This window comes from Bradyrhizobium nitroreducens, from assembly GCF_002776695.1.
GTDB classification, from domain to species: Bacteria; Pseudomonadota; Alphaproteobacteria; order Rhizobiales; family Xanthobacteraceae; genus Bradyrhizobium; species Bradyrhizobium nitroreducens.
The window spans coordinates 5,921,550-5,977,033 of the sequence record NZ_LFJC01000003.1 but is presented as its reverse complement, the minus strand read 5'-3'; the positions used below and the strand labels follow the sequence as shown (position 1 = coordinate 5,977,033).

General features: G+C 65.0%; 57 protein-coding genes, 1 tRNA gene and 1 riboswitch (1 of these 59 only partly in view). Of the genes, 27 read left to right on the top strand and 31 right to left on the bottom strand.

The annotated features are described in order from the left end of the window. From TSA1_RS28725 to TSA1_RS28705, 5 genes are all read right to left on the bottom strand, one after another. On the bottom strand, window positions 1-2,202 hold the 5' portion of the coding sequence (locus TSA1_RS28725; protein WP_100179271.1) for a heavy metal translocating P-type ATPase. Its footprint begins 84 nt before the window's first position; the window shows 2,202 of its 2,286 coding nt (coding positions 1-2,202); the start codon lies at window positions 2,200-2,202; the stop codon falls past the left edge of the window. 49 nt (window positions 2,203-2,251) lie between these two features. Beyond that, entirely contained in the window at window positions 2,252-2,719 is a 468-nt protein-coding gene (locus TSA1_RS40100; protein ID WP_174719115.1) for an EF-hand domain-containing protein, read from the bottom strand. Window positions 2,720-2,875: 156 nt separating this feature from the next. Next, window positions 2,876-3,070 carry a DUF2783 domain-containing protein gene (locus tag TSA1_RS28715; protein ID WP_100179269.1) on the bottom strand — a complete coding sequence of 65 codons (195 nt, stop codon included), beginning with the start codon at window positions 3,068-3,070 and terminating at the stop codon, window positions 2,876-2,878. Continuing rightward, window positions 3,067-4,704, bottom strand: coding sequence for an FAD-dependent oxidoreductase (locus TSA1_RS28710; protein WP_100181385.1), 1,638 nt, complete (start codon window positions 4,702-4,704; stop codon window positions 3,067-3,069). Before TSA1_RS28710 ends, TSA1_RS28715 begins: the two co-directional genes overlap by 4 nt. Before the next feature lie 28 nt (window positions 4,705-4,732). Beyond that, window positions 4,733-5,275, bottom strand: coding sequence for a VOC family protein (locus TSA1_RS28705; protein ID WP_100179268.1), 543 nt, complete (start codon window positions 5,273-5,275; stop codon window positions 4,733-4,735). 96 nt (window positions 5,276-5,371) lie between these two features. Here TSA1_RS28705 and TSA1_RS28700 point away from each other — a divergent pair, with 96 nt between their 5' ends. Both TSA1_RS28700 and TSA1_RS28695 read left to right on the top strand, forming a co-directional pair. After that, window positions 5,372-5,890 (top strand): MarR family winged helix-turn-helix transcriptional regulator, encoded by a 519-nt coding sequence (locus TSA1_RS28700; RefSeq protein WP_245448440.1) that lies wholly within the window; start codon window positions 5,372-5,374, stop codon window positions 5,888-5,890. A gap of 106 nt (window positions 5,891-5,996) precedes the next feature. Then, a complete protein-coding gene (locus tag TSA1_RS28695) occupies window positions 5,997-7,220 on the top strand; it encodes an APC family permease (RefSeq protein WP_100179267.1) in 1,224 nt (407 codons plus the stop codon). Between the two features lie 128 nt (window positions 7,221-7,348). Here the strand turns inward: TSA1_RS28695 and TSA1_RS28690 are convergent, their stop codons facing one another. From TSA1_RS28690 to TSA1_RS28680, 3 genes are read right to left on the bottom strand one after another with little or no spacing between them, the layout of a single operon-like run. Further along, window positions 7,349-8,071, bottom strand: coding sequence for a PP2C family protein-serine/threonine phosphatase (locus TSA1_RS28690; RefSeq protein ID WP_161497271.1), 723 nt, complete (start codon window positions 8,069-8,071; stop codon window positions 7,349-7,351). Window positions 8,072-8,107: 36 nt separating this feature from the next. Beyond that, complete coding sequence (locus TSA1_RS28685) at window positions 8,108-9,349, bottom strand: MBL fold metallo-hydrolase (protein ID WP_100179265.1); 1,242 nt, start codon at window positions 9,347-9,349, stop codon at window positions 8,108-8,110. Then, window positions 9,346-10,263: a hypothetical protein gene (locus TSA1_RS28680; protein WP_100179264.1), complete on the bottom strand. Its 918-nt coding sequence runs from the start codon at window positions 10,261-10,263 to the stop codon at window positions 9,346-9,348. Before TSA1_RS28680 ends, TSA1_RS28685 begins: the two co-directional genes overlap by 4 nt. Before the next feature lie 317 nt (window positions 10,264-10,580). Between TSA1_RS28680 and TSA1_RS28675 the strand changes: the two genes are divergently transcribed. Together TSA1_RS28675 and TSA1_RS40965 are read left to right on the top strand one after the other, a co-directional pair. After that, window positions 10,581-10,787 (top strand): hypothetical protein, encoded by a 207-nt coding sequence (locus TSA1_RS28675; RefSeq protein WP_100179263.1) that lies wholly within the window; start codon window positions 10,581-10,583, stop codon window positions 10,785-10,787. A gap of 102 nt (window positions 10,788-10,889) precedes the next feature. Then, on the top strand, window positions 10,890-11,012 hold the full coding sequence (locus tag TSA1_RS40965) for a hypothetical protein (protein WP_283811681.1): 123 nt from the start codon (window positions 10,890-10,892) through the stop codon (window positions 11,010-11,012). A gap of 30 nt (window positions 11,013-11,042) precedes the next feature. Here the strand turns inward: TSA1_RS40965 and TSA1_RS28670 are convergent, their stop codons facing one another. From TSA1_RS28670 to TSA1_RS28625, 10 genes are all read right to left on the bottom strand, one after another. Beyond that, window positions 11,043-12,041, bottom strand: a complete 999-nt coding sequence (locus TSA1_RS28670) for a formate dehydrogenase subunit gamma (RefSeq protein ID WP_100179262.1) — start codon at window positions 12,039-12,041, stop codon at window positions 11,043-11,045. A 43-nt stretch (window positions 12,042-12,084) separates the two neighbouring features. After that, window positions 12,085-12,681 carry a formate dehydrogenase FDH3 subunit beta gene (gene fdh3B, locus TSA1_RS28665; protein WP_100179261.1) on the bottom strand — a complete coding sequence of 199 codons (597 nt, stop codon included), beginning with the start codon at window positions 12,679-12,681 and terminating at the stop codon, window positions 12,085-12,087. 13 nt (window positions 12,682-12,694) lie between these two features. After that, window positions 12,695-15,646, bottom strand: coding sequence for a formate dehydrogenase subunit alpha (locus tag TSA1_RS28660; protein ID WP_100179260.1), 2,952 nt, complete (start codon window positions 15,644-15,646; stop codon window positions 12,695-12,697). 12 nt (window positions 15,647-15,658) lie between these two features. After that, a complete protein-coding gene (locus tag TSA1_RS28655) occupies window positions 15,659-15,874 on the bottom strand; it encodes a twin-arginine translocation signal domain-containing protein (RefSeq protein WP_100179259.1) in 216 nt (71 codons plus the stop codon). A gap of 30 nt (window positions 15,875-15,904) precedes the next feature. After that, window positions 15,905-16,687 (bottom strand): molecular chaperone TorD family protein, encoded by a 783-nt coding sequence (locus tag TSA1_RS28650; protein ID WP_100179258.1) that lies wholly within the window; start codon window positions 16,685-16,687, stop codon window positions 15,905-15,907. 130 nt (window positions 16,688-16,817) lie between these two features. Next, on the bottom strand, window positions 16,818-17,516 hold the full coding sequence (locus tag TSA1_RS28645) for a DUF3306 domain-containing protein (protein WP_100179257.1): 699 nt from the start codon (window positions 17,514-17,516) through the stop codon (window positions 16,818-16,820). Next, window positions 17,513-18,028: a DUF3305 domain-containing protein gene (locus TSA1_RS28640; protein WP_100179256.1), complete on the bottom strand. Its 516-nt coding sequence runs from the start codon at window positions 18,026-18,028 to the stop codon at window positions 17,513-17,515. The genes TSA1_RS28645 and TSA1_RS28640 overlap by 4 nt, the downstream gene beginning before the upstream one ends. Further along, entirely contained in the window at window positions 18,025-19,035 is a 1,011-nt protein-coding gene (locus TSA1_RS28635; RefSeq protein WP_100179255.1) for a DUF6352 family protein, read from the bottom strand. The genes TSA1_RS28640 and TSA1_RS28635 overlap by 4 nt, the downstream gene beginning before the upstream one ends. After that, window positions 19,032-19,577: a DUF6505 family protein gene (locus TSA1_RS28630; protein WP_100179254.1), complete on the bottom strand. Its 546-nt coding sequence runs from the start codon at window positions 19,575-19,577 to the stop codon at window positions 19,032-19,034. The genes TSA1_RS28635 and TSA1_RS28630 overlap by 4 nt, the downstream gene beginning before the upstream one ends. Beyond that, window positions 19,574-20,260 (bottom strand): biotin/lipoate--protein ligase family protein, encoded by a 687-nt coding sequence (locus TSA1_RS28625; protein ID WP_347338568.1) that lies wholly within the window; start codon window positions 20,258-20,260, stop codon window positions 19,574-19,576. The genes TSA1_RS28630 and TSA1_RS28625 overlap by 4 nt, the downstream gene beginning before the upstream one ends. Before the next feature lie 219 nt (window positions 20,261-20,479). Between TSA1_RS28625 and TSA1_RS28620 the strand changes: the two genes are divergently transcribed. Together TSA1_RS28620 and TSA1_RS28615 are read left to right on the top strand one after the other, a co-directional pair. Further along, window positions 20,480-22,447, top strand: coding sequence for a 4Fe-4S binding protein (locus tag TSA1_RS28620; protein WP_100179253.1), 1,968 nt, complete (start codon window positions 20,480-20,482; stop codon window positions 22,445-22,447). A gap of 59 nt (window positions 22,448-22,506) precedes the next feature. Beyond that, window positions 22,507-22,806 carry a hypothetical protein gene (locus TSA1_RS28615; RefSeq protein ID WP_174719114.1) on the top strand — a complete coding sequence of 100 codons (300 nt, stop codon included), beginning with the start codon at window positions 22,507-22,509 and terminating at the stop codon, window positions 22,804-22,806. Between the two features lie 57 nt (window positions 22,807-22,863). Here the strand turns inward: TSA1_RS28615 and TSA1_RS28610 are convergent, their stop codons facing one another. After that, window positions 22,864-24,168, bottom strand: coding sequence for a c-type cytochrome (locus tag TSA1_RS28610; protein WP_100179252.1), 1,305 nt, complete (start codon window positions 24,166-24,168; stop codon window positions 22,864-22,866). Window positions 24,169-25,043: 875 nt separating this feature from the next. Next, window positions 25,044-25,118: transfer RNA gene (locus TSA1_RS28600), tRNA-Gln, on the bottom strand. Window positions 25,119-25,357: 239 nt separating this feature from the next. Between TSA1_RS28600 and TSA1_RS28595 the strand changes: the two genes are divergently transcribed. The 10 genes from TSA1_RS28595 (at window position 25,358) to TSA1_RS28550 (ending at window position 37,687) form a co-directional block, all read left to right on the top strand. After that, entirely contained in the window at window positions 25,358-27,136 is a 1,779-nt protein-coding gene (locus TSA1_RS28595) for an acyl-CoA dehydrogenase family protein (RefSeq protein WP_100179251.1), read from the top strand. A gap of 201 nt (window positions 27,137-27,337) precedes the next feature. Then, entirely contained in the window at window positions 27,338-28,096 is a 759-nt protein-coding gene (locus TSA1_RS28590) for an enoyl-CoA hydratase-related protein (protein WP_100179250.1), read from the top strand. 228 nt (window positions 28,097-28,324) lie between these two features. Beyond that, window positions 28,325-29,980, top strand: a complete 1,656-nt coding sequence (locus tag TSA1_RS28585) for a bifunctional metallophosphatase/5'-nucleotidase (RefSeq protein ID WP_100179249.1) — start codon at window positions 28,325-28,327, stop codon at window positions 29,978-29,980. Between the two features lie 129 nt (window positions 29,981-30,109). Next, the gene (locus tag TSA1_RS28580) at window positions 30,110-31,039 is read left to right on the top strand and encodes a histone deacetylase family protein (protein ID WP_100179248.1); all 930 of its coding nucleotides are present in this window, start codon (window positions 30,110-30,112) and stop codon (window positions 31,037-31,039) included. A gap of 73 nt (window positions 31,040-31,112) precedes the next feature. Next, window positions 31,113-31,364 carry an exodeoxyribonuclease VII small subunit gene (locus tag TSA1_RS28575; RefSeq protein WP_100179247.1) on the top strand — a complete coding sequence of 84 codons (252 nt, stop codon included), beginning with the start codon at window positions 31,113-31,115 and terminating at the stop codon, window positions 31,362-31,364. A gap of 614 nt (window positions 31,365-31,978) precedes the next feature. Further along, on the top strand, window positions 31,979-33,907 hold the full coding sequence (dxs, locus tag TSA1_RS28570) for a 1-deoxy-D-xylulose-5-phosphate synthase (RefSeq protein WP_100181380.1): 1,929 nt from the start codon (window positions 31,979-31,981) through the stop codon (window positions 33,905-33,907). A 39-nt stretch (window positions 33,908-33,946) separates the two neighbouring features. Next, window positions 33,947-34,501, top strand: coding sequence for a nucleoside 2-deoxyribosyltransferase (locus TSA1_RS28565; RefSeq protein ID WP_100179246.1), 555 nt, complete (start codon window positions 33,947-33,949; stop codon window positions 34,499-34,501). A gap of 26 nt (window positions 34,502-34,527) precedes the next feature. After that, window positions 34,528-35,262, top strand: a complete 735-nt coding sequence (locus TSA1_RS28560) for a TlyA family RNA methyltransferase (protein ID WP_100179245.1) — start codon at window positions 34,528-34,530, stop codon at window positions 35,260-35,262. Then, window positions 35,255-36,517: a class I SAM-dependent RNA methyltransferase gene (locus TSA1_RS28555; RefSeq protein WP_100179244.1), complete on the top strand. Its 1,263-nt coding sequence runs from the start codon at window positions 35,255-35,257 to the stop codon at window positions 36,515-36,517. Before TSA1_RS28560 ends, TSA1_RS28555 begins: the two co-directional genes overlap by 8 nt. Before the next feature lie 96 nt (window positions 36,518-36,613). Further along, entirely contained in the window at window positions 36,614-37,687 is a 1,074-nt protein-coding gene (locus tag TSA1_RS28550) for an Acg family FMN-binding oxidoreductase (RefSeq protein ID WP_245448439.1), read from the top strand. On the opposite strand, the gene TSA1_RS28545 is transcribed toward TSA1_RS28550, so the two are convergent. The 3 genes from TSA1_RS28545 to TSA1_RS28535 all read right to left on the bottom strand — a co-directional run bounded on the left by TSA1_RS28545 (window position 37,684) and on the right by TSA1_RS28535 (window position 40,166). Beyond that, a complete protein-coding gene (locus tag TSA1_RS28545) occupies window positions 37,684-38,301 on the bottom strand; it encodes a hypothetical protein (RefSeq protein WP_100179242.1) in 618 nt (205 codons plus the stop codon). The genes TSA1_RS28550 and TSA1_RS28545 overlap by 4 nt on opposite strands. Before the next feature lie 196 nt (window positions 38,302-38,497). Continuing rightward, window positions 38,498-39,136, bottom strand: coding sequence for a hypothetical protein (locus tag TSA1_RS28540; RefSeq protein ID WP_100179241.1), 639 nt, complete (start codon window positions 39,134-39,136; stop codon window positions 38,498-38,500). A 166-nt stretch (window positions 39,137-39,302) separates the two neighbouring features. After that, window positions 39,303-40,166 (bottom strand): DUF1194 domain-containing protein, encoded by an 864-nt coding sequence (locus TSA1_RS28535; protein ID WP_100179240.1) that lies wholly within the window; start codon window positions 40,164-40,166, stop codon window positions 39,303-39,305. A 206-nt stretch (window positions 40,167-40,372) separates the two neighbouring features. Continuing rightward, window positions 40,373-40,463: riboswitch (Fluoride riboswitch) on the top strand. A gap of 91 nt (window positions 40,464-40,554) precedes the next feature. On the opposite strand from TSA1_RS28535, the gene TSA1_RS28530 reads away from it, so the two are divergent. From TSA1_RS28530 to clpS, 5 genes are read left to right on the top strand one after another with little or no spacing between them, the layout of a single operon-like run. Then, on the top strand, window positions 40,555-41,766 hold the full coding sequence (locus TSA1_RS28530; RefSeq protein ID WP_100179239.1) for an MFS transporter: 1,212 nt from the start codon (window positions 40,555-40,557) through the stop codon (window positions 41,764-41,766). 7 nt (window positions 41,767-41,773) lie between these two features. Continuing rightward, complete coding sequence (crcB, locus tag TSA1_RS28525) at window positions 41,774-42,172, top strand: fluoride efflux transporter CrcB (RefSeq protein WP_174719344.1); 399 nt, start codon at window positions 41,774-41,776, stop codon at window positions 42,170-42,172. 6 nt (window positions 42,173-42,178) lie between these two features. Further along, the gene (gene crcB, locus TSA1_RS28520) at window positions 42,179-42,601 is read left to right on the top strand and encodes a fluoride efflux transporter CrcB (RefSeq protein ID WP_100179237.1); all 423 of its coding nucleotides are present in this window, start codon (window positions 42,179-42,181) and stop codon (window positions 42,599-42,601) included. A 2-nt stretch (window positions 42,602-42,603) separates the two neighbouring features. Beyond that, window positions 42,604-42,945 (top strand): DUF190 domain-containing protein, encoded by a 342-nt coding sequence (locus TSA1_RS28515; RefSeq protein WP_100179236.1) that lies wholly within the window; start codon window positions 42,604-42,606, stop codon window positions 42,943-42,945. 43 nt (window positions 42,946-42,988) lie between these two features. Continuing rightward, window positions 42,989-43,294, top strand: coding sequence for an ATP-dependent Clp protease adapter ClpS (gene clpS, locus TSA1_RS28510; RefSeq protein WP_100179235.1), 306 nt, complete (start codon window positions 42,989-42,991; stop codon window positions 43,292-43,294). A 3-nt stretch (window positions 43,295-43,297) separates the two neighbouring features. On the opposite strand, the gene TSA1_RS28505 is transcribed toward clpS, so the two are convergent. The 4 genes from TSA1_RS28505 to fabI all read right to left on the bottom strand — a co-directional run bounded on the left by TSA1_RS28505 (window position 43,298) and on the right by fabI (window position 47,257). Continuing rightward, entirely contained in the window at window positions 43,298-44,491 is a 1,194-nt protein-coding gene (locus TSA1_RS28505; RefSeq protein ID WP_100181379.1) for an adenylate/guanylate cyclase domain-containing protein, read from the bottom strand. Between the two features lie 52 nt (window positions 44,492-44,543). Next, complete coding sequence (gene aroC, locus TSA1_RS28500) at window positions 44,544-45,629, bottom strand: chorismate synthase (protein ID WP_100179234.1); 1,086 nt, start codon at window positions 45,627-45,629, stop codon at window positions 44,544-44,546. 200 nt (window positions 45,630-45,829) lie between these two features. After that, window positions 45,830-46,429: a histidine phosphatase family protein gene (locus TSA1_RS28495; RefSeq protein WP_100179233.1), complete on the bottom strand. Its 600-nt coding sequence runs from the start codon at window positions 46,427-46,429 to the stop codon at window positions 45,830-45,832. Between the two features lie 12 nt (window positions 46,430-46,441). Beyond that, window positions 46,442-47,257 carry an enoyl-ACP reductase FabI gene (fabI, locus tag TSA1_RS28490; RefSeq protein WP_097659655.1) on the bottom strand — a complete coding sequence of 272 codons (816 nt, stop codon included), beginning with the start codon at window positions 47,255-47,257 and terminating at the stop codon, window positions 46,442-46,444. Between the two features lie 173 nt (window positions 47,258-47,430). Between fabI and TSA1_RS28485 the strand changes: the two genes are divergently transcribed. Both TSA1_RS28485 and TSA1_RS28480 read left to right on the top strand, forming a co-directional pair. Beyond that, on the top strand, window positions 47,431-47,919 hold the full coding sequence (locus tag TSA1_RS28485; RefSeq protein ID WP_097659779.1) for a sigma-70 family RNA polymerase sigma factor: 489 nt from the start codon (window positions 47,431-47,433) through the stop codon (window positions 47,917-47,919). A gap of 106 nt (window positions 47,920-48,025) precedes the next feature. Next, window positions 48,026-48,796 carry an anti-sigma factor family protein gene (locus tag TSA1_RS28480; protein ID WP_100179232.1) on the top strand — a complete coding sequence of 257 codons (771 nt, stop codon included), beginning with the start codon at window positions 48,026-48,028 and terminating at the stop codon, window positions 48,794-48,796. 313 nt (window positions 48,797-49,109) lie between these two features. Here the strand turns inward: TSA1_RS28480 and TSA1_RS28475 are convergent, their stop codons facing one another. Further along, window positions 49,110-50,075 carry a DnaJ C-terminal domain-containing protein gene (locus TSA1_RS28475; protein WP_100179231.1) on the bottom strand — a complete coding sequence of 322 codons (966 nt, stop codon included), beginning with the start codon at window positions 50,073-50,075 and terminating at the stop codon, window positions 49,110-49,112. 109 nt (window positions 50,076-50,184) lie between these two features. Next, window positions 50,185-50,592, bottom strand: a complete 408-nt coding sequence (locus tag TSA1_RS28470) for an RT0821/Lpp0805 family surface protein (protein WP_174719113.1) — start codon at window positions 50,590-50,592, stop codon at window positions 50,185-50,187. Between the two features lie 113 nt (window positions 50,593-50,705). On the opposite strand from TSA1_RS28470, the gene pdxH reads away from it, so the two are divergent. Next, window positions 50,706-51,347 carry a pyridoxamine 5'-phosphate oxidase gene (pdxH, locus tag TSA1_RS28465; protein ID WP_100179230.1) on the top strand — a complete coding sequence of 214 codons (642 nt, stop codon included), beginning with the start codon at window positions 50,706-50,708 and terminating at the stop codon, window positions 51,345-51,347. A 25-nt stretch (window positions 51,348-51,372) separates the two neighbouring features. Beyond that, the gene (locus tag TSA1_RS28460; RefSeq protein ID WP_100181377.1) at window positions 51,373-52,125 is read left to right on the top strand and encodes an SDR family NAD(P)-dependent oxidoreductase; all 753 of its coding nucleotides are present in this window, start codon (window positions 51,373-51,375) and stop codon (window positions 52,123-52,125) included. 918 nt (window positions 52,126-53,043) lie between these two features. Here the strand turns inward: TSA1_RS28460 and TSA1_RS28450 are convergent. Continuing rightward, window positions 53,044-53,646, bottom strand: coding sequence for a cytochrome c (locus TSA1_RS28450; RefSeq protein ID WP_100179229.1), 603 nt, complete (start codon window positions 53,644-53,646; stop codon window positions 53,044-53,046). Between the two features lie 72 nt (window positions 53,647-53,718). Next, complete coding sequence (locus tag TSA1_RS28445; RefSeq protein ID WP_100179228.1) at window positions 53,719-54,321, bottom strand: Crp/Fnr family transcriptional regulator; 603 nt, start codon at window positions 54,319-54,321, stop codon at window positions 53,719-53,721. A gap of 337 nt (window positions 54,322-54,658) precedes the next feature. Here TSA1_RS28445 and TSA1_RS28440 point away from each other — a divergent pair, with 337 nt between their 5' ends. Both TSA1_RS28440 and TSA1_RS28435 read left to right on the top strand, forming a co-directional pair. After that, entirely contained in the window at window positions 54,659-54,871 is a 213-nt protein-coding gene (locus tag TSA1_RS28440; RefSeq protein WP_100181376.1) for a hypothetical protein, read from the top strand. 257 nt (window positions 54,872-55,128) lie between these two features. Beyond that, window positions 55,129-55,446, top strand: a complete 318-nt coding sequence (locus TSA1_RS28435; protein ID WP_063195774.1) for an ArsR/SmtB family transcription factor — start codon at window positions 55,129-55,131, stop codon at window positions 55,444-55,446. Window positions 55,447-55,484: the final 38 nt, after the last annotated feature.

The following is a 55,484-nucleotide window of genomic DNA, read 5'->3' as shown; positions in this document are numbered from 1 at the left end:
AGCGTCCCGAACGAGGTAGCGGTCGATCTTCTCCGACGGCAGATCCTCCGCGATCCGCGCGAGCAGCCGCGCAAGATGCAGGATCTCGCGATGCGCACGGCTCATGGCAGAGAGTCCGTGGCGGTCGCGCAGCACCTCGGTGAGCTTCGGATAGACGCTGTCTTCATCCTCGCGTTCGTGCATCACGACGCTGCCCTGGACCAGCCGGTTGGCCTCGCTGATCAACGCGGCGACGGCTTCGGGCATCGCATCGTCCAGCGCATCGACGATATGACGGAGGCGGTCGAGGTCCCTGAGCAGGGCCTGATGATCGTGATGCAACGTCAGCCCCTGCTCCGCCGTGAGGCGCGGACCGCTCCCGACGTAGGGCGGATTCAGCGCCCGCAGCGCGTTCAGGATCACGGCAACATCGATCACCTCCTGGACGATCGCGGCAGGTACGGGATCGAGCCAGCCAAGGCTGGCAGCCGCCATTGCCGCCAGTGACAACCCCATCCCGACGAAGATGCTTTGCAGGGCGATGCGCCGTGCGCGCTGGGCGATGATGATCGCCTCGCCAACCCGATCGAGCCGATCGGTGAGAATCACCACATCTGCCGCCTCGGAGGAAGCGCTTGCACCGCGCGCACCGAGCGCGATCCCCGTGTCAGCCACGGCCAGCGCCGGGGCGTCGTTGATGCCGTCGCCGACCATGATGGTGGGGTACAGCCGCTGTTCGCTGCGCACCGCCTCGACCTTGTCCGAGGGAACGCGATCGGCCAGCACGGCATCGAGATCCAGCGCCGCTCCGATGGCCTGTGCCGCTGCGGCGCGATCACCCGTGACCATCACCATGCGCGCAATGCCGGCATCGCGCAGCAGCCGGATCGCGCGTGGCGTATCGGCACGCAATTCGTCCGCCAGCAGCAACGCGCCGATGAGACGGCCGTCCACCGCGACGAAGACGATCAGCGCCGAGCGCCACGAGGCACGTCGAATTGCCCGCAACTCCCATGGCGAAAGCTCGGAACGCGAGAGAAGCATCTCTCGCGAACCGGCCATGACCTGGCGTCCGTCGATCCGGCCGCTGAGGCCGGAACCCATGGTCTCCTTGACGTGTTCCGGCGGCTTCAGCTCGAGCCCCCGGGCGAGGGCCGCAGCGACGACGGCCTTCGCGAGCACGTGATGCGAAGCCTGCTCGAGCGACGCCCCGAGCGTGAGGACCTCATCCGGATCTTCGCCCGGCGCAACCTCTACGGCCAGCAATCGCGCCCCGCCCACAGTCAGGGTGCCGGTCTTGTCGAAGAGCACGGTGTGCGCGCGGGCCAACGCCTCCAGCGCCTTCCCGCCCTTGATCAGGATGCCGCGGCGGGCCGCTCGCGCCACCCCGGCGATGAAGGCGACGGGTGCGGCCAGAATCAAGGGGCACGGCGTCGCCGCCACCAGCACGGCAAGGCTGCGGGTCACGTCGCCCGAGATGTGCCATGCCACGTAGGAAACGACGAGTGTCACCGGCAGAAAGATCAGCGCATACCGGTCGGCCAACCGCACGAAAGGGGCTCTCGCCGTCTGCGCCGCCGTCACCATGCGAACGATGCCCGCATAGGTACTCTCGCTGGCCGCCGCGGTCACAGTCAATTGGAAGGTCTCGCCCGCGTTCAGAGAGCCAGAAAGAACGGCGCTTCCGCGCGTCTTCTCCACCGGAATCGGCTCGCCGGTCACCGCGGACTCGTCGATCGAAGCGAAGGCCGACGCAACGACGCCGTCGACCGGCACGATCTCGCCGGCCTTCACCAGAAGCTCTTCGCCGACCGCGACGTCCTCGATCGGAACATCCTCGATCCGCTCGCCGGACTTGCGGTGGACCTGCCGCGGCGCCCGGTCAACCAGAGATCGCAGATCGTGCTCCGCCCGGGCGACCGCGATCTCCTCCAGCACGTTGCCGCCGGAATACATCAGCGCGACCACGGCGCCTGCGAGCGGCTGTCCGAGCGCCAAAGCTGCACTCATCGACAGCAGCGCGATCGCGTCCACTCCGACGCGGCCCCGCAGAAGGTCCTGGACGATCGAGACCGCCAATCCCGCAATCACGGGCGCCGTGCCGAGCGCCCACGCGACATCGGCAGCCTCAGGCCGGCCCGCGGCTCGCGCGAGAGTACCCGCAGTCAATCCCGCGATTGCGATCGCAACCAGAGCCCATCGCAAGACCCGATCAAACGACATGGCTTGCAAACAACATGGCTTGGCGCGCCCGCCCTTCGAGTTCCACTCGCTATTGCTGCGGGACGGCGCTCTTGTTCCTGTGCATGAACGCCATCATCTCTTCCAGGGTGAGTTTGCCGTCCTTGTCCCGGTCCATGGCCTTGAAAAGGCGTTCGTGAGCGGCCTGAAACTCGGGCAACGAGACGGTTCCGTCACCATCGGCATCCATCAGCGCGAAGATGATGCGGAAGGCGACCGGCGGCTCCATGGCGTCACCGCCGGTCGCGCCATCCCCCTTCATTCCTTGCCCCTTCATGCCTTGTCCCATCATTCCGCGCCCCATCATTCCCATCATGTCTCCACCGCGCGTCGGGCTCTGCCGCTCGGCGGATGGGTTGGCTGGAGGACTCGCCTGCGGCGACGCCGGCGCCTGCTCCTGTCCGGGATGATGGTTCTGATGGTCCGCCGGCGATTGAGCCAAGGCTGGTTGGCCCAGGATGGCGAACAACAACGCTGCAGCAACGGTTCGACCTAGCATGGCACTTCCTCCGGCCTTGGTGCGGACCCGACGAAGTTGTCGAACTTCACCGAATTTACCTTGAGCCAAGTCAAGAAAGCGGCGAGATCACGCAAGTGGGATCTCCACCAGCGCAGCCAGCGGCCTCCTCTGCCGATAAAGCCATGTTCCCGTGCGTTAGCCACCACCGCGGCGGGCGCAGCCGATCGCCTCCGTGAGCACCTTGCGGTCGCCGATGTGATTGGCGAGCAACAGGATCAGCCGGGCGTTCATGCGCAGCGCCTGCTCCTCGTCGAGATCGCGCTGGCTGTTGATCAGCTCGGCGTAGAAATCGTCGGGATCGGCGATGTTCGGTGACAAATTGAGCATCATGCCGCAAGCTCCGTCCGGTCGGCAGCGTCGTGGCCAGAGGCGCGCAGCACCGCCTGGGTGATCTTGGCCTCGTCGAATCCGCTCCAGCGCGCGGCGACATATTGATCGGGGCGGAACAGATAGGTGGTCCCGGGCGCGGCGCCGTAGCGCTGCGCGAGGAGACCCGTGGGATCCTCGATGTCGCGACCGACGAGAATGAGCCTGGCCGCGAACGGCCCCACCGCGATCTCCGTCTTGTCGCTCACCTTGCCGAAGGCCACGACCGTGAAGCCATCGCCGAGACAATGCAGGAACCAGGCCGGCTTGCCGTCAACCGCAATCGGCGCATCGGCGGCATTCGTACCGGGGCGCATGCCGCCCATCATCGCGTCATGGTCGGGCGTGTTGAGCACCGACGTCACGTAAGGGGTCGGCGTCGAGAGCCGGCCGCTGTTGACCAGCGGTCGCGCGAAGCCGTGATGCCGGGCGAGCTCGAGCACCGCGTCGCGGAAGTAGCGGCTCGGCTTCGTCTTCGGCGTGATGAAATCGGTGGCCCGCGTCGAGTTCAGGATGTTGTCGTCCGCAGCATACGCGCGCTCCTCGTGATAGCTGTCGAGCAGCGCTTCCGAGGCTTCACCGCGCAGCACCATCGCGAGCTTCCAGGCGAGATTGTCGATGTCCTGGACGCCGGTATTGGCGCCGCGTGCGCCGAATGGCGAGACTTGGTGGGCAGCATCGCCGGCGAACAGCACCCTGCCTTGACGGAAATTGTCGATGCGCCGACAGGCAAACTGGTAGATCGAGACCCATTCGAGCGCGAACTCGGTATCCTCGCCGAGCATGGCGCGGATGCGCGGGATCACCCGCTCGGGCCGCTTTTCCTCCTCCGGATTGGCGTCCCAGCCGAGCTGGAAGTCGATGCGCCAGATGTTGCCGGCCTGCCGATGCAGCAGCACCGACTGGCCGGGATGAAACGGCGGATCGAACCAGAACCAGCGCTCGGTCGGGAAGTCCGCCTTCATGGCGACGTCGGCGATCAGGAAGCGGTCCTGGAAGAACTGTCCGGTGAACTCGGCGCCCACCATCTTGCGCACGTCGGAATTTGCCCCGTCACAGGCGATCACCCATTGCGCCTCCATGGTGAAGATGCCGTCGGGCGTTTCCACCGCCAGCGTCGCATGGTCGGCGCCCTGCTTGAGGCTGAGAAGACGGTGCTTCCAGCGCAGCTCGATCAGCGGATTGGCCCGGCATTTGGCCACCAGCATCTCTTCCAGATGATATTGCTGCAGATTGATCATGGCCGGCCATTGATGGTCGGCCTCCGGCAACAGATCGAACTGGTAGGACAGTTCGTCCTGGAAGAACACCTTGCCGACATTCCAGCTCACGCCGCGCTCGACCATGGGCGCCGCGCAGCCGAGGCGGTCCCATATTTCCAGCGGACGCTTGGCATAGCAGACCGCGCGCGAGCCGATCGAGACGGTGTCGTTGTCATCGAGCACGATCACCGGCTGGCCGCGGGCCGCGCAATCGAGCGCCGCGGTCAGGCCGATGGGACCTGCGCCGATCACCACGATCGGATGCCGCTTCACGATCCCCTCGGCCTGCTCCCGGGAGCGCCGATAGCCGAACTTCGGATAGATGTAGCTCGTCATGTTCGCTTCCTGATGCACGGGCCCGGGATCAATGCGCGTCCGCGAATTCCTTCTCGTGCATCCAGGCGGTGTGGCGCGGCGGACGCTTGGTGCGCGACCATTCCTCGACCATCTCGTGCGCGACCGACTTCATGCGGTCGATCTGCTCGGGCGTGGCGGTCCAGGCCGCGATCTCCAGGCGGTGGCCGCTGGGATCGCGGAAATAGATCGACTTGAAGATGGTGTGATCGGTGACGCCGACGACGTCGAGGCCGGCGGCTTCCGCGCGCGTCTTAGCCTCTTCGAGCTCGGCGAGATCCTTGACCTGGAAGGCGATGTGCTGGGTCCAGTCCGGCGTGTTGGGATCGCGGCCCATCGGCGGCGAGTTCGGCAGCTCGAAGAAGGCGAGGATGTTGCCGTTCCCGGCGTCGAGGAAGATGTGCATGTAGGGATCCGGCGCCTTGGTCGAAGGCACCCGGTCCTCGGCAATGGCGCCGAGAAGATCCATGTTCATGACCTTCTTGTAGAACTCGACCGTGGCCTTGGCGTCGACACAGCGATAGGCGACGTGGTGGATCTTCTCGATCTTCATGATGTTCCGCTCCCTGGATCTGCCGTTGCGAAATTGGTATCAGATGTTACTATTTCCGAGATTTGATCTGGATCAATTGGCTCGGAAGAATCTGCCATGGACCGGCGAGGCGGAAACGGCGTGATGGGACGTTCGGGCGAGGCGCGAGGGCGGCAAGCGACCGAGCGCGCTACGGCGCAGGATGATGGCGGGCTCGACCTGCAGCGATATTTTCCTTACCGGCTGGCGCGTCTCGCCGAGCAGGTGTCGCTGGCGGTTGCCGAGGTCTATGCCGAACGCTTTGCGCTGACGCGGCAGGAATGGCGCGTGCTCGCCATTCTCGGCGCGCGGGCGGAAATCGCGACCAAGGAGATCGGTCCGCTGACGACGCTCGACAAGATGCAGGTCAGCCGCGCCGTCCAGGGACTGGAGTCGCGCGGCATTGCGAGCCGCAAGCACCATCCCGACGATCGGCGCGAGCTGATCGTCTCGCTGACCCCGGCCGGCCGCGCCCTCTATCGCAAGATCGTGCCTTTCGCGCTGGCGCGCGAGACGGAGCTGCTCGCGGCGCTCACCGCCGAGGAGGTGAGAGTGCTCGACCGGGTGATGCACAAGCTGTCGGCGGCGTTGAGCTAGCCGGCAGCCATCCCTGCACTTGATCCGCCTCAAGCACTGCGCGGAAGCAGGTGGCAAACAGGTGCTACAGTCGCCCCGCCTCCGCACATCGGCTCTCGGACAGATCATGATGCCTCAGAACACGCCGAAGCTTGTTCGCTCCCTCACGCTGACTCATGCGGTGCTCTATGGGCTCGGCGTCACGATCGGTGCAGGGATTTACGTTCTGGTCGGCGCGGCGGCCGCACGGAGCGGCATGCACGCGCCGCTGGCGTTTCTTGCCGCGGCATTCGTGATGGGGATGACCGCGGGAACGTTCGCCGAATTGGGCACACGGATGCCGGTCGCGGCAAGCGAAGCAGCCTACGTGCAGACCGCCTTCCATCGAAAATGGCTCGGCGGCGCCACCGGGCTGCTGGTGGTCGCGGCGGCGACGATTTCCGGCGCCACCATCAGCGTGGGAAGCGCCGGCTATCTCGGCGTCTTCCTTCCGCTGTCGTCTGGCTGGATCATTGCCGGCGTCGTGCTGGCGATGGGGGCCGTCGCCTGCCTCTCCGCGGTCCAGTCCGTCAGCTTCGCCGGCCTGATGACGGTCGTGGAGATCGGTGGATTGCTCCTCATCGTTGCGGCCGGCCTGTCCGAGGGTGGCGTGCTGGTGTCGCGACTGCCCGAAATGTGGCCCGCGACCGGCGACCTCGGAGCCTGGACCGGGATCGCCCAGACCTCGCTGCTGGCCGTGTTCGCCTTCATCGGCTTCGAGCACCTCGTCAACATCTCCGAGGAGATGAAAAATCCTCGCCGGACCTTGCCGTGGGCGCTCTTCATCACGCTGGGCGCGACGGCAGTCCTTTACGCAGCGGTGGTCTGGATCGCCGTCACCGCGGTGCCGCCAGCCGAGCTCGCCCGCTCCGCTGCTCCGCTGGCGTTGGTCTTTCAGCGGCTGACTAGCCTCCCTCCGCAGATTCTGGGTGCGATTGCGATCGTGGCCACAGCGAATGGCATCATCGTCCACATGATCATGATCGCCCGCGTGCTGTACGGTTTGGCCGACCAGGGCAATCTTCCGCCGATCCTCGCCAAGGTAAGCCCCAGAACCGGCACGCCCATCGTCGCGACCTTGTGTGGCGTCGCGGCCATCCTGATCTTCGCACTCGCCGTTCCGCTCACGGGACTGGCCGAGTGGACGTCGCGATTGACACTGGCAATCTTTGCCCTGGTCAACCTCGCGCTTCTTCGCATCAAGCTGACGGAGCCGAAGGCGCCGTCCGGCGTGTTCCTCGTACCGGCGTGGGTGCCGGTCGCGGGACTGCTCACAAGCGCCTGCGTGCTTTTGATCGACCTCATCGGATGAGGCCGTGACCCAGTCGCGGCCGGCTTCTCGAGCGATTTCAGGCGGAGCGGAAGATCTGCGGCCCTAAAGAGGAGCGGCTTTGACGCCAGCCAGCGTGCATCAGGCGCGCCCTGGACCGGGACACGCAGCTAAACGCAAACCCCGACGACCACGGAAATATTGTCGCGGGTCCCTGCCGAGATCGCTCGCCTGACAAGTTTCTGGATGATGATGGCAGGAGACGCCGAAAGCTGAAGGAAGGTTTCGATCTCCGTATCGTTGAGAGCGTCTGTCAGTCCGTCTGTGCACAGCAGGACTTTGTCTCCGACCTGCAACGGCGGTTCGACGCAGACGTGCGGCACGATCGCGAGCGGAAAGGTCGAGCCGCCCAGAGCCTGCGTGATTCCATGCGTTCGGGCCGGCGCTATGCCCTCGCCCGGCGGGAGTACCACATCTTCATGGCTCAGTTTGTGGAGACCTCCACTGCTGAGTCGGTAGGCTCGGCTATCGCCCACGTTGAACGCGATCATGGCTGTTTCCTGCAGCACCAGGCCGGCTATGGTCGTGCCCATGCCGATCCGGGTAGGCTCATCCATCAGCTCGTAGAGCCGCTCATTGGCCGCATGCAACGCCGTCTCGCAGGCGGCCGAGCCGTCCAGCAAGCCATCCTGCGAGGTCAGGAAGGCCAAGGCAGCGTGGCTGGCAAGATCACCGTGGGGATGGCCCCCCATGCCGTCGGCGATCAGCAGTGCATGGGGCGAGCCTGTGAGCCGCAGCGCGACTACGTCCCGTAGGTCCTCCTGAAAGATCGTTCCGCCGACGAAGACCGCGTCTTCGTTGCGGACACGCACAGCCCCCCGATGGGTGAACAACGCTATGTCGTGAATTCGCATAACTTACGGCCCGCTTCAGATCGCCAGAGGTTCACCGTCACGCAGACGGCGAATAGCGGGAAATGCCTCCGCATGCGAGTCCCATGCCGCGCCGTGAATCGGGACAACGCAGCCGGCCCGCATCGCTTGTGCAAATTTCAGGAGATCCTCAGGGGATGCATGTCCGCTCGTATGCAGGTGGCAGGCTCGGGCGCCGCCGGCAGCAAAAGACGCGTTGACGGCCCGGCCACCCTCGCCGTCGAGATAGCCGCGCCACATCGACCAACTCCAGGCATCGTCCGGCCCCGGAGCGACGTTCTGGCGCGCGTAGTCGCGCATAAGGGACTTGCGCATCATCACCACCCAACGTGCTGGCTCGTCGTTGAGTTGGCGGGCCGCGATGCCGTGATCGGCCATGCGAGCCACGAAAGCGTCGCGGCCTTTGGCGCGATACATCTGCGCAAATGCACTGGTGATCACAACCTTTATCTGGTCCCATCCTGGCCGCGGCAGGTTGGCATGCTCGCTCAGGAGTTCGAGGACTTCGGCCGTGTAGAGGTCGATGACGAGTGTCCGATTGGCCTTGAGGCAAGCGCGATAGAGCGTAACGGTCCGGTCGATGTTCTGGGCCGACCAAGTAACGAACACGCGGCCTCCAGTCTCCTCAAACAGTTTCCGGAAACCGGCCTCAAGCTCATCCTCACTCATCCACGGCTTGTCGGCGCCGAGATTGGTGCCTTCGAGCAGCAACACGTCGATCCCGGGCGGCGGTGCAGACATGAGGCGGCTGACAAGCGATCCCTTGCGGCCGTGTACCCGGAAATCGCCGGAATACAGAAGACGTCTTCCCTCAACATCGATCAGCAGCATGTAGGCGTCGAACGCAGAGTGATCGGTCAGGAAGGGGGTGACGGTGAATGGGCCGACCACGAACGGATGGCCACTGGTCCAGTTGTGAAAGTCGCGAATGATCGGCTCGCCAACGATGGCGGCCGTGAGCTTGACAAGCTTTTCGGTTGCCGCACCGGAGTGCACGGACCACTCGTTCGGAGCCGCCTGAAGCAGGCCATAGTGGTCTTGGTGAGGGTGCGAGATAAGTATCGCAGCCGGCGAACCACCGAGATCGAGCGTAGTGGGCAGTAGTCCGGCCGCATCGCCTTCTCCATCAAGCGGTCGGCCGATGTCGAGCAGGAGGCGGCTTCCGTCGGACGCGACGACCTCGATGCAGTTGCCACCGATTTCCTGGGTCGAGCGATGGACCGTGAGCCGAACTGTCATCGGCTCCCGGTCTCCGTGACGTTACCGTCGAGGAAGCGGAAGAATTTGTCCAGCGCGGCGGTCATGCGCTCGTCTCGTCCATCGAGGCCGATGATGTCGGATTGGAGCGACAGCGGAGCAGCCAACAGGTCGCGCTGCCAGATCTCCTTGGAGTACGGCGAAGATACTGTCGGACCAACGATCAAAAGCGGTACGCCCTCGAACACGGCTTTCGGCGTGAATACCTCGGGCAGGTTCTCTTGCTTCAGACACAGACTGAGGGCTTTAATTGCGTCCGTGTAGACGTCTTTGATATTTCGACGCAAGGCTTCGGAGCCGAGCTGAGATCGGTACCGTCGAAGCTGGTTAACTACAGCCGCGCTTTCTCCGCTGCTGCGCGCCTCTGCATTGTCGGACCTCTTCACCTCGACGAACACCAGAGTACCCTGTGGCGTCAAGAATAGGCAGTCGATCATGTCCTGCGTCTTCGACTCTGCGTCCGCAGGCTGAGGCGCGCCGGGAAATCGGCACTCGATGTCGAGCAAGCGGGCGCGATCCGGCCGCACGCTCGATGCAGCAAGTGAAAACTCCGAAAACAGCGAGCTGACGATCGACAGCTCCCTGTTAGGCGAGCGGTACCCTTTGCATTTGTCTTTGATCGCTCGGTACTCGCTATACCGGTCCGATGGGATGCGGACGTCGCGGGAGCTGCCGTTGTCGGGAATATCGAGATAGCGGTTGTTGCTAAGCATCTCTCCGCCTTTGTAGACGCACAAGCGCGCACCGCCGTAATAGAAATGGACTTCGTTCTCGCGGATTGCCGGAAAGACCTCGCCCAGCAACAGGTCGTTCAACAACCCGGTTTTCGCGAAAAACGGATGCGCGTGCAAACCCGGGACATCATCAAAATATCTCTTGAGACCTGTCGCGCTCATTATGTGAACGTTCCTTTGACTATGGCGAGGTAAGGAGCCGCCCCGCGAGGGCGGCCCCGTGCGGGCGCGGCTCGGATACCTGCGATCAGCGAAGGCGCGATTCGCGTCGGGCCCAAAAGCTATTTTATCACAACATCCATTACCCGAGGTCCGGGCCCGCGCGGTTCGGATGGTTCTGGATCACGCGAGCGAGCATTCCTCGCGCGGCGGGAACCTCGAATTTTCCAGCCGCCTGTGACGCAGCTCACATCTCCACGGTGCGTTTTGCCGTACCTCAGTCGTCTCGGGGACAGACCTGAAGCGAATGGAGATATCGCATGAAGCGCCTGACCCTTTCCGTGGTTGCCGCCCTGCTTGCGGTTGGAGCAGCGACCAGCGTGCTCAAATCGCACTCTTTATTTCCTTTCGGCAAGAGCGGCATGCCCCCCATCGGTGAACTTCAGAGCGCGGATCAGATCCGCAGCCTTCCGGTCCAGGATTTCGTGGATCGCACGTTTGAGTTTCCGAAGGAAGCCAAGCAATAGGCACGCACCAAAAGTCGCAAGAAGGTCTCTCGCCGACGCTGTTGTATGCGCCGGCCGCCATCGTATACTTCGCCAAACTCGCGCGTATACGGAGAGATCGCGATGAAGGAATTCCTACTTGCGTGCCTGGCTGCGATCGCGATGGGCGCGGTCGCAGTTGTCGTGCTTAACCGGATTCAAGAGCCGGTGCAGCAGGCCTTTGCCACAAGTGCCGTGCGTCTCTGACGAGGCATCGCGGAAACAACATCGGACCGGCTATTCTGCGGCGGTGACCGCCGGATTGGGATTCGCATCACCGGCACGCGAGCGGGCGTTCTGCTCATCCAGCCACAGACTGTGGTGCTCCCTGGCCCAATTGACATCGACCTCGCCGGAGCCCATTGCCTCGAAGGCCCCTTCCATGCCGATCGTACCGATATAGATGTGTGCCAGCATCGCCGCGACGAACAGAACCGCCACGATCGAGTGGAGGATCTGGGCAAGCTGCATGCCTTCAATGCCGCTGACGTAGAACGGGAACATCAGCTGATATCCGGTCGCGGCAACCAGACCGCCACCGACGACGACGATCCAGTAAATCCCCTTCTGGCCGGCATTGAACCGAGGCGCCGGTGGATGGTCGTGGAACAGACCGCCGCCGCGCTTGATCCAGTCGATGTCGACCTTGCCGGGGATGTTGCCGCCGATCCACATCAGGAAGATCAGCACCACACCGAGGGTGAAGGGAAAGCTCAGATAGTTGTGGGCGTATTTCGCCCATTGCGACCATTCGGAGAAGGCCTCGAAACCGATCAGCGGCAAGAGCAGCGGGCGGCCGAACGTGATGTTGAGGCCCGAGATGGCGAGAATGACGAAGCAGGTTGCCGTCATCCAGTGGACGAAGCGCTCAAAGCCGGAAAACCGCACGATGGTGCGCCCGGAGCGCCCACCCTCGATCCGGACCATGCCGCGGGTCAGATAGAAGATCAGGATGACTGCGATCATGCCGAGGATGGCGACGCCGCCGATCCACCGCAGCGTGACGTTGCGGAATTCGCGCCACTCGCGGCCCTGCGGCTGCTCAAGCACCCCGGAGCGCTGGTCGGGAATGCTGACGCGGCCCTGGATGCGGTTGAGCTCCTGCAGGAGCTGCTGTTCCTTGACGGAACTGGCGGTCGGATTGACCTGCTGCGCGCTCGCCGGTGTCGCCGAGACCAGCAGGAGAAATGCCCAGGCTCCGACGACCAGGCGGATCAGTCCAAGAAACGACGCCATCAGTTCCTCCCCACGTCCCAGCGCGCCCACACGCGATCTGCGATCAGGACTCGATCGACTCCCGATACGCCGTCTTCCAGCCCCAGGCGCCGGAGCCATAGCCGCGCTTCATCACGCGCTCCTTGTAGATCTGGGCGATGATCTCGCCGTCACCGGCAAGCAGCGATTTGGTCGAGCACATCTCGGCGCACAGCGGCAGCTTGCCCTCGGCGAGCCGGTTCGCGCCGTATTTCTCGTACTCCTCCTTGCTGCCATCGGCCTCAGGGCCGCCGGCGCAAAAGGTGCACTTGTCCATCTTGCCGCGCGAGCCGAAGTTGCCGACCTTCGGATATTGCGGCGCCCCGAACGGGCAGGCGTAGAAGCAATAGCCGCAGCCGATGCAGAGGTCCTTCGAGTGCAGCACCACGCCGTCGGCGGTGGTGTAGAAGCAGTTCACCGGGCAAACCGCAGCGCATGGCGCATCCGTGCAGTGCATGCAGGCCATGGAGATCGAGCGCTCGCCCGGTTTGCCGTCGTTGATGGTCACCACGCGGCGCCGGTTGATGCCCCAGGGCACCTCATGCTCGTTCTTGCACGCCGTCACGCAGGCGTTGCACTCGATGCAGCGGTCAGCGTCGCAGAGAAACTTCATTCGAGCCATGTTCGTTGCTCCCTCAAGCCGCTACGATCTGACAAAGCGTGACCTTCGGCTCCTGCATGCCCGTGGCCGGGTCGTAACCGTAGCTCGTGATCGTGTTGGCGCTCTCGCCGAGCACGATCGGGTCGGTACCCGCCGGATAGTTCTTGCGCAAATCAGCGCCGCCGAGCCAGCCGCCGAAGTGGAACGGCATCCAGGCCACGCCCTTGCCGACGCGCTCGGTGACCAGCGCCTTCATCCTGGCGCGCGAATTGTTCTCGGCGCCGCTCACCCAGACCCAGCCGCCGTCCTTGATGCCGCGGTCCGCAGCATCGGCGGGGCTGATCTCGATGAACATGTCCTGCTGCAATTCGGCGAGCCAGGGGTTGGTGCGCGTCTCCTCACCGCCGCCCTCGTATTCGACCAGGCGGCCGGACGAAAGGATCAGCGGGAACTGCTTGGCGATCCCCTTCTCCACCGCCGCCTTCTGCACGGAGAAGCCGATATTGGGCAGGCGGAACTGCTTGGCATCCGGCAGCGTCGGATATTTCGCGACCAGGTCGACGCGCGGCGTGTAGATCGGCTCACGGTGAACCGGAATGGGGTCCGGGAGGCCGAACGCGTTCATGCGCGCCTTGCCGTTGCCGAACGGCACGCAGCCATGCTTGAGCGCCACGCGCTGGATGCCGCCTGAGAGATCGAGCGACCAGGACACCGCGTCCGGGTTGGCCGGATTGATCTTCTTGATCGTGGCCATCTCCGTCTCGGTGAGATCGGTGTCCCAGCCGAGCTTCTTCAGGCTCGCCAGCGTGAACTCGGGATAGCCGTCCTCGATTTCCGAGCCCTTCGGAAAGGACTTGTCCGCGAGCAGGCTGACTTTCCGCGTGGTGCCGTCCGCCAGTTTTTCCTCGCGCTCGATGCCGAAGCGCGGGCGGAATGCGCCGCCGCCGTCCATGACGCCCAGATTGGTGTTGTAGAGCAGCGGCGAACCGGGATGCCGCACCTCGGGCGAGCCCCAGCAGGGCCACGGCAGGCCGTAATAATCGCCGCCGACTTCCGGATCGTCCTTCGGCGCGCGCATGGTCACCAGGTCGAACTTGTGCTGGTTCTTCATGTGCGCCTTGATGCGCTCCGGCGACTGGCCGCAATAGCCGGTCGACCAGCTGCCGCGGTTGATCTCGCGAAGCACGTCCTCGGCGACCGGAAGATTGTTCTCGACCTTGATGTTCTTGAACATCTTGTCGGCGAAGCCGAGCTTCTTCGCCAAGAGGTAGATGATCTCGAGATCGTCCTTGGATTCGAACACCGGCTTGACGATCTGCTCGCCCCACTGCATCGAGCGGTTCGAGGCGACGCGCGATCCCGTGCATTCGAACTGGGTGGCGACCGGGAGAATGTAGACGCCGTCCTTGCGGCCGGCTTCCACCGCGAGCGAGGCCCAAGTGGTCGGATGCGGGTCCGCGATCACCAAAAGCTCGAGCGCCGCCAATCCCTTCAGCGATTCAGGAATGCGCGTGATGCTGTTGCTGGCGTGCCCCTGCACGAAGACCGCCTTGACGTTGTCCTTCTGGGCGACGTCCGCCTTCGGCAGCAATGCCGCGTCGAACCAGCGCGTCAGCGGGATGCCTGGCGTCTCCATCTGCTTCTTTTCGTCGAAGCGCGACACCAGATAGTCGTAGTCGACCTCCCAGACCCGCGACCAATGCTTCCACGCACCCTCGGCGAGCCCGTAGTAGAAGGGCAGCGTCACGATATCGAGCCCGACATCGGTTGCGCCTTGCACGTTGTCGTGGCCGCGGAGGATGTTGGCCCCAGCGCCGGACTTGCCGATATTGCCGGTCATCAGCAGCGCGATGCAGCTTGCGCGCACGTTTGCCGTGCCGACCGTGTGCTGGGTCTGACCCATGCACCAGATGATCGTCGCGGGCTTGACGGTGGCAAACATCTTGGCGACACGCTCGAGCTGCGCACCGGGTACCCCGGTCACGCGCTCCGTTTCCTCGGGAGTCCACTTCTCGACTTCCTTGCGGAGGTCGTCGAAGCCGTAGACGCGCTGCGCGATGAATTCCTTGTCTTCCCAGCCGTTCTTCAGGATGTGCCACATCATGCCGTAGAGCACGGGGATGTCGGTGCCGGGACGGATGCGCACATATTCGGTCGCATGCGCCGCGGTGCGCGTCATACGCGGATCGAAAACGATGAAGTTGGCGCGGTTGATTTCCTTGGACTCCAGCATGTGCTGCATGCCGACCGGATGCGCCTCGGCGGCGTTGCTGCCGATGAACAAGAGAGTCTTGGAGTTGCGGATGTCGTTGATGCTGTTGGTCATCGCGCCGTAGCCCCAAGTGTTGGCTACGCCGGTGACAGTGGTCGAATGGCAGATGCGGGCCTGGTGATCGGTGTTGTTGGTCCCCCAGAAGGCGCCGAGCTTGCGGAAGAGATATGCGCCTTCGTTCGTCATCTTGGCCGATCCGAGCCAGTAGACGGAATCGCTGCCCGATTTCTCGCGAACCTGCGAGAGCTTGTCGCCGATCTCGTTGACCGCCATGTCCCACGAGACTCGGGTCCACTGACCGTTCACGAGCTTCATGGGATAGCGCAGGCGGCGATCGCTGTGCACGAGCTCGCGCACGGAAGCACCTTTGGCGCAGTGCGATCCACGATTGATCGGCGAGGACCAGCTCGGCTCCTGTCCGATCCAGACGCCGTTGAGGACTTCCGCGGTGACGGTGCAACCGACCGCGCAATGCGTGCAGATGCTCTTCTTGACGGTGGCGCCGGCGCTCAGCGGACCGGCCATTGCGGCCTCCGCCTTCCGCACGCCGCCGGTCGGCAACGCGCTCAATGCGGCAAGCCCGCCGCCGGCGAGGCCCGAGCGGCGCAGGAAGGTGCGGCGATCGAGACCGCCGCCTTGCGCCGACAGGGATTCGGCGATCGATCCGCGGGATTGCGCGTCGGAGCGCTGGCGTTGTGTTCTCTTGATCAGCACGGCCGCCTCCCCTCAGGCAGGATAACGATTGACGCGATAATACGTCTTGACGTGGTCGGTCTCCTTGTAGCGAGCCTTCCGCTTCTCGTCGTTGCTCTCACTGTCGGCTTGCGCGGACGTGGAGGAGATCAACGGCGTCGCCAGTGTCGCGCCGGCGCCGACCGTGCCGACGCCGACCTTGCGCAGGAAGTCACGCCGGCCGACTTTCACTTGCTTTTCGTCCTTCATCGCATCTCTCCCGGACCGACGCGAAGTCGATCAGTTCGTAAACGTGAATGCCTCAGTCTCGATGTCCATGAACACGCGGCCGACCGCCCCGACCGCACGATAGAATTTCGCCCTCTCCGTGTTCTCCATGTCGGCGAACATGCGCGTCATCCACGGCGACAGGTGTTTTTCGAAGAAGGCGCGTTGCGCTTCGACCGACGCCGGAAAACGGCCGGAGGCCAGGCCGGCCATGATCTCGCACAACGTCGCGGCGTGATCCTCCGGCTCGAAATTGCTCTCGACGCGCTCGATGCCGAGCGTCGCGAGATCAGCACGCAGCCGCGACAGCGGACGTTCATTGAGAAAGCCGGTCAGATAGTAGGATGCATAGGGCAGCAATTCGCCGCGCCCGAGACCTATGAACAGATCGAAATGTTCGCGCTCGACGTCGGCCAACATGGAATTCGACGCGGCTTCCGCCAGCATCGCATGCACGCGTCCGAGCGGCGTGTCATCCCCGTTCAATTCGGAAAGCCGGTCGAGCAATGTGCTGGACGGGGCTGCAGACAGCAATGTGGCGAGCAGCGCGTATTCCGCTGCGCGCGCCGCATCGACGGGATCGATGGCATCGTCCGGCAAGGTCAACTCGCTACCGTAGAGGTCGGGTCGAAGCTCGCGGCGCGGCACGCCGGTCACGCTCTCGACCGCAATGACCCGCTGTGCCGGCACCCTGCTCCAGCTCGAGACGGACGGTTGGCTGATGCCGATCCTGCGGGCAAGCTCGGCTACGCCACCCGCAGCACCGATCGCGCGATCAAGGCCCTCATCACGCACGTGGACCTCCCATCCCGAGCCAAGTGCTGACTATTTAGAGTGAATCAAAACTAGTTCCCCGATCTGAGGTGGTCAATCTCTCCCATAGCCTTAAGCTATATTCTTTGGTCGGGACGATGGAACGCAGGGGTTACGAGGCGTTCGATGACCCGTCGTCCGTAATGCCGGGAAGAGCGCCGCCGTGTTTGCGCCGCCGCAACGCCACGAGCACCTCTGCGATCTCCTTCTGCGGTGCAGCAGGTGATTGCGGAAGTTCGGCCGACACGGCTTGATCTCGCACGCTCGGATCGCGTTCCACTTCGGCTGAACGGGTTTGCTGGTCGATTTCACGCTCCGACCCGGCTGTTTGCGCGGCTTCCTGGGTGAGAGCGTCCCCGGTCGTCAGGTTGTCAGCGACGCGGCGCACACCGCCGACGATGCGATCGACCAACGCACTCAGCTCCGCATCGGAGCAATCGAGCGGCCCGAAGCCGGGCATCGCGGTCGGATCGTTGAAGTCCCACGCGTTCTCCGCGAGCCCCACGAAGTCGCGAATGACGGGATCGCTGGACCAGGCGCGACGAAGAGCCGCACGTGTCAATTCCTGGGGAATCCCCTTGCGCAAGAAGGCGGTGATGTCGGTCGCGGCGGTGATGGAATCGATCGACGGCAAGCTTGACAAGTCGATGTCCGGTTCACCCTGCTCGTCGCCTGACAGCTCTCGAGGATCGCTTGAGGGCACTTGGGCATCACGGGTTTCAACCGGAGGAGCCGCCTCGGACGACGGCGTCTCCGCCTTGGCCTCCCGCTTGCGGCGGGACCAGCGTGAAAGGAAATCCTCCTCCCTCATTCGCGCCCGCCTTCATGAGTGCGGCGCGCCAGCGCCTCGGGATCGGCGCGCCGCCGCCTCCGCTTGACGAATTCCTGCTCGACGTGGTGCTCGGCCAGGAAGCCTTCAATCGCATCGCGCACGACCTCCGGCATCGGCACGGCCTCGACCAGATTGGCGCCGGCTTCGGTGAACGCCTCTCCTTCCGCCGGATCGGCCGTCGCCGCGGCGACCGAATAGGGCCAGGCCCCCTCGGACGGACTGAGGACGACCCAGATGCCGGGATTTCCGGAGGTCAGATTATCTCGATACCGCGCGGTCTCGGAGCGATAAAGGTCGATCGTCGCCCGTCCCGCGTAGAACAGCGTGGCCTCGTCCTGCTCGCGCAGCGCTGTCCACGGCTCCATGTCCGGCTCGTCCGGCAGCACGGCGACACCTCGCCAGACGTAGTCGGCCCAGGGCGAGCTGGATTTGCGCCGTTCAACCACGACACCCACGGGAATACGCTGCAATGGGACGGCAGCAGGGCTCATGTCGCCACCTCAAGGTGCTTGATCGGCAGGCCGGTCAAGAGGTTCTGCGGCTTCATCCGGACCTTCTGATCCGCCATCATGGCAAGGATCAAATAGACCGGCTCGCCCTTCACGTCATCCGCGACCACGCCCGGGTCCGCAAAGGACAGCCGAAACAGCGCGAGCACCCGCCCCTCGTCGCGCTCATCGAGGGTTTCGCCCCGCCACAGCCGGTCTCCCAGCCTGGTGGCTTCCGCGTCGAGGCCGACATACCAGGCCAGTTTCGCATTGTGCAGCGCCGTCAGCGGTTCCACGACGACTTCGATCCCGAGCAGGTGGGAAATCCAGCGCGTGATCACTTGCGCCAAGGCGGCCGGGCCCGCTCCTCCGCCCGTGAGATCGAGCGCCATGTCGAACTGGTCGCTGCGCAGCCAGTAGGCGTCGGCGCTCTCCTCGCTGAGAACGTCGAGCTGCGCGTCGGTCACGGCCCCCAGCAGCATCGACATCAGCGAGAGCACCGGCGTTGGACTGCGGCCGCCCACGATCTCTTCATCGCCGAGCAGCAGCGCCTGTTCATGCGGCAGAATGCGCTGCTGCCGGAAGAACAATTCGGCGGCGCGAAGCACGAATGGATCCTCGCAGCCGTCCAGCGCATTGCGCATGATGACGTGCACGAGATGATTCACAAACAAAGGAGGCAGGCTGTTCGTCCCGGAGCGGACCAGCGCGAGATAGGCCGCCTCCAGCGTCGGATGGCGCAGCAGAAGATCGCGAAGCGACAGCACGAACTGCCAATTCTCCCGCGCATCCGCATCCGCCATCGCGGCGATCTCGTCCGCTTCGACCGGCCGCCGCGGGTTTGCGAGCATGTCCCGATGCAACCGGCGTTCGACCGCGCAGGCCTCGTCCGGCGGCATCAGTTCGGGGCGCGCAAAATAGGCCTTCAGGAATTCGTCGGTGACGACGAGCCCGCCGCTCGCATTGCGGTCGAGCAGATGATGGCCGCAGGCGATCCAGAAATCCTTCATGGGCGCTTCGCCTCCCGGCTCAGCTCGGCGAGGTCGAGACTGCCGTCGGCCGGCGCATCTTCGTCGTCGACCTCGAGGAAGGCGAACGCCTTGCCGTGGCCGGCCACGCCCTGCTTGCGCTGCAGGGTGCGAAACGCCTCGCGAATGTCGCCATCGACCGCGGTGCGATGCACCGCGATCAGCGTGTCGATCGGATGGGTGCAGAGCGACTGGGTGAAGGCAACCTCCTCCTGCGCGGCGACGCGCGCCGTCGCGATATCCGGCGCGCCAAACCGCTCGACCAGCCGGCTGGCCAACAGCTCCACCACGGCTGTTCGATCCGCTTCGCTCGCCTCCACGATCTGGACCAGGGTCGACCAGCCCCACGACTGCAGGCCGAGAAAGCCGCCGCGGAACGCCCAGCGGTCCTTGCCCTGAAGGGCTGAGGGATCCTGATCGCAGAAGCGAAAGGCGCCGGAGACCGCCCACTCGCCGGGCTCGGCCGGCACCTCGAAGACAAAGGTGTCGGACGGATCGAGCGCGATGGTGCGCAACAGCTTCACAGCCGCGGCCCTCCGAGCTTTGGGTCGAACCAGGTCGGGACGGACAGGGCCTGCGCCAGTTCGCGCCGTTCGGTCCCCTCCGCCCCGATCCGGCGCGTGAGGAGATCGCCATTGCCGTCGATCCGTTGAATCACCTGGCGCTCACGCGACAGCCGGCTGAGGAAATCACCCGCCACGCTTTCGAATCCATCCTCCTGCCAGAGGTCGGTCACCCGCATGAGATGACGCGCAAAGCCTTCCGTCACCTGCACGGCGCCAGCCTCGCCAAAACCTTCCTCGTCCAAGGCCGAGGCCAGTGGATGCAGCCCTGGCTCGTTGTCGGTCATCGCCACGGTGCGGATCATGGCGCCAAACACCAGCCACGCGGGCGGCTCGTGCTCGTGCGCCGACGCGGGCCAGCCGAGCCGGCCCCCGCCCACCAATCCACCATCGACCTTGACGGTGTCCGGCCAGTCGATCGTGACCGGCTTGTTCGGCGGCGCATAGGCGCGCAAGGCGTCGGTCAGCGCCACCATGCCGGCGTAGAAGGCGCGACGCGCCGTGCGCAGCGGCTCGTCGAGCTCGAGCACCACGGCGAACTCAGCAAGGTCGAACCGTCCGACATACACCAGGGTCCCTGGACCGCTCTCCTGTGCAGTGCGGCAGGCGTGGCCAAAAGCATCCCCGCTCTCGCGCAACCGCACCAAAGTGAAGGGCGGCGGCAGGCTGATCTGGTCCACCGTGGAAGCGTGGGTCGTTGCGGTCCGCGACAGCGCCGTCCTCCAGTTTCCTTTTCTTCCCAATCAGGAATATCTATACGAGGAGAGACAGCGGCGCGAGTCCGCGAGCCGCGCGACTTTTGGGGAGAGGCTAACCTGGCGCAGCCAAGAAGGACGATCCTGATCTGCTCGTGCGAAGACACGATGCGCCTCGATGCGGGCGCCATCGGGCGCGGATGCCCCGACAGCGAGATTGCCGCCTTCCGGCACCTCTGCGGCCCCGAGCTCGATCATTTTCGCAAGGCGACCGCGACGGCAGGCTCGCTGACGGTTGCCTGCACACATAAGGCCGCGCTGTTTGCCGAGGAATCCGCCGGGCGTTCCGATCCGATCGCGTTCGTGAACGTGCGCGAGGCGGCCGGCTGGTCCAGCGAGGGAACGCAGGCCGGGCCGAAAATGGCCGCGCTGCTCGCCGCGGCTTCCGTGCCCACGCCGCAATTTCAATTCGTCAGCCTGTCGAGCGAAGGCGTCATCCTGATCTATGGACGCGACGAAGCGACGATCGAGGCCGGCAGGTTGCTGGCCGATCACCTTGATGTGACGGTCATGCTGAAAACGCCCGGCGACGTCACGCCTCCCGCCACGGATTTCCCGGTCGTGAGGGGAACGATCCGCAACGCGAAAGGGCATTTTGGCGCCTTCGAGCTTTCGATCGATGACTACGCGCCGCCTCGCCCCTCCTCACGCGATCGCTTCATCTTCGAGACCTCCCGGAGCGGCGTGACATCGCGCTGCGACCTCCTGCTGGATATCTCGGGCGACGCTCCGCTGTTTCCGGCCCATGATCTGCGCGACGGCTATCTGCGCGCCGATCCCGGCGATCCGGCCGCGATGCTGCGCGCCGTACTGAAGGCGCGAGATCTCGTCGGCAGTTTCGACAAGCCGAAATATGTCGACTTCTCCGCCGAGCTCTGCGCGCACTCGCGCTCCAAGCTGACCGGCTGCCACCGCTGCCTGGATCTGTGCCCGACCGGCGCGATCACGCCGGCCGGCGATCACGTCAGCATCGACGCGGAGATCTGCGCCGGATGCGGACAATGCGCCGCCGCGTGCCCGACCGGTGCGGCCGCCTACGCGCTGCCGCCCGCCGACACACAGCTTCACCGGCTGCGCGCGATGCTGCTGGCCTATCGCGATGCCGGCGGCGTCCGCCCGATCGTGCTGATCCACGACGGCCAACACGGCACGCCGCTGATCGACGCGCTGGCGCGCCATGGCGACGGCTTGCCGGCGAACGTGCTTCCCTTCGCTTTAAACGAGATCACCCAGGTCGGACTCGAGGCCATCGTCGCGGCCTTTGCCTATGGCGCGGCGAATGTGCGCTTTCTGCTGCGGGCAAGGCCTCAGCACGACGTGACCGGATTGTATCAGACGATCGCAACCGCCGTTCCTATCATTTCTGGCCTTGGGTTCGCGGGTCCGCGCATAACCGCGATCGAGACCGACGATCCGGATGTGATGGGCGAAGCGCTCCGAGCGATCGAACCGGTCGCGACAGTCGACAGACCCGCGACCTTCAAGACGGTGGGAAAGCGACGGGATCTGCTGCAGTTCGCCTTGAGCGAACTGCACCGCCTCGCTCCGGCGCCGACGGATGTGATCGCGTTGCCCGAGGGTGCGCCGCTCGGCGCAGTCAGCATCAACGTCGACGGTTGTACGCTTTGCCTGTCCTGTGTCTCAGCCTGTCCGACCGGCGCGCTACGCGACGACCCGGAACGCCCGGTCCTGAAATTCGTCGAAAGCGCCTGCGTCCAATGCGGCCTGTGCCAGAGCACGTGCCCCGAGAAGGTCATCACGCTCAAGCCGCAGATCGACTTCCGGGCCAGCCGGGCGCCCGCACAAATCATCAAGGAAGAAGAGCCCGCGCTTTGCGTTCAGTGCGGCAAGCCGTTCGGCGTCAAGAGCACCATCGATCGGATCGCGGCGAAGCTCGAGGGCCGGCACTGGATGTACCCGGCCGGCGACAGGCGCCTCGATGTGCTACGCATGTGCGCCGACTGTCGTGTCGTCGCGATGAGCGAGCAACAATTCGACCCGTTCAAGGGGGTTCCGGAACGCGCGCCGCCCCGTACGACGGAAGACTATTTGCGCGAACGAGAAAACAAGGACTAGGACGAGGACTTTCCGAACAAGCCGCCAGCTCCAGGGATAACGAACCAAGGACGCGAACGATGTCTCGCATCAGCACCGTTTCATTGACCTTCATTGTTGCCATGACTCTTGCCGGCGGCACCCTGCCCGCCGCCGCCGCTCCTCTCACCAAAGCTGAAAAGGTCGCCCTGAAGCAGGCGATCGTTGCCTGCAAGGCGGAGGCGAAGGGCAAGAAAATCGCGTGGCTGTCGCGCCGGAAATACGTCAACCACTGCGTCGCTGAAGCTCTCAAGGAGCATCCCAACATCGACGTGATTGGGATCCTCAAGAACCATCCGGAGATGAAGGATCTCCCGATGGAAAATTGGGATTCGATCTAGACAACCAAGCCGGTCGAGAAGCCCGCTCTTCCTGGCCTCTTCCAGCGGAAGACCGGATCATTTCGACGTCGCGCGCGTCAGAAAGTCCGTCAGCGCGCGGCGGTCCTCGGCCGAACCGATGCGCTGCTCCGGCATCTTGGTGCCGGGCGTGTAGGCGCTCGGGCCGATCTCGAACAGCTTCGCGACGGTCTCGGGCGACCAGACGATGTCCATCCTCTTCAGCGCGTCGGAGAACTGGTAGCCGGGCAGCGAAGCGATCTTTCGGCCATACAATCCGGCGAGCGAGGGACCGGCGCGCGGAACCTCCCGCTGCGACAGCGTATGGCATGCGACGCACGCCCTGAACACGTCGGCACCTTGATCTCCCGCATAGGCCGCGAGCGGATCGGCGGTCGTGCCCGACAGGCTCGCCCCGATGGGATTGCCGGTGCGCGCATTCCAGCGCCGTATCTTCCCATCCGCACCGGCCGTCAGCAGAGTTTCGCCGTCGGGCAAGAATGCAGCCGACCAGACCGGAAGGCCCGGTCCGACCAGCGTGCGCAGCACGCTGCGTGCCTTGCGATCGATGATTGCCACGGTCCCGCCGATGCCTGCGGCAGCGATCAACGCTCCGTCTCGCGAGCTTGCCAATGCCACGATCGGCGTGGGAGCGGCCTGGACCTCGCCAATCGGCGCACCATCCGATGTCAGCATGCGCACCTTGCCGTCCGCAGCGCCAGTGACGATCTCGCCGTCAGGCTCGACGGCAACTGCGTTCAGCGGCGATGGCATGGTGACGACCTCGGGAGCGCCCGCCGGCAAGCTCCAGATCCTGAGCGTGAGATCATAGCCGACGCTGACGACCGATCGTCCGTCGGCGGCAAAGGCGACACCGTTGACGTTTTGGGAATGGCCTTCCAGGACGGATTGAGTCCCCTCCGGCAACGACCACAACCGGACGGTATGGTCCCAGGACGCAGATGCAAGCATGGACCCGTCCGGCGAGACCGCGAGTGCGGCGATCGGCCCGCGATGACCTTCCAGCACCTGATCCGGCTCTTGGCGCCCGGCCGTCCAGACGGCGATCCGCCCGTCCGCGCCCGCCGTCGCCATCCTTCCGTCGTTCAGCAAGGCGACTGCATTGACGGCGTCCGAATGAAATCGGAGCACTTGCTCCGCCGCGTCCGTGGCGAGCGACCACCGGATCGCAGCAGTATCGAAACTCCCCGAAAGAGCCGTCTTGCCATCGTTGGAGATTGTGATCGCACGCACAGGCCCGCCGTGGCCGGCCAGCTGGGCACGGGCGGGCGACAATGGGGCAATTGGCCACGCTGCCAAGGAAGCTGCGAAGGAAGCGGTGCAGATCAGAAAGCCCAGACGCATTCCCACTCCGATGCGATCTGAAGGAGGATGTGCCGGTCATCCTGCACGAATTGACCATCCGAGCGAAAGGCCCTGCTTCCCGCGCTCTATTTCTCGGGTGCGACAATGGTCTTGTTCGATCCTTCGGGCGCGGCTTGCATCCCCGGCGGACTTTGACCTTGCGGACTTTCCGCAGGAGCACCACCGGATTGGGTATTGATCGGCCCGGTCCAACCCTGCGGCTGCAATTGGCCTTTGTCCTCGCCGACTGTTCGCCCTGCGGCCGCGCCGGGTGGACCAGCCTTCGGCTCCTCCGATTGAGCAGGTGCGAAACCAGAGCTCGCTAGAACCGCCGCGAAAGCTAAAATGGAACACCGCCGCACCAGAACCTCCCATTCGATTGATCCAGCTCAACAATGGAAAATCTGCTCCGTTCCATGTTCAAACAATCCCGGATTGAACCGACCGGCCCGGGGCCTAGGCTATCGGCAAGGACATCAAAGGTGATGGGCATGCAAATACGACCCAGGACGTATCTGCAGGTACTTTCGCGGTTGCGGGCACTTCGCACATCTTTGTCGCCTGATGACGCCCCGACGGCCCGCGAAACCTCCCCAACACTCCTCCTCATCGCGGTCGTGCTGGCGCTGCTGTTGGCGATGCTTGAGGTGGACCTACATGGTGCCGAATTGCAGTCGTTGGGATTGACGGGAGGTCCATTCCCGGTCGATCCGATCTTTAAGAGCCCGTGAGCAAGAACCTTCCATTGATTCGGCGCGAGACTCTTCTGGTGAACTGCATTCAACCTGCAGCATCCATCCTGACCGCTATTTGGCCGGACGGCTGCCAGGGCTCTCGAAATAGGGCGCCGCTCATCAACAGCATTGCTGAATCGCTGGCTGGGGCGGGAGGGATCGAACCTCCGAATGGCGGAATCAAAATCCGCTGCCTTACCGCTTGGCTACGCCCCAACAGACGACGGACGGGATGGCGAAGGACTGGCCGCCGCAGATTCCCTCCGATCGCAGCCGGTCTATAGGGAGCGGCGCGGCATTTCAACCGCCTGGAGGGGCAAAATACCGCTGGCCCGGGGACCGGCCGCGCCACACTCTATTATAGGGCCGGGGGACCGGCAGGAGGCGTTCCGCCCATTGAGACCTCCCCCGTTTCATGGGAATACGGCGCCAATATTTGTCCACGGGAGTGAACCATGACCTACCGCGCGCCGATCAATGACATGCTGCTGTCGCTCAACCATGGCGCCGGCCTGAAGGCTGCCGTGGAGGCCGGTCATTACGGCGATTTCGATACGGACATTGCCGCGGCCGTGCTGGAGGAAGCCGGCAAGTTCGCAACCGACGTGCTGGCGCCGCTCAACAAGGTCGGCGACGAGCACGGCATCAAGCTGGACGCCGGCAAGGTCACGACCGCGCCGGGCTGGCCGGACGCCTACAAGCGCTGGACCGATGGCGGCTGGAACGCGGTGTCCGGCCCGGAAGATTTCGGCGGCCAGGGCCTGCCGATCGCGATCAACGCCGCCTGCACCGAGATCTGGAGCGCGGCCAACGTCGCCTTCGGCCTCTGCCCGCTGCTGACGGCCTCCGCCATCGAGGCGCTGGACGCCCATGGCAGCGACGAGCTGAAGGCCATCTATCTCGAAAAGCTCGTCTCCGGCGAATGGACCGGCACGATGCAGCTGACCGAGCCGCAGGCCGGCTCCGACGTCGGCGCGCTGCGGACCCGCGCCGAGAAGCAGGCCGACGGCACCTATCGCATCAAGGGGACGAAGATATTCATCACCTATGGTGAGCACGACATGACCGACAACATCGTGCATTTCGTGCTGGCGCGTCTGCCGGACGCGCCCGCCGGCACCAAGGGTATCTCGCTGTTCCTCGTGCCGAAGTTCATGGTGAATGCCGACGGCTCGCTCGGCGCGCGCAATGACATCTTTGCCAGCGGCGTCGAGCACAAGCTCGGCATGCATGCCTCGCCCACCTGCACCATGACCATGGGCGACCATGGCGGCGCGATCGGCTTTTTGATCGGCGAAGAGAACCAGGGCATGCGCTGCATGTTCACGATGATGAACCAGGCCCGCCTCGGCGTCGGCCTGGAAGGCGTCGGCGTTGCCGACCGCGCCTATCAGCAGGCGCTGTCTTACGCGCAGGAGCGCCGCCAAGGCCGCGCCGTCGGCAAGAAGGGCGACGGCTCGGACGCGATCTTCGTGCATCCCGACGTCAAGCGCATGCTGATGCGGATGCGGGCGCAGACCGCCGCCGCGCGCACCATCTGCTATGCCACCGCGGTCGCGATCGACGTCTCGACCCGCGCCAAGGACCCGAAGGTACGAGCCGATGCCGCCGCGCGCGCAGCGCTGCTGACGCCGATGGCAAAAGGCTATTCCACCGACATCGGCAACGAGGTCGCCTATCTCGGCGTGCAGATCCATGGCGGCATGGGCTTCATCGAGGAGACCGGCGCTGCGCAGCATTATCGCGATGCGCGCATCACCGCGATCTACGAGGGCACCAACGGCATCCAGGCGATCGACCTCGTCACGCGCAAGCTGGCGGCGAACGGCGGCGCCTCGGTGTGGGCGCTGCTCGACGAGCTCGCAGCCACCGTCAAGCAGGTCGAGGCCTCCAACGATCCCGCCTTCGGCACCACGGGTCCGAAATTGCGTGAAGCACTCGATGCGTTGACGCGCAGCAGCAAATGGCTGCTGGAGCGCGTGACGTCCGCGCCGAACGAGGCGCTCGCCGGCGCGACGCCCTATCTGCAGCAGTTCGGCGCCACGCTCGGCGGCTGCCTGCTCGCCTCCGAGGCACTCGCCGCGAAAGCCGAGGGCAACACGGACGCCGCGCGCTACGTCTCGCTGGCGCGCTTCTTTGCCGAGAACATCACCGTGCAGGCGCCCGCGCTCGAACGCACGGTGACCGAGAGCGCGGAGTCGGTTGCGGCGGCGGATGCGGTGCTGCTGGGGTAAGCCGCGTCCGCGGCACGAGAGGCTATCCCGCCCACAACCGCCGGCTTTCTCCAAATATCGTCGTCAATCGTCGCAATGCGCGGCGGTGCCCCTTGCGGAAATTGGCGCCGAAAAGGTTGACCCGGCGCATTGGCAGGGCTGCGGGATGATGTAGGCTGATGCCCGGCGAGACTCGCGAAGCTGCGAGCGCAGGGAGTTCTCATGGCGAATGGCAATATCGTCGTCACCGAGGAGCGCGGAACGCGCGTGATCACCCTGCGCCGTCCGGGCAAGAAGAACGCGATCACCCAGCACATGTACCGGGAGATGAGCCGCGCAATCGACACCGCGCAGAACAACCCCGATATCCGCTGCATGATCATCACCGGCGGCTCCGGCGTGTTCACCGCCGGCGACGACATCGACGATTTCATGCAAGCCGACACGTCGCGCCCCGAGACGCTGTCCGAAGGCGCCAAGTTTCTCTATTCGCTCGCCCTCAACGTCAAGCCGATCATCGCGGCCGTCGACGGCGCCTCGATCGGCATGGGCACCGTGATGCTGTTCCACTGCGACTACGTGCTCGCCTCGAACGCCGCGACCTTTTCCGCACCCTATATCCATCTCGGCCTGGTGCCGGTCGGCGCAGCCAGCCTCTTGATGCCGAACACGATGGGCTATCAGCGCGCCTTTGCCATGCTGGTGATGGGGCGGACCTTCTCCGCCGCGGAGGCCCATGCCGCCGGCTTCGTCAACACCGTGGTGTCGCCGGGACATACGGAGGTCGAGGCGCGCAAGGTGGCGCGCGATATCTGCCGCCTGCCGGCCGAGGCGGTCGCAACCTCGCGCAAGCTGCTGCGCGCGCCGGCCGAAGACCTCACCCGCCGCATCGACCAGGAAGGCCATCTGTTCGGCGAGCGGCTGAAGTCGGACGAAGCGGTGGCGGCGTTCAACGCGTTCGCGAACCGGAAGAAACGGTAGGAGTTCTCTCTTCCCCTCTCCCCTTGTGGGAGAGGGTGGCCCGCCGCGATAGCGGCGAGACGGGTGAGGGGTTGTCTCCGCGAGCACATCTCACTCCGTCATTCGCGGATAGAACCCCTCATCCGGCGCTTCGCGCCACCTTCTCCCACAGGGGGAGAAGGAAGAAAGCGCGGCTCGTTCACGACAATGCTTCGTGAAATCTTCGCGCGGACCGACTAATCTGGTTCCATGCGATACCGATCCGTCCTTGCCGCTCTCGCTCTCGCCTGCGCCCTCCCCGCCTCGGCCCAGACCGCCGCCCCCGTCGAGTTGCGCATCCTCGCGATCAACGATTTCCACGGCCATCTGCGGCCGCCGCCGGGCGGCATTCGCATCAGCGATCCCGAGGACAAAGGCAAGAAGGTGATGGTCGCGGCCGGCGGTGCCGAATACATGGCGACGCTGGTCAAGCAGCTGCGCGAAGGGCACAAGAACACGATCTTCGTCGCGGCCGGCGACCTGATCGGCGCGAGCCCGTTCCTGTCGGCGATGTTTCACGACGAGCCGTCGATCGAGGCGCTGTCGATGATGGGACTTGCGATCACGTCGGTCGGCAATCACGAATTCGACGAGGGCAAGACCGAGCTGCTCAGGATGCAGAACGGCGGCTGCCATCCGGTCGACGGGTGCCAGGGACCACATCCCTTCACCGGCGCCAAATTCCGCTATCTCGCCGCGTCCACCGTGGAGACCGCGACCGGTCAAAGCGTGCTGCCGCCCTATGAGATCCGCGAATTCGACGGCATTCCCGTCGCCTTCATCGGGCTGACCTTGAAGGAGACCGCGGGCATCGTCTCGCCATCGGGCATCGCCGGGCTCGAATTCCGCGACGAGGCCGAGACGGTGAACGCCCTGGTGCCGCAGTTGAAGGCGCGCGGTGTTGAAGCGATCGTGGTGCTGATCCACCAGGGCGGCGAGCCCGCCGGCGACTACAACGAATGCCCGGGCATCACCGGGCCGATCGTCGATATCGTCAAGAAGTTCGACCGCGCCGTCGACGTCGTCGTCAGCGGCCATACCCACCGCGCCTATGTCTGCGATATCGACGGACGGCTCGTCACCAGCGGCGACAAATACGGCACGCTGGTCACAGCGATCGATCTCAGGCTCGATCCTGTGACCCGCGATATCGTCAGCGCCAGGGGCGAGAACGTCATCGTCGCCAACGCGTCGCTGGCGAAGGATCCCGAGCAGACCGCGCTGATCGACGCCTATGACAGGGTATCCGCGCCGATCGCCAACCGGCCAGCGGGATCGGTGACGCAGACGCTGTCGCGCGTGCCGAATGAAGCCGGCGAGAGCGCGCTCGGCGACGTCATCGCGGACGCGCAGCTTGCCGCGACCAGGTCGGCCCAGGATGGCAGCGCTGTCATCGCGCTCACCAATCCCGGCGGCATCCGCACCGACATCGTGCCGAAGGAGAACGGCGCGATATCCTTCGGCGACGTCTTCGCCAGCCAGCCGTTCCGCAACCGCCTCGTCACGATGACGCTGACCGGCAGCCAGCTCAAGGACATGCTGGAGCAGCAATGGCTCGACCCGAAGCGGCCGCGGATCCTCCAGGTCTCGGACGGCTTCAGCTATGCCTGGGATGCGTCCAAGCCATTCGGAGAGCGCGTGATCCCCGAGAGGATGATGCTGAGCGGCCGGCCGATCGAACCTGGAAGCGGCTACCGCGTCACCCTCAATGATTACCTCGCCGTCGGCGGCGACGGCTTTACCGTCGCCAAACAGGGCACCTCGCCGCAATATGGCGGCTACGACGCGGATGCGCTGTTCGCGTTCTTCCGGGCGCACGGGCCGATCGGTCCGTTACCGCCCACCCGCATCCTGCGGGTGAATTGATCCGGATCAATCGGGCCGGCTCGCCCCTTTGCCATTGCCGCCCAAGCGCATAGATTGCGTCAGGCGTTGCGTTTTGGCGCCGGATGCGCCAAGCGACGACAAGAGCCCGTTTCCTGTGAGGCCGACCTGATGAGCACGCTTCTTCTCTCCCACAAGGCCTGCCTCGACCACGTCACCCCACCGGGACACCCTGAAAGGCCCGATCGCCTGCGTGCGGTGGAGGAAGCGCTGTCGCACGAGCGCTTCCAGTTCCTGGTGCGCGACCAGGCGCCGGAGGGCGACCTCGATCTCGTCACGCTCTGCCACAACGAGCATTACGTCACCGAGCTGCGCCACATCGCGCCCAGCAGCGGGCAGGTCTATATCGACGGCGACACCTCGATGTCTCCCGGCACGTGGGAAGCGGTGATGCGCGGCGTCGGCGGCGCGGTCGCGGCGACCGAAGCGGTGATGGCGGGCGAGCATCGCAACGCCTTCGTCGCGGTGCGCCCGCCCGGACATCACGCCGAGATCGGCAAGCCGATGGGCTTCTGCTTCTTCGACAACGTCGCGATCGCCGCGCGGCACGCGCAACGCAAATTCGGCATCAAGCGCGCGGCCATCGTCGATTTCGACGTGCATCACGGCAACGGCACGCAGGACATCTTCTGGTCCGATCCCACCGTGATGTACTGCTCGACGCATCAGATGCCGCTGTTTCCGGGCACCGGCGCCAAGAGCGAGCGCGGCGATCACGACACCATCGTCAACGCGCCGCTCGCATCCGAGGACGGCGGGCCGGAATTCCGCTCTGCGTTCGAGAATCTGATCCTGCCGCAGCTCGAAAAATTCAGCCCCGAGCTTGTGGTCATCTCCGCCGGCTTCGACGCGCATTACCGCGATCCGCTGGCCTCGCTGAATCTGCGCGCCGAGGACTATGCCTGGGTTACGCGCAAGCTGATGGATCTCGCCGACAAGACCGCGGGAGGACGCGTTGTGTCGGTGCTCGAGGGCGGCTATGACCTGCAAGGACTGAAAGAATCTGTTACGGCGCATGTCGGCGCCCTGATGGGCGCTTGACGCACCCGCCACATTAAGCCCGCAAAACCCGCCTTCACTGTGGGCTGAGCGAATCGGGCAATCGGAAACGGATATGGCCGAAAACACCCAAGTCGACGTCTCCCGCCTCACCTTCGAGCGCGCGATCGAGGAACTCGAGACGATCGTGAAGCGGCTCGAGGATGGCAAGGTGCCGCTCGAGGAATCCGTGTCGATCTATGAGCGCGGCGAGGCGCTGAAGCGCCGCTGCGAGGAATTGCTGCGCCAGGCCGAGGCGCGCGTCGACAAGATCACCACCGATGCCAGCGGCCAGGCCGCCGGCACGGCACCGCTCGACGTCCAGTAGGCCGGGCCCTTGCGTCTCCCCTGAGAGAGTTGGTTTGAAATTTCCTCGCACAGGGGCGCGGTCGGCACCATCCTTTCGTGATCGCACGCTGCCTGGGGGGGCGGTTCCATCCGGGCGGGCCGACATTGTCCGTGCCGAATCCGCGCTCAGCGGGTGAAAAGCCACCTCATTCGGGGTAAAAAGCCTGCCGAAGGACCAGGAGGCCAGGAACCCCCGGCCCCGGACCGCGGTTAACCACTCTGGCCCGGCGGTTGCATCTGCATACCCCTAATCGGTCCGGCGGGTTGGCTTTGGCCCAAGCTTTGGTGTAAAGCTGCGCGGAGTGTGGCTTTTTGCAAGCCTTGCGTGGGCAGAGAATTCCGACGACAAGCGCTTCAAACTGCTAATGAAATTGGCTGGGACGGACGAAGCCGATCTAAGTGACAGGGATCACAGAGACTGAACCGGAGCGCACTTAAGCTTACCTAAGCTTGAAGACGGGGTTGTCAGCTTGAAGAAGAGGCTTGGCCCCATGCAGGTGGCTCCGACGGTTTGAGGACTCGCGCTGCGCCGATATTGTGCAAACCCATCGCGCACCGGAATGACCTTCCGGCGCTGACAAATTGGAAATCGCCGTGAACGCATATAGTAAAACGCCGCTTCTCGACACCATCCGGACGCCGGAAGACCTGCGCAAGCTCAAGGTCGAGCAGGTTCGCCAGGTCGCCGACGAGCTGCGGCAGGAGACCATCGATGCCGTCTCGGTGACCGGCGGTCACTTCGGCGCGGGCCTCGGCGTGGTCGAGCTCACCACCGCGATCCACTACGTCTTCGACACGCCGCGCGACCGGCTGATCTGGGACGTCGGCCATCAGGCCTATCCGCACAAGATCCTCACCGGTCGCCGCGACCGCATCCGCACGCTGCGCACCGGCGGCGGCCTGTCCGGCTTCACCAAGCGCAGCGAGAGCGATTACGATCCGTTCGGCGCGGCGCATTCCTCGACCTCGATCTCTGCCGGCCTCGGCATGGCGGTCGCGCGCGACCTCGCCGGCGGCAACAACAACGTCATCGCCGTGATCGGTGACGGCGCGATGTCGGCCGGCATGGCCTATGAAGCCATGAACAACGCGGGCGCGATGAACTCGCGCCTGATCGTCATCCTCAACGACAACGACATGTCGATCGCGCCGCCGGTCGGCGCCATGAGCGCCTATCTGTCCCGCCTCTACTCCGGCAAGACCTATCGTACGCTGCGTGAGGCCGCCAAGCAGATCAACCAGCGTCTGCCCAAGGTCATCGCCAACCGCGCCAACCGCGTCGAGGAATATTCGCGCGGCTTCATGATGGACGGCGGCACGCTGTTCGAGGAGCTCGGCTTCTACTATGTCGGCCCGATCGACGGCCACAATCTCGACCATCTGCTGCCCGTGCTGAAGAACGTCCGCGACATGGAGACCGGCCCGATCCTGGTCCACGTCGTGACGCAGAAGGGCAAGGGCTACGGTCCGGCGGAAGCCTCCGCAGACAAGTACCACGCCGTCGTCAAGTTCGACGTCGCGACCGGCACGCAAGCCAAGGCCAAGCCGAATGCGCCGGCCTATCAGAACGTGTTCGGCCAGAGCCTCGTCAAGGAAGCCCAGAAGGACGACAAGATCGTCGCCATCACCGCGGCGATGCCGTCCGGCACCGGTGTCGACATCTTCAACAAGGCTTTCCCCGACCGCACCTTCGACGTCGGCATTGCCGAGCAGCACGCGGTGACCTTCGCCGCGGGTCTTGCGACCGAAGGCTACAAGCCGTTCTGCGCGATCTACTCGACGTTCCTGCAGCGCGGCTATGACCAGATCGTGCATGACGTCGCGATCCAGAGCCTGCCCGTGCGCTTCGCCATCGACCGCGCCGGCCTCGTCGGCGCCGACGGCGCGACCCATGCCGGCTCGTTCGACAACGCCTATCTCGGCTGCCTGCCCAACATGGTGATCATGGCGGCGGCGGACGAAGCCGAGCTGGTGCACATGGTGGCGACCCAGGTCGCGATCAACGATCGTCCGAGCTCGCTGCGCTATCCGCGCGGCGAAGGCCGCGGCATCGAGATGCCCGAGGTCGGTATTCCGCTCGAGATCGGCAAGGGCCGCATGATCCGTCAGGGCAGCAAGATCGCCCTGCTCTCCTTCGGCACGCGCCTCGCCGAATGCGAGAAGGCGGCCGACGAGCTCGCCGCCCATGGCCTCTCGACCTCGATTGCCGACGCACGCTTCATGAAGCCGCTCGACACCGAGCTGGTGCTCAAGCTCGCCCGTGACCACGACGTGCTGATCACCGTCGAGGAAGGCTCGATCGGCGGCTTCGGCTCGCATGTCGCGCAGTTCCTGACCGATCAGGGCGTGCTCGACACCGGCATGGTCAAGTTCCGCTCGATGGTCCTGCCCGACGTGTTCCAGGACCACGACACGCCGGCGGCGATGTACGCCCGCGCCGGTCTCGACGCCAAGGGCATCGTCGCCAAGGTGTTCGAGGCGCTCGGCAAGGACGTCAAGGCCGAGACGGTCAAGCTGGCCTGAGGGCGAGCTTCGACCTTCGGCGAAGCAAGCGCGACTTTCATGAAGATCTATCTGGCAGGGCCTGACGTGTTCCTGCCGGATGCGATCGAGATCGGCCGGCGCAAGGTCGATATCTGCGGTCGCTACGGCCTCACCGGCCTCTATCCCCTCGACAACGCCATCGATCTCGCCGCGCCCGATGCCGCGCGGAAGATTTTCTGCGGCAACGAGGCGATGATGGACGAGGCCGACGCCATCATCGCCAATCTGACGCCGTTCCGCGGCGCCGGTGCCGACCCCGGCACCGTCTACGAGCTCGGCTACATGGCCGGCCGCCGCAAGTTCTGCCTGGCTTATTCCAACGATGGCGCCACCTACGCCGACCGCCTCGGTCGCTTCATGGACGTCACCTCCGAGCACGGGCGGCTGATCGACGCGCAGGGACTGACGGTCGAGGATTTCGGCCTCGTCGACAACCTCATGATGATCCATGCGCTGGAGCTGCACGGTTGCCCGCTGGTGACGCCGGCCACGATGCCGATCGACGTCTGGCGCGATCTCGCCGCGTTCGAGGCTTGCGTCCGGATGGCGGCCGCGCGATTGATGGCTAAGTGAGCGCCAGCCCTGTTCTGGAGAGTCGGTTGTCCCCTGCCCGCAAGCGCGCGGATGTTCTTTTGGTCGAACGCGGCCTGTTCGAGAGCCGGGCGCGGGCGCGTGCGGCGATCGAGGCCGGCCTCGTCACGGCTGACGACAAGCCGGTGGCGAAACCGTCGGAGACGATCGCCGAGGACGCCGTGATCCAGGCCGAGCCAGCACACCCCTATGTCTCGCGCGGCGGCGTCAAGCTTGCCGGCGCGCTGGAGCGCTACAGAATCGAGATCGAGGATCATGTCTGCCTCGACGTCGGCGCCTCCACCGGCGGCTTCACCGAGGTTCTGCTGGCGAACGGTGCGAGCCTGGTGTTCGCCATCGACGTCGGCACCAGCCAGCTGCATCCCTCGCTGCGCGGTCATCCCAAGATCGTGTCGATGGAGGAGACCGACATCCGCGCCTATGACGGCAAACGGCTGCCGGCGCGGCCCGATGTCGTCGTCATCGACGTCAGCTTCATCTCGCTCAAGACGGTGCTGCCGGTGGCGCTCTCCCTCGCCGCTGCGCCGATGAGCCTGCTCGCACTGATCAAGCCGCAGTTCGAGGCGGACAGGAAGCACAACAAGAAGGGAATCGTCCGCGACGCCGCCGTGCACCGGGAGATCTGCGACGACATCGCCGCCTTCGCGGCCTCGCTCGGCTGCACCGACATCGAGGTGTTCCCCTCCTCGATCGCGGGCGGCGACGGCAATATCGAATTCTTCCTGGGCGCGCGCCGTGGTTGAGCGTCTCACCATCGACCATGTCGGCCATCGCGGCGACGGTGTCTCGCTCACCACGGGCGATGCGGTCTATGTGCCCTACACGCTGGGCGGCGAGACCGTCGAGGTAGATCACGTCGTGGGTCATCATCCCGATCGACGCAAGCTGCTCGCCGTGGAGGTCGCAAGCCCGGAACGCATCGCACCGTTCTGTCCGCATTTCGGCGTCTGCGGCGGCTGCGCCATCCAGCACTGGGCGGCCGAGCCGTACCACGCCTGGAAGCGCGGCATCGTCGGGGAGACACTGGCGCAGGCCGGCGTCGATTGCGAGGTGGCGTCGCTGGTCGATGCCCATGGCGCCGGCCGCCGGCGCATCACGCTGCACGGCCGCTTCGGCACGCATGACGTCCTCAAGGTGGGCTTCTCCGCGACGAGCTCGCACGACGTCATCCCGATCGATCGCTGCCCGATCCTCGATCCCGCGCTTGATGGCGCGCTCGAGGCCGCCTGGGCGATCGCCGAGCCGTTGACGTCGAAGATGCCGGTGACCAAGCCACTCGACATCCAGGTCACCGCGACCGCCAACGGCCTCGATGTCGACGTGCGCGGCTCCGGCCCGCTGCCGACGCCACTGGTCACGGCGCTGTCCCGCGTCGCCGAGCAGCACCGCCTGGCGCGGCTGACGCGGCACGGCGAATTGGTGCTGCAACGCCTGCCGCCGACGGTGAAGATGGGCCGCGCCGAAGTCACGCTGCCGCCGGGCTCGTTCCTGCAGGCGACCGTAGCGGGCGAGGAAACGCTGGCCGCACTCGTCACCGAGCGCGTCGGCAAGGCCAAGGAGGTTCTCGACCTCTTCTGCGGCGTCGGCCCGTTCGCATTGCGGCTTGCCGAGAAGGCCCGTGTCACCGCCTACGACAACGATGCCGGAGCCGTCGCAGCGCTGGCGAAAGCCGCGCGCACGCCGGGCCTGAAGCCGATCAAAGCCGAGCCGCGCGACCTGTTCCGGCGCCCGCTGGTGCCGCCGGAGCTGCGCGACTTCGATGCCGTCGTGTTCGATCCCCCGCGCCAGGGCGCACAGGCGCAGGCGCTGAAGCTTGCCGCCAGCAAGGTACCTGTCATCGTGGCGGTGTCCTGCAACGTCGCGACCTTCGCCCGCGACGCGCGGCTCCTGATCGACGGCGGCTATCGGCTGGAAACGGTGGTACCTGTCGACCAGTTCCGCCACACGCCGCATGTGGAGCTGGTGGCGCGGTTCACGCGGCAGACCGCGAGCTCATAATCGAGCGAGCGTCCTCTAGGCTTGATGCCAGTCAATCGCGCCGCCGTTCGCTGACGTTAAAAGCGTCCTGCGCAATTCAACGTGGAGCGGACGTTCGTGGTTGACCGACGCCAATTCATCGCGGCCGCGCTCGGACTTTCCGGGGCAGCGATCGACCCCGCTGCAGCTGCGGCCATGACCTACGACGAAGCCGTGAAGACGTCACGGGCTCCGCTGCAGGCCGCGCCGCGGGATCGCGAGCTCGTGCGTTTTGCCACCCTCGCCGCCAACAGCCACAACACCCAGCCGTGGATCTTCTCGGCACGCGGCAACGAGATCACGATTGCACCGGATTTCACGCGCCGCTGTCCGGCCGTCGATCCGGACGATCATCATGTGTTCGTCAGCCTCGGCTGCGCCGCCGAGAACCTCATCCTCGCGGCGTCCACGCTGGGCTGGCGCGCCGCCCCGGTCATCGACGGCGACGGGATCGTGATCGCGCTCGAGGAAGCCCCGCCCGCCACGTCGGCGTTGGCGGCTGCGATTCCAGCCAGGCAATGCACCCGCGCCGTCTTCGACGGCAGGTCGGCCAGGCCCGAGATTTTGCGCGGGCTCGATGACGCCTGCCGCGAACCTGATGTCACGGCTCTCCTGCTGACCGATCGCGCCGCGATCGCCGGGGTCACCGATTACGTGCTCGAAGGCAATTCGGCGCAAATGCGCGACAAGGCCTTCATGCGCGAGCTCATGAGCTGGATCCGCTTCAACGAGGCGGAGGCGCTCGCGACCATGGACGGGCTGTTCGCGCCCGCCTCGGGAAATCCGTCCCTGCCGTCATGGCTGGCACGGCCCCTGCTGAAATTCTTCTTCACCGAGAGCGGAGAAAACAAGAAGTACCGCGAGCAGCTCGCCAGCTCTTCTGGCGTCGTCGTGCTCGCTGCCGATCGCAGCGACAAGGCGCACTGGATCGCGGTCGGCCGCGCCTGCCAGCGCTTCGGTTTGCAGGCAACCGCGCTCGGACTCAAATATTCCTTCGTCAACCAGCCGGTCGAGGTGGCGGCCTTGAGGTCACAATTTGCGGCCTCACTTGGTCTTGGCGAACGCCGTCCCGATATCGTGATGCGTTTCGGAACCGGTCCGGACCTGCCGAAATCGCCGCGGCGTCCGCCGGAGCTGGTGATGCGATCCTAACGCCGCAACCCGCTCAATGCCGGCGACTCGCCGGGCAACATGTTCGACCTGATATCGCTGTCCATGCGGCCGGAGTCCTGCTGGATCACGCCGGCCCCGAACGACAGGCTGAGATTGGAGGTCGGCTTGAACTCGATGCCTGCAAATGCGCTGGTGCCGGGCGCTGTGCCGGACGTCAGCGGCGCAACCGAGCTGCCGATACCGCCATTGTATTTCAGCGTGTCGAAGCCGGCGAAGAATGTGACGGGCATGCCGCCCAAGCTCTTGGTGGTGTAGCCGAACTGCGTGCTGTCGTAGGAGAGAGCGCTGAAATTACTGGCAAGCCCGTTCTGATTGAAGCCGGTCTGAGCAAGGCCGCTCCAATTGAGGTTGCCGCGCTGGCTGCCGACGAAGAAGCCGTTCGCGAAATTGGTCCGCCCGCTTGCGTCGCCCGCATCGAAGCTGGTGAAGTTGCCGTACGTGTCGGAACTCTGGCCGGCGCCGCCGCTGAGGCCGAAGGGCCCGCCCGGAATCCAATATCTCAGCGGCGCGACCTGCGCATGGACCGGTGCTGCGGCCAGGCAGAGCACCGCGAGCGGAGTTGCCAAACGACGTGACGAGGCGAGGCTGAACATTAAAATCTACCGTCAGAACTTGTAGATTATACCCCTTGAACATCACCAATGCCAGCGGAGCGGCCGTACCAATGTCGCAGCCGCAGGTCTGGCGATTGATCGGTGTGGCGGCTTCGCACAGGGCTGCACGATCTTGAGACAGGGCGACCGACGGGTGAAGGGACCGGCGCAATCCGGCGGCCCGCGGCCGTGAAAGCTATGCCGTCCTGTCCACGGAGGACGATGAATCCGCCGGCGGATATTTCGTCACCGGCACCATGAAGGACTTGGTGCCGACCTGGTAGATGATCTTGCCGTTCTGCCCGTCGTCGGTTGCGATCTGGGCCTGCCCGAACATGATGACGTTCTTGTAGACGTAGCCGGTGCCCTGGCGGGTGACGCCGTCGGTGGTGACGCTGACCTGCGCTTCCTTGCCATTGACGGCCAGAACCTTGAAGCTCGCGCTCTTGCCGTTGTCGGGAGAATAGCCGCCCCAGCTTCCCATGAGGCGACTGTCGGAGGCCGGCGGGGCCTGCTTCTCCAGGTTCGCGGTCTGCTTGCCCGCCCCCCCGAAGGAGAACAGCATCACCATGTTCTTGCCGTCCTTGGTGCCGACCGTGACCCCGCCGAAGGTGATGAGCGTGCCCTGGACCTCGGCAAAGCCACGCTCGGTGTGCCCGTTATGGGTGTATTCGACCTGCGCCCGGGCACCGCGGATGTTCACGACCTTGAAGCCGACGGGCTGATTGCCGTTGCCCACCCAATTGCCCTTCCAGTCGCCGATCAGAGCGCTCTGGTGATACAGGCGCTCGTTGGCTGGCGAAATCTGACTGGTGCTCGATGAGACGATGGCCATTGGATTGCTCGGGGACGGGCCTGACAAACCCGCTTTCGTCCGCCTCGGCAATGTCGGGATGCCGACCGGAAACGAACAGAAACCATGCGATTAGGGACCCGCGCCGGTTAACGAGCCGTTAAACTCAACTGCCGGCTGGATGGGCAAAAGGTCTCAGCCGTGGCCTTCAGCGCCCCCAGCGGTCCGACCAGATCTTCTCGCCGATCAGGCAATTGACTCGCGGCTCCTTGTCCGCAACCCGCATCACCGGACGCTCGGGCGTACGGCCGGCCACCTCCATCAGCAGCTTGGTGCGGATCGCCTCCTTGAACTTGTCGCGATCCTTGATCGTGATGACGAAGGAGCCGGGACCGCCGACGACGCAGTCCTCGTAGTAGAGATCGAGATTGTCGATATCCATGGTCGAATAGGACGGCTCCTTGACCATGATCGGCAGCCCGTTGATGACGATACCCTTCTCCAGCGCGGCATCGCGCGCCACCGTGACCGGGCCGCCATTGTTATTGGGGCCGTCGCCGGAAATGTCGATGACGCGGCGCAAGCCCCGATAGGGATCCTCGTCGAACAGCGGCATCGCGAACATGATCGCGCCCGAGATCGAGGTGCGCGAGGCGCGCCGGATCGGCGTCTTCATGATCTCGGCGGCGACCGCATCGGCCGTCTCCGGGCCGTCGACCAGCCGCCAGGGAATGATGATCTTCTGGTCGCTCGAGGCGGCCCACTCGAAATAGGTCACCGCGATCCGGCCGTTCGGGCCGAGCTTCAGCGCCTGGAGAAACTCCTTCGACTGGATCGCCTGCGCATAGCCTTCGCGCTGGATCGCGAGCTCGTCCATGTCCATGGAATAGGACACGTCGACCGCGAGGATCAGCTCGACGTCGACCGTCTGCGCGTCTCTGTCGGCCGCAAGCCGCTGCGGTTGCGTTTTGGGCGGCTCGAATTTCGGCCCTGGTGCCGCGATGCCCGCGACGTCCCCTCCGGCAAACATGCCGGCAACCAGTACAGCCCCGATCGAGAACAGCAAGCGCATCGCAGCCTCCCGTCGTATGACGTGATGGTGACATGCAATCGCCTTGCCGCAAAGCGCGAAGATCGCCTGCGCTTCACATTCGAGTTAGGAATTCGCGCATTGCGCAAAGCTGCCACCCCGCTGCCATGCTTGCGCCGTCGAAACACGTGCGATGTGGAGACGCTGTCACGCCCACTTGTCCGACGCGATTTCCGTGCTAGGTTGGCCGCACAGATGGGGATGGAGTCCCCCGACAACCGCCCGGCGGCCTTGAACCCGAATCTTGGACCGTAGTGGGCTGATGACTCCTGCTTGAGGAGGGGCAATCTTTGAGCCTCTGCCTTCGGCGGGAGCATGGACAAACCCGCCGCTGGCGGGTTTTTTGTTGTCTGGTGACAAAGGCGAAGACGTGACGACGACGACACCGAATACGGCACGTAGCGCGCTGCCCAGGGGGATCTGGGTACTGGGCTTCGTCTCGATGCTGATGGACGTCTCCTCCGAGATGATCCACGCGCTGCTGCCGGTGTATCTCGTCACCGTGCTCGGCGCCTCGACGCTGACCGTCGGCTTCATCGAGGGCATTGCGGAAGCGACGGCCTCGATCACCAAGATCTTTTCCGGCGCGCTGTCGGACTGGCTCGGCCGCCGCAAGCTGCTCGCCGCCCTCGGCTATGGCCTTGCCGCCCTCACCAAGCCGCTGTTTCCGCTGGCGCCCAGCGTCGGATGGCTGGTGGCGGCCCGCTTCATCGACCGCGTCGGCAAGGGCATCCGCGGCGCGCCGCGCGATGCGCTGATCGCCGATATCGCACCTCGCGGCCTGCGCGGCGCAAGCTTCGGCCTGCGGCAATCGCTCGACACCATCGGCGCCTTCGTCGGGCCGCTCATGGCGATCGGTCTGATGTGGTGGACGGCAGACAATTTCGCCCTCGTCTTCTGGTTCGCCGTGCTGCCTGCCTTCCTGTCCTTCGGCCTGATCGCCTTCGCCGTGAGCGAGCCGGAGCCGGACCCAAGCCGGGAGCCTGCCAAGAACCCGCTCAATCTCGCCGCGATGCGGCAGCTCGGCGCGGTCTATTGGCGCGTCGTCGCCGTGGGCGTCGTCTTCACGCTCGCGCGCTTCAGCGAAGCATTTTTGATCCTGCGCGCGCAGAACATCGGGCTCAACGCGATGTGGGTGCCGGCGGTGCTGGTGCTGATGAACATCGTCTACGCGCTGTCGGCCTATCCAGCCGGCGTGCTGTCGGACCGCATCAACCGGACCGGCCTGCTCGCGCTCGGCCTCGTCTTCCTCGCCGGCGCCGATCTCGCCCTCGCGCTGCTGGCGAATCTCGCAGGCCTCGCGCTCGGTATCGTGCTGTGGGGCCTGCATATGGGATTGACGCAAGGCCTGCTCTCGGCGCTCGTCGCCGACGCCGCACCGCCCAGCCTGCGCGGCACCGCGTTCGGTTATTTCAACCTGTTCACGGGCCTGGCACTGCTGGCCGCGAGCGTGATCGCCGGCGCGCTGTGGGACGCCTATGGTCCGATCGGCACGTTCCTGGCCGGGCTCGGCTTCGCGCTGATCTCACTTCTGGGGCTGCTCGCCGTCGGCAACGGACTGGCCACGGAGGACAAAGCATGACGGGAGGCTGTGCATCGTGCTGAGCGGAGCAATCGCGATCATGATCGGCAGCGTGCTGGGCGGCTGCGCGCGCTACTTCGTCTCCGGTGCGATCGCGCGGCGGCTGGGCGAGACGTTTCCGTGGGGCACCATGACCATCAACGTCTCCGGCGCCTTCCTGATCGGCATTTTCGGCGCGCTGGCGACCCATCCCGGCTCGACCTTCGCCGCGCCCGATCCATGGCTGTTCGCCGTAACAGGCTTTCTCGGCTGCTACACCACGGTGTCCTCGTTCAGCCTGCAGACGCTGACGCTCGCGCGGAGCGGCGAGCCGATCCACGCACTCGGCAACGTCGTATTCTCGGTCGGGCTGTGCCTTGCCGCGGTCAGTTGCGGTTTCCTGCTTGCGGACGGACTGGGAGGCTAGCGGCCGATGAACTCTCCCGCCGAACGCTGGCGCACTGCGATGCTCTATGCCTGGGTCGCCGCGGGCAGCATCGTCGGGGGTCTGACGCGTTATCTGGTCGGGCTCGCGCTCGACACCGGACCGGGCTTTCCCTTCGCGACACTGTTCATCAACGCGACGGGCTCGCTGATCATCGGCTTCTACGCGACGCTGACCGGCCCGGACGGCCGCATGCTGGCGCGGCCCGAGCACCGGCAATTCGTCATGACCGGGTTTTGCGGCGGCTACACCACCTTTTCGACCTTCAGCCTCGAGACCTTCCGCCTGTTCCACGGCGGCATGAAATACACGGCGCTCGCCTACATCGCCGCATCCGTGATCTGCTGGCTGGTGTCGGTCTGGCTCGGCCATATGATGGCGAGCCGCTACAACCGCTTGACAAGGAGCTGAGCATGCAAATTCCCAATCAGGCCGTTTCGCTCCGGATCTTCATCGGCGAGAGCGATCATTTCGACGGCAAGCCACTCTATGAAGCGATCGTGATGACGGCGCGCGAGCGGCACCTCGCCGGCGCCACCGTGCTGCGTGGTCCCATGGGATTCGGCAAGTCGAGCCGGCTGCACACCTCGAAGATCCTGCGGCTGTCGGAAGATCTGCCGCTGCTGATCGAGATCGTCGACAGCGAGGACAACATCAACGCATTCCTGCCCATCCTGGATGGCATGATGTCGAGCGGCCTGATCACCTTGGAGAAGGTGCAGGTCCTGCAATATGGTGAGAAAGCCGCGAGCTGATCGCTCCGGCAGCAACCCCAGCCCACCGCGTCCAGGAGGCGGAATGAACAACACCGTCACCAAGCCGAAGACGCGGACCAGGATCAAGGTCGAGCGGCCGAAGCTGCACAAGGTCATCCTGATCAACGACGACTATACGCCGCGCGAATTCGTCACCATGATCCTGAAGGCCGAGTTCCGCATGACCGAGGATCAGGCCTACAAGGTGATGATCACCGCCCACAAGCTGGGCGCCTGCGTCGTTGCGGTATTCACCAAGGACGTCGCCGAGACCAAGGCCACCCGCGCCACCGACGCCGGCCGCGCCAAGGGCTATCCGCTGCTGTTCACGACCGAGCCGGAGGAATAGCGCTCAGACGACCGCCGCCCGAGTCTCCTCGGCGAGCCCATACACGCGCTGCGCCTTCGAAAATCCCGCGATCGGAAATTCGCCGAGTTCACGCCAGTCGTGGCGGCAGACTTTCACAAATCCCTCCGATGCCACGACAGTGCGGCCGAGCTTGCCTGCGATCTTCTCCAGCCGCGCGGCGAGATTGACGGCGGGTCCGATGCAGGTGAAGTCGAGCCGGTTGCCGCCGCCGATATTGCCGTAGAGGATGTTGCCGATGTGCAGCGCGACGCCGAAGCGGAAGCGCTCGACGATGTCGCCGACCGGAAAGGCCAGAGCCTCGACGCTGGCGCGGGATTCGCGCGCCGCCTCCAGCACGCGCGCGCTGACATGCGCGGCATCGCCGACATATTCGTCGATCGGAAACACCGCGAGCAGGCCGTCGCCCATGAATTTCAGCACCTCGCCGCCGTGGCCCCGGATCGCGGTGACCTGACAGTCGAAATAGCGGTTGAGGATCTGGACCACCGTTTCGGGCGGCAGCCGGTCCGACAGCGCGGTGAAGCCGCGCAGATCCGACAGCCAGATCGCGGCCTGCATGGTGTCGTTGTGGCCGCGCCGGATCTGGCCGCCGAGGATGCGCGCGCCGGCGCTGTTGCCGACATAGGTGTCGAGCAGCATCTCCGCGGTCCGGCGCTGCGAGATGATCTCGATGATGCGCGCCAGCGGTTCGATGATCACGCGCAGCGCCGCGATCTGCTCCGGATCGAAGCCGCCAGGCTGCCGTGTGCTCACGCTCATCGCGTGAAGCGTGCCGTCGAGAAAGTGAAGCGGCAGCGCCAGATAGTCGGTCGCGCCCTCGTTCCTGAGATCGAGCAGGACCGGAAAGCGCTCGGCCTCGGGACCATGCGGATTGCCCCTCACCTCGACCTCGTCGCTGAACACGATGCTGAGGGGACTGGCCTGGAACTCCGGGGTGGTTTGGATTTCGAAGTCGACCGTGCCCATCTGGATCCCCGAGACGCCCTCGGTCCAGATGAAGTTGCGGCCGAACACCTCCGGATGCAGCGTCCGGATGAAGACTCCGACGCGCCAGAGTGGCAGTCCGGCCTCGACCATGCGCTCGCAGCACTCGGTCATCCAACCCTCGGGGTTGTCCACGGGGTGCCGCGCCGAGATCAGCCAGTCGACGACATCACGATATGAAACGGTGCTCATGGCTTCATCGTGCCGGATCGGCAGCGATCCCGCCAGCGACAAGATGCTGCGATCAGCCGACCTGCCCGCGATGCCTCAGGAAATGGTCGGCCAGCACGCAGGCCATCATGGCCTCGCCGACGGGGACGGCGCGGATGCCGACGCAGGGATCGTGGCGGCCCTTGGTGAAGATCTCGGTGTCGGCGCCGTGGCGGTCGACGGTGAGGCGCGGCTGCAGGATCGACGAGGTCGGCTTCACCGCAAAGCGCACCACGATCGGCTGCCCCGTGGAGATGCCGCCCAGCACGCCGCCGGCATGGTTCGACAGGAAGCGCGTGCCGTCATTGCCGGTGCGCATCTCGTCGGCGTTCTCTTCGCCGGTGAGCTCGGCCGCGCCGAAGCCGGCGCCGATCTCGACGCCCTTCACCGCGTTGATGGTCATCATCGCACCCGCCAGATCGGAATCGAGCTTGGCGTAGATCGGCGCGCCAAGGCCCGCCGGCACGCCCTCGGCGACGACCTCGATGACAGCGCCGATCGACGAGCCGCTTTTGCGGATGCCGTCGAGATAGGTCTCGAAGAACGCGGCCTTGTCCTTGTCCGGACAGAAGAACGGATTCTTGGCGATCTCGTCCCAGTCCCATTTGCCGCGGTCGATCTTGTGCGGGCCGATCTGCACCAGCGCGCCCCGCACCCTGACGTCCGGTATCACTTTTCGCGCGATGGCGCCGGCGGCAACGCGCGTCGCGGTCTCGCGCGCCGAGGAGCGGCCGCCGCCGCGATAGTCGCGCAGGCCGTATTTGGCCTCATAGGTGAAGTCGGCATGGCCGGGACGAAACTTGTCCTTGATCTCGGAATAGTCCTTCGAGCGCTGGTCGGTGTTCTCGATCAGGAGCCCGATCGGCGTGCCCGTCGTCACCTGCACGCCGGTCTCCGGATGCGCCATCACGCCCGACAGGATCTTCACCTGGTCCGGCTCCTGGCGCTGGGTGGTGAAGCGCGACTGGCCGGGACGGCGGCGGTCGAGATCGCCCTGGATGTCGGCCTCGGAGAGCGGGATCATCGGCGGGCAGCCGTCGACCACGCAGCCGATTGCCACCCCGTGGCTCTCGCCGAAGGTGGTGACGCGGAACATGTGGCCGAAGGTGTTGAAGGACATGCCGAACTGCCGCCTAACGTTGACATGCAACGCAAATGTTAAATGTCAACGTGACGTAACGCGATCTGAATGGGGGGTCAAATGGTCCCACAGTCGTCATGGCCGGGCTTGTCCCGGCCATCCACGTTCTGGGCCGCCACGAGCGAGTTAGTGCGTGGATGCCCGGGACAAGCCCGGGCATGACGGGCAACGCGGCCGGCTTAACTGAACTTCTCCAGCCGCCCGTCGCGAAACACGTAGACCGCGCCCTGCTCGATATAGAGCTCGGCCGCGCTGACCGGGGTCTCCAGCCCGAGCGAAACCATCAAGGCCCGGCATGTCCCGCCATGGGCGACCGCGACGGTGTCGGTCTGCAGCTGGTCGTACCAGGCGCGCACGCGGACCTGAACGTCGGCATAGGTCTCCCCGCCGGCGGGGCCCACGGACCATTTGTCGGCGAGGCGCCGGGCGTACACGTCGGGATCGGCCGCCTCGCTCTCGGCCAGCGTCAGCCCTTCCCACGTGCCGTAGCCTATCTCGCGCAGCCGGTCATCGACCGCGTATTCTGCAACCGGCAGTTCGAGCCTGCCGCGCGCGAGCTCCATGGTCTGGCGCGCACGGCCTAGCGGGCTCGACACGTAAGGCAGCGCCGCCTTGTCGCGCCCCTCGCGCTTGAACAGGTCGGCGAGAATGCTGCCCGCCTGGACGGCCTGGCCGCGCCCGCGCGCATTCAGCGGAATGTCCTTGGTGCCCTGAAGCCTGCCGAGCGCGTTCCACTCGGTCTCGCCGTGGCGAAGATAATAGATCGTGGGCACGGGCATTCCGGCTGAAGATCAGTCCTTGCCGCCGAACGAAATGTCCGGCGCGTCCGGGCGCTTCATGCCGAGCACGTGATAGCCGGAATCGACGTGATGCACCTCGCCGGTGACGCCGCGCGAAAGGTCGGAGAGGAGATACAGCGCACTGCCGCCGACGTCCTCGGTCGACACGTTGCGCCGCATCGGCGAATTGTTCTCGTTCCACTTCAGGATATAGCGGAAGTCGCCGATGCCTGATGCCGCGAGCGTCTTGATCGGGCCTGCCGAGATCGCGTTGACGCGGATGTTCTTCTCGCCGAGATCGGCGGCGAGATAGCGCACGCTGGCTTCGAGCGCAGCCTTGGCGACGCCCATCACGTTGTAATGCGGCATCCACTTCTCGGCGCCGTAGTAGCTGAGGGTGATGAGCGAGCCGCCGTCCGTCATCAGCTTCTCGGCGCGCTGCGCCACGGCCGTGAACGAGTAGCAGGAGATCAGCATCGACTTGGAGAAGTTCTCCGCCGTGGTGTCGACGTAGCGGCCGTCGAGCTGCTCGCCATAGGCGATCGCGTGCACCAGGAAATCGATCTTGCCCCACTTCTCCTTCAGCACCGCGAACGCGGCGTCGATGGTCGCGGCATCGGTGACGTCGCAATGGCCGAGCACGAGACCACCGATCTCGGCGGCGAGCGGCTCGACGCGCTTCTTCAGCGCATCGCCCTGATAGGTGAAGGCGAGCTCGGCGCCGGCGGCATGGCATGCCTTGGCGATGCCCCAGGCGATCGAGCGGTTGTTGGCAAGGCCGAGGATCACGCCCCGCTTGCCTTGCATCAGACCTGAATTCTGCGCCATTTTTGAACGTCCCGTCGAACTCTTGCTGAGGTCTGGAGGTACACCAGCCCTCCCCCGCGGTACAGTCCTAATACGCCGCGTTAACGCTGTTTCGAGCGCCGGAATAGCCGTTCCATTCGGGTGTTATGATCACTATGGGCGCTCGCGCCTGACATCAGGACGTCAAGCTCGCAATGAGTGCGTTTCGCCAGAGTGTGGAAGCCATGATCCCGGCGTTGCGCCGCTACGCCCGCGCGCTGACGCGCGACGCGGACGCGGCCGACGATCTGGTGCAGGACACGCTGGTGCGGGCGCTGCGTTCGGAGCGGTTGTTTCTCGGAGGCGACGTCAGGAGCTGGCTCTACACGATCCTGACCAACCTCAACAAGAACCGGCGGCGCTCGCTGGCAAGGCGGCCGCAGTTCATGCAGCTGACGGAGAACAACCCCGACGCCAGCGGCACCGAAGCCGAGGGGCGCGACATCGAGAGGGCGCTGGCGACGCTCGTCGAGGAGCAGCGCTCGGTGCTGCTGCTGGTGATGCTGGAGGGCATGAGCTACCGCGAGGTCGCCGACATTCAGGGCGTGCCGATCGGCACGGTGATGTCACGCCTTGCCCGAGCCCGCGCCCACGTCAAGGCCTCGCTGGAGGGCGAGCGCCCGGCGCTCAGGCGGGTGAAATGATGCCAGGGTTGATGCATCGCGTAGTGTCCGCCTGCAGTTCTCCGATGCAGCGAACGAAGTTGAGCTTTGAACGACTTTTAGGGCCACAGAGCCAGAGACGATCGATATGAACGACCGCAATATCCCAGTGACCGAGGACGAACTGCACGCCTATGTCGACGGCGAGCTGCCGGCCGAGCGCCGCGCCGACGTCGAGGCCTGGCTGGCCGCCCATCCCGAGGACGCCGAACGCGTGCAGTCCTGGCGCGCCATGGCGGAGATGCTGCACGCCCGCTACGACGCCATCGTCCAGGAGCCGGTGCCGGCACGCCTCGAGCTCGAGCGGCTGGAGCGCCGCCCGCGGCAATGGCTCTATGGCGCCGCCGCCGCTGTGCTGGTCGCTTTCGTCGCCGGCGGCACGGCCGGCTGGGTCGCGCATGGCGCGGCCAGCGCGCCTTCGACCTTCCAGAGCTTCACGGCGGACGCGCTCGACGCCCACCGCCTCTATGTCGTCGAGGTCCGCCACCCCGTCGAGGTCGGCGGCAACGAGCGCGACCACCTGCAGGCCTGGCTGACCCGGCGCTGCGGCTGGACCGTGTTCGCGCCGAATCTGGAGGCGAGCGGGCTGAAGCTCGTCGGCGGCCGGCTCTTGCCTGGCCCGAACGGCCCCGCGTCGTTCCTGATGTATGAGGGCGCCTCGGGCGAGCGGTACACGATCTACACCGCCAAGACCGAGAATGGTGCGACGCAAATGCGTTACGCCAGGACCGACAAGGACGGCGCATTGTTCTGGGCCGAGCGCGGCGTGGGTTACGTCGTCAGCGGCGGCGGCGACCGCGAGCGGCTGACCAAGGTGGCGCAGGCCGTCTACGATCAGGCGGAAAAAAACGGCACTTAAACGACGCTTGAGCGCGGTGCCTCGATTCCGTCATTGAAAATTTGGAATCAGGACATCGGCGCGTCTCATTATCGCACCGGATGATCACGCGAAAATGAGCAGCGTTCGATCCGCCGATCGACGCGGGCGGCCTCGATTGGGGATTTTGGTACCGCGCTGGTCCCCCTCTCGAGGCCGCACCTTTTTATCGGCTGCCCCGCCGGACAGCCGACACGTCGAGCTCATGAAGCGCTACCACGCCTCAGGCATATGATGGGCATCATCTCCAGGACGATGCCCTAGGCCTTTAGGAGAACCCCTTCAGTTCGATCGCCTAACCAAGCCCGCTACGTGGATTGTAGGGGTGTTGATCCCGCCACTTCTCCATCAATGCTTCAAGCTCGGCGTCGTTCCCGTCCGGTAGCATAATCCTGATAGTGACGAAGAGATCCCCGGTTCCACCAGATTTTGGCAGACCTTTGCCCTTGAGGCGGAAGGTCCGGCCGCTGGAGGTGTTTTTGGGGACCGAAAGCTCCACGGCATTGCCGAGGGTGGGCACCCGGACCTTCCCACCGAGCACCGCCTCATAGAGCGCGACCGGCAGCTCGATCCTGAGGTCGGCACCCTCGACCTTGAAGAACGGGTGCGGCGCGACGCTGATGGTGATCAGGAGATCGCCGGGCGGATGGCCCTGCGCGCTCTCGCCTTGCCCCCGGAGCCGGATCTGCTGGCCCTCGGTGACGCCAGCCGGAATCTTGACGTTGAGCTCCTTGCCCGTCGGCAGCCGGACGCGCTTCTCGCCACCCTTGACCGACTCTTCCAGCGAGACGGACATGGCGACGTTGACGTCGAGATCAAGCCCGATCCCGCCGGTGTCGAATTCGAACTGCCCGGCGCCGCCAGCTCCGGGCCGCGCGCCGCGCACCCCGCCGCCGAACATGCTGTTGAGGATGTCCTCGAAGGCGCCGCCGCCCTGGCCGGGGCCGCCGCCGGAGCGGAACGTGTAGCTCTCGAACCCGCCGGGACCGGCGCGGCCGCGCGGCCCGCCGCCGCCACCCGGAAAGCCCTGGAAGCGCGGCTTGCCCTCGGCGTCGATCTCGCCGCGGTCGAACTGCTTGCGCTTGTCCTCGTCGCCGAGGATCTCGTTCGCCGAGTTGATCTCCGAGAAACGCTCGGCGGCTTTCGGGTCGTCCTTGTTGCTGTCGGGATGATGCTTCTTGGCAAGCTTGCGATAGGCGCTCTTGATCGCGGCAGCGCTGGCGCTCCGCGGCACCCCCAAGACCTCATAGGGGTCGCGCATCCGTCACGTCTCCTTCAAGAAATCGAATTGTCCAAAGGGCTCCCCGCCCCACCTGCGATCCATGTGGGGATGGAGTGGCATTTTTGCAACTAGGCTTGCCGGCCGAATCCTAGCTCCGCCACGGCTTTAGCGTATGAATCTCCCAACGGCCACGGCTGCTTTGACAGCCGGCGCCCTGGAGCCAGCTTTCAGTCTTGCCGTTGACGTAGCTTGCCAGGAAGTCGCGGCATTTGCGGCCGTCCTCGGCGGCATAGGACTGCGCGATCGGCGTCACCGAGCCGCGTGCCCCGGTGTCCGGATTCTCCCAGTGCTGGCTGGAATCCTTGTCGCCCTTGCTGAGGACGTCGGAGGCGGCGTTGCGGGCGAAGGCGAGATCGGTCTCGGTCGGCGGGGCGTCCTTGGCCGGCGTCGCAATCGAACCGGTCAGGTCGCTGTCGTCGGCCTTCGCGTAGGCGCTCTTGTCACCGCGGGAAAAGCTGCAGCCGCCGGTGCCGAGCCCGATGAGAATGATCGTCAAGACAAAGCCGGACGGCCGGATCGCCGATAGGCCAACGCGTCCCCATGCCCTATATAGGGCGGTAGCGGACAACAACGCGTTTTGGGCCGCGGGACGCAACTCGGACTCCAGACATGACCGACACGACCTCGATGAAACACCAGACACCCTTAACATCCGGTGATTTTACCGCCGCCGACGAGCCATTTGCGCTGTTTGAGAGCTGGCTGAACGAGGCGATCAAGAGCGAGCCGAACGATCCGAACGCCATGGCGCTTGCAACCGTCGACCCTGACGGCCTGCCTGACGCGCGCATGGTGCTGATGAAAGGCTTCGATACCGAGGGTTTTGTGTTCTACAGCCACATCGCGAGCCAGAAGGGCCGCGAACTCGCCGCAAATCCTAAGGCAGCGTTACTTTTTCACTGGAAGTCGCTGCGCCGTCAGGTCCGCATCCGCGGCAACGTGACGCCGGTGACCGACGCCGAGGCCGACGCCTATTTCGCCACCCGGCCGAAGCAGGCGCAGATCGGGGCCTGGGCGAGCAAGCAGTCGCAGGCGCTCGAGAGCCGCTTCGCCTTCGAGCAAGCCATCGCGAAAGTCGCGGCCAGACACGTCATCGGCGAAGTGCCGCGGCCGCCGGGCTGGAGCGGCTGGCGCATCACCCCCTCACGGATCGAGTTCTGGCACGACCGCCCGTTCCGCTTGCATGACCGCATCGAATTTCGCCGTGACGCGGCCGGCCAACCGTGGTCCAAGACGCGGATGTATCCGTAAGATTGGGCCGACCTGAAAGATGTCCATGCCGCATTCGTCCAATGCGCCGCGCCGCACGCTGCTCCTGACCGGAGCCAGCCGCGGTATCGGCCATGCCACCGTGATCCGCTTCTCTTCCGCGGGCTGGCGCGTCATCACCTGCTCGCGGCATCCCTTTCCGGAGGACTGCCCGTGGGACGCCGGCCCCGAGGATCACATCCAGGTCGATCTCAGCAATCCCGCGGACACGACACGCGCGATCTCCGATATCCGCGACCGCCTCGAAGGCGGCATGCTGCACGCGCTGGTGAACAACGCCGCAATCTCGCCGAAGGGCCCGGGCGGCTCCCGGCTCGGTTCGGTCGACACCGATCTCGACACCTGGACGCATGTCTTCCACGTCAACTTCTTCGCACCCATCATGATCGCGCGCGGACTGATCGAGGAACTGAAGGCCGCCAAGGGCTCGGTCGTGAACGTCACCTCGATCGCGGGCTCGCGCGTGCATCCCTTCGCGGGCGCTGCCTACGCCACCTCGAAGGCCGCGCTGGCCTCGCTGACGCGCGAGATGGCCTCCGATTTCGGCCGCGTCGGCGTGCGCGTCAACGCGATCGCACCGGGCGAGATCGACACCTCGATCCTGTCGCCGGGCACCGAGAAGATCGTCGAACAGCAGATCCCGTTGCACCGCCTCGGCACGCCCGACGAGGTCGCCAAGATCATCTACGTGCTGTGCACGGACACCAGCTCCTACGTCAACGGCGCCGAGATCCACATCAACGGCGGCCAGCACGTGTAGTCCGTTCGGGTGTCATGACGCGGCGGGGATGGAGCAAGGGCGAAGACTCCACGTCGTCATGCGATGCTCCAATGCAGATCCCAGCGGCTGTGCCGTAGGATGGGCAAAGGCGCATAGCGCCGTGCCCACGATCTTCCTCCATAAGCAACAGGGCGTGGGCACGCTTGCGCTTTGCTCACCCTACGAGATCGAGCTTGTGGCACGCAGCTCAGCTTGCAGACACGCCTTCGCATTCTCGCGGCTCAATTCGCCCGAGCTTTGCTTCGTCGCTCCACCCTCTTGAGCCAAGAGGGCGCAGGGAAGGCCGGGTGCCGGCTGGCACCCGCGGTCCGCTGCGCGAAAGGCACGCGCAAAAAAGACCGCACAGCAGCATACAGGTGTCGCCGATCACTCGGCCTTCCCTGCGCAGTGGCTGGACGGCTTATGCCGTGATCTCCCGGGAGCCGACCATTCCTTTTGGCCTCCCTCGCCCCGCGAATTTGGATGATGCAGTCTGCCCGGTTGGGCTCGCTCGCACCTTCGCAAGACTTGACCGTGGCAACGACGGCCAGGACCACACGGTTTTGCCGTACGCACGGCCCGCCATGTCGCCGCAGTATTTCCAGACTCCGTCGACAGAGCCGGAAACTTACGAGCGAGACGAAGCCTAGCAGCGCCGTCGTCCGCACGAAGCCTCGGGCTCACAGGGACTACCCGCCCTGCCCGCGCCTCTCGTGCCGACGCTGCCGCGTCCACCGCAACCCCGGCTCGCGAACATGACGACCACAAGTCGCCCCTCTTGGTGAGCCGGGATGAGCGACACATACGCCGAAACCGAATTTCGGTAAAGTGGAATATTTTTGGCGGAGAGGATTGACAGAGGGCGACACAGGCACGGTGCGTAGCCCGGGCCGCGATCCACTTGCGCCCCCGCGACGCTCATCGCAACCGATAGCTCGAATGGCAGGAGACGCAGTTCTGGGTGACGTGCGACAGGGCCGCCATCGTCCCGGCGCGGTCCTGCGTCATCGCGACCTTGGCGAGCCCGCTCGCCGCCGTATGCATCGACAGGCCGATACCGCGCATCGCCTCGGGCATATAGGCCTCCATCATCTCTTCCATCGTCATCGGCTTCGGGGATTTATTCCCGGGAGGACGGCTGACCTGCTGCAGCGACGGCGGCCTGCATCCTGCCGCCGACGGCGAATCCAGCCCCAGGCGCTCGGCGGCGGCTTTCGAGGCCGCGGCGTAGTCGTCCCTGGCAAGGGCATCGACGATCTCGTTCAGCGTCTGCAGGTGATCGCGCATATTGCCGAGGAAATGGGTCTGCATATCAGGCGGAAACTGCACCATCTCGCGCGTGTCCTTGGCGGCGCTGCCATGGGACATGTGGGAGTTCATGGCCTGATCCTGAGCTTGGCTCTGTCCAGCCTGCATCTGATGATGCATGCCGGAATGGTTGGAGGTCTCGGCCGACGCAACGGCAGCCATCGCCAGGATTGCAGCGCCGCCCGATGCGGCTTTCGTCCACCACGACAACATGATCGATCCCTTCCGTCGCCAGGCGCCCCTCCTCCTTCTAAACGGCCGTCCGCCGACGGCGTATGATTGCGATCATACCGCGCTTCTCAAGATGCGGATTTGTCCCTTGCCCCGTTCGATCTCACCGTCGGCGGCCATCGCCGCCAGCGTGCGATAGAGGGCTTCGTGCGCCAGCCCGAGCTCCGCTGCGAGATCCTTCAACGTTCCGCGCAGCGTCACGCTCCGCCCCTTGGCGTCGGCGTTGACCGTCAGATAGTGCCTGACGCGATCACGAGCCGAGTGGATGTTGCGGCGTTCGAGCCGGGTTCGCAGCGTCATGACCTGGCGTGCGAGCATCGCCGAGAAAGCCAGCAGCAGCTTCGGGTCGCGTTCCAGCTCGGCGAGCAGAGCTGACTTCGGGTACAGGCGCACGGTCGCCTCGCTCGAGGCAATGGCGTCGCAGTGGTAGGCCGACGAGAACAGTGACGCCTCCGCCAGCACGTCGCCAGGCGCGGCAAGCTGCAGAACAGCCTCGCGGCCGGAGCGATCGAGCCGCACCAGCCGGATCTTGCCCTGGACGACCTCGTAAAGTCCGGCCGGTCTCGCGCCGGCTCGAAACAAACTCTGCCCCGCCTTCAGCGAGCGTTGAGTCGCGGAAGCCGCGATGTTCGCCGAAATCCAATCGATCTGATGCATGGGTCATCTCGGCTGACGGGAAACGCTCAAGGGTCTTGTTTGACGCGTTTTCTTGACGCGAACCGGGATCCACTTCGCTCGAAAACGCTCTGGGTGATGAATATTGTGGCAGCATGGTTTACACGGCCAATGATGAGCCATGCGATCCCTTTTGCCAATTGAAGGGGCCGCGACGCCAAAATCAGGTTCGGCGCGACGCGAGACCGCCCAACCTTTCCAAGAGTTCATGGAGGTCAAACCCAGTTGATTTGATCTTGCCGCCCCGCGCGGTGAGACTTCTGCGGCTCCGGCTGCCTGATTGGGGATCCGGACATTGCGATGGATGGAGCTGTCATCGATGCCGAAATTCGATCCTGAGCTCGTGTTCACCATGAGGACGGCCCTCGAGGAGGCCATGACCAAGGTGCCTTCCGACCTGGTGACGATATCAACGAAGGCGTTCCTCGCCGAATGCATTCTCAAGGCAACTGCGCAGGGACACACCAACTATGCCGATCTCGTCACCGCTGCGACCGATCACATCCAGACGATCGCCTCTATGTTTTCGTGAGAGTCCGGCCTGACCGTTTGCCGGCCGGCAGATCCACAGCACCACCTCACGTCGGCGAACGCGCCGCCTGGCGCGGTCGCGGCGGCATGCCGGCGCGATCGACCAGCAGATCGGTCTGGTCTCCGGCCTCGAACTCCATCAGGCTGGGCGCAGGGCCGACCGTCTCAGATCGAACATCGGGAGTGTTTCGCCGCGTGGCAACTCGGATCCCGGAGTGGTTTGACTGCGGTCATGCAGATGCTATTGAAATCACCGTCATGCGCCACTTGAACACGACCGAACTGGAGCGGCAGGCCAAGGAAGTGGCTGCGCTGATGCGCATGTTCGCAAATGAGCACCGCCTGCTCATCCTTTGCAGGCTGGTGGAATATGGCGAGGTTGCCGCCAGTGCTCTGGCCGAAGACGTCGGCCTTTCCGCCTCGGCACTATCCCAACACCTAGCGAAGCTGAAGGCAGAGGGCGTCGTCGCTGCCCGACGCGACGGGCAAACGATGTGGTATCGCATCGCAGACCGGCGGGTCGAAGAGCTGTTTTCGAGCCTGCACCGGCTCTTCTGTCGTCCCCGCAAACGATGAGCTTGCCTCCCATGCCTCAGGAAACGGGGACCCCCTAA

What these genes read in the sequence shown, in the direction of transcription:
- TSA1_RS28575 (WP_100179247.1), top strand. Translation starts at nt 31,113, where the DNA reads ATGGCCGAAAACACCCAAGTCGACGTCTCCCGCCTCACCTTCGAGCGC.
- TSA1_RS28440 (WP_100181376.1), top strand. Translation starts at nt 54,659, where the DNA reads ATGCCGAAATTCGATCCTGAGCTCGTGTTCACCATGAGGACGGCCCTC.
- TSA1_RS40100 (WP_174719115.1), bottom strand. Translation starts at nt 2,719, where the DNA reads ATGCTAGGTCGAACCGTTGCTGCAGCGTTGTTGTTCGCCATCCTGGGC.
- TSA1_RS40965 (WP_283811681.1), top strand. Translation starts at nt 10,890, where the DNA reads ATGAAGGAATTCCTACTTGCGTGCCTGGCTGCGATCGCGATGGGCGCG.
- fdh3B (WP_100179261.1), bottom strand. Translation starts at nt 12,681, where the DNA reads ATGGCTCGAATGAAGTTTCTCTGCGACGCTGACCGCTGCATCGAGTGC.
- TSA1_RS28685 (WP_100179265.1), bottom strand. Translation starts at nt 9,349, where the DNA reads ATGACAGTTCGGCTCACGGTCCATCGCTCGACCCAGGAAATCGGTGGC.
- TSA1_RS28680 (WP_100179264.1), bottom strand. Translation starts at nt 10,263, where the DNA reads ATGAGCGCGACAGGTCTCAAGAGATATTTTGATGATGTCCCGGGTTTG.
- TSA1_RS28585 (WP_100179249.1), top strand. Translation starts at nt 28,325, where the DNA reads ATGCGATACCGATCCGTCCTTGCCGCTCTCGCTCTCGCCTGCGCCCTC.
- TSA1_RS28475 (WP_100179231.1), bottom strand. Translation starts at nt 50,075, where the DNA reads ATGCGCGACCCCTATGAGGTCTTGGGGGTGCCGCGGAGCGCCAGCGCT.
- TSA1_RS28710 (WP_100181385.1), bottom strand. Translation starts at nt 4,704, where the DNA reads ATGACGAGCTACATCTATCCGAAGTTCGGCTATCGGCGCTCCCGGGAG.
- TSA1_RS28715 (WP_100179269.1), bottom strand. Translation starts at nt 3,070, where the DNA reads ATGATGCTCAATTTGTCACCGAACATCGCCGATCCCGACGATTTCTAC.
- TSA1_RS28460 (WP_100181377.1), top strand. Translation starts at nt 51,373, where the DNA reads ATGCCGCATTCGTCCAATGCGCCGCGCCGCACGCTGCTCCTGACCGGA.
- pdxH (WP_100179230.1), top strand. Translation starts at nt 50,706, where the DNA reads ATGACCGACACGACCTCGATGAAACACCAGACACCCTTAACATCCGGT.
- TSA1_RS28705 (WP_100179268.1), bottom strand. Translation starts at nt 5,275, where the DNA reads ATGAAGATCGAGAAGATCCACCACGTCGCCTATCGCTGTGTCGACGCC.
- TSA1_RS28505 (WP_100181379.1), bottom strand. Translation starts at nt 44,491, where the DNA reads ATGAGCACCGTTTCATATCGTGATGTCGTCGACTGGCTGATCTCGGCG.
- TSA1_RS28615 (WP_174719114.1), top strand. Translation starts at nt 22,507, where the DNA reads ATGTCTCGCATCAGCACCGTTTCATTGACCTTCATTGTTGCCATGACT.
- aroC (WP_100179234.1), bottom strand. Translation starts at nt 45,629, where the DNA reads ATGTCCTTCAACACCTTCGGCCACATGTTCCGCGTCACCACCTTCGGC.
- TSA1_RS28535 (WP_100179240.1), bottom strand. Translation starts at nt 40,166, where the DNA reads ATGCGCTTGCTGTTCTCGATCGGGGCTGTACTGGTTGCCGGCATGTTT.
- TSA1_RS28700 (WP_245448440.1), top strand. Translation starts at nt 5,372, where the DNA reads ATGGACCGGCGAGGCGGAAACGGCGTGATGGGACGTTCGGGCGAGGCG.
- TSA1_RS28640 (WP_100179256.1), bottom strand. Translation starts at nt 18,028, where the DNA reads ATGAGCCCTGCTGCCGTCCCATTGCAGCGTATTCCCGTGGGTGTCGTG.
- TSA1_RS28435 (WP_063195774.1), top strand. Translation starts at nt 55,129, where the DNA reads ATGCGCCACTTGAACACGACCGAACTGGAGCGGCAGGCCAAGGAAGTG.
- TSA1_RS28495 (WP_100179233.1), bottom strand. Translation starts at nt 46,429, where the DNA reads ATGCCCGTGCCCACGATCTATTATCTTCGCCACGGCGAGACCGAGTGG.
- TSA1_RS28565 (WP_100179246.1), top strand. Translation starts at nt 33,947, where the DNA reads ATGAAGATCTATCTGGCAGGGCCTGACGTGTTCCTGCCGGATGCGATC.
- TSA1_RS28610 (WP_100179252.1), bottom strand. Translation starts at nt 24,168, where the DNA reads ATGCGTCTGGGCTTTCTGATCTGCACCGCTTCCTTCGCAGCTTCCTTG.
- TSA1_RS28480 (WP_100179232.1), top strand. Translation starts at nt 48,026, where the DNA reads ATGAACGACCGCAATATCCCAGTGACCGAGGACGAACTGCACGCCTAT.
- TSA1_RS28620 (WP_100179253.1), top strand. Translation starts at nt 20,480, where the DNA reads ATGCGCCTCGATGCGGGCGCCATCGGGCGCGGATGCCCCGACAGCGAG.
- TSA1_RS28595 (WP_100179251.1), top strand. Translation starts at nt 25,358, where the DNA reads ATGACCTACCGCGCGCCGATCAATGACATGCTGCTGTCGCTCAACCAT.
- TSA1_RS28675 (WP_100179263.1), top strand. Translation starts at nt 10,581, where the DNA reads ATGAAGCGCCTGACCCTTTCCGTGGTTGCCGCCCTGCTTGCGGTTGGA.
- TSA1_RS28635 (WP_100179255.1), bottom strand. Translation starts at nt 19,035, where the DNA reads ATGAAGGATTTCTGGATCGCCTGCGGCCATCATCTGCTCGACCGCAAT.
- TSA1_RS28545 (WP_100179242.1), bottom strand. Translation starts at nt 38,301, where the DNA reads ATGTTCAGCCTCGCCTCGTCACGTCGTTTGGCAACTCCGCTCGCGGTG.
- fabI (WP_097659655.1), bottom strand. Translation starts at nt 47,257, where the DNA reads ATGGCGCAGAATTCAGGTCTGATGCAAGGCAAGCGGGGCGTGATCCTC.
- TSA1_RS28445 (WP_100179228.1), bottom strand. Translation starts at nt 54,321, where the DNA reads ATGCATCAGATCGATTGGATTTCGGCGAACATCGCGGCTTCCGCGACT.
- TSA1_RS28655 (WP_100179259.1), bottom strand. Translation starts at nt 15,874, where the DNA reads ATGAAGGACGAAAAGCAAGTGAAAGTCGGCCGGCGTGACTTCCTGCGC.
- TSA1_RS28515 (WP_100179236.1), top strand. Translation starts at nt 42,604, where the DNA reads ATGCAAATTCCCAATCAGGCCGTTTCGCTCCGGATCTTCATCGGCGAG.
- TSA1_RS28580 (WP_100179248.1), top strand. Translation starts at nt 30,110, where the DNA reads ATGAGCACGCTTCTTCTCTCCCACAAGGCCTGCCTCGACCACGTCACC.
- TSA1_RS28590 (WP_100179250.1), top strand. Translation starts at nt 27,338, where the DNA reads ATGGCGAATGGCAATATCGTCGTCACCGAGGAGCGCGGAACGCGCGTG.
- TSA1_RS28450 (WP_100179229.1), bottom strand. Translation starts at nt 53,646, where the DNA reads ATGTTGTCGTGGTGGACGAAAGCCGCATCGGGCGGCGCTGCAATCCTG.
- clpS (WP_100179235.1), top strand. Translation starts at nt 42,989, where the DNA reads ATGAACAACACCGTCACCAAGCCGAAGACGCGGACCAGGATCAAGGTC.
- TSA1_RS28670 (WP_100179262.1), bottom strand. Translation starts at nt 12,041, where the DNA reads ATGGCGTCGTTTCTTGGACTGATCCGCCTGGTCGTCGGAGCCTGGGCA.
- TSA1_RS28540 (WP_100179241.1), bottom strand. Translation starts at nt 39,136, where the DNA reads ATGGCCATCGTCTCATCGAGCACCAGTCAGATTTCGCCAGCCAACGAG.
- TSA1_RS28485 (WP_097659779.1), top strand. Translation starts at nt 47,431, where the DNA reads ATGAGTGCGTTTCGCCAGAGTGTGGAAGCCATGATCCCGGCGTTGCGC.
- TSA1_RS28695 (WP_100179267.1), top strand. Translation starts at nt 5,997, where the DNA reads ATGATGCCTCAGAACACGCCGAAGCTTGTTCGCTCCCTCACGCTGACT.
- crcB (WP_100179237.1), top strand. Translation starts at nt 42,179, where the DNA reads ATGAACTCTCCCGCCGAACGCTGGCGCACTGCGATGCTCTATGCCTGG.
- TSA1_RS28645 (WP_100179257.1), bottom strand. Translation starts at nt 17,516, where the DNA reads ATGAGGGAGGAGGATTTCCTTTCACGCTGGTCCCGCCGCAAGCGGGAG.